Consider the following 45,006-nt stretch of genomic DNA (forward strand, 5'->3'; position numbering starts at 1 on the left):
GGAGGCGAAGGCAGGAGGCGAAGGCCGGAGGCGAAGGCCGGAGGCGAAGGCCGGAGGCGAAGGCCGGAGGCGAAGGCCGGAGGCGAAGGCCGGAGGCGAAGGCCGGAGGCGAAGGCCGGAGGCGAAGGCCGGAGGCTCGGGGTGAGCTGCAGATCTGGGGGCCCGTGCGCTGAGCCGTGCGGCTACTGGGCCGAGGCCACGGCCAGCAGGCGGGAAGCCTTCAGCTCGGTCTCGTCCCACTCGCGGTCCGGGTCGGAGCCCCAGGTGATGCCCGCGCCCGTGCCGAAGCGGACCGTCGCGGCGGCTCCGTCCCGCTCGACCCAGAACGTGCGGATGCCGACCGCCAGTTCGCCGACACCCCGGTCCGCGTCGACCCAGCCGACCGCGCCGCAGTAGGGGCCGCGCGGCACGCTCTCCAGGGCGTCGATGATCCGCAGCGCACTGCTCTTGGGCGCGCCGGTGACCGATCCGGGCGGGAACGTCGCGTCGAAGAGCTCCGGCCACCCCGCGCCCGCGCGGAGCTCGCCCCGCACCGTCGAGACGAGATGGACCAGGCCCGGGTGCTTCTCGACCGCGCACAGGTCCGGGACGGACACACTTCCCGTCGCGCAGACGCGCGACAGGTCGTTGCGGACCAGGTCGACGATCATGACGTTCTCGGCGAAGTCCTTCTCCAACAGGTCGGCCTCGGTCCGGCCGGTGCCCTTGATCGGGCCGGAGAGGACGACCTCGCCGTCGCGCCGCAGGAAGAGCTCCGGGGAGGCGGTGGCCACCTCGACGCCGTGGTCGGGGAGGCGGACCGTGCCCGCGTAGGGCGCGGGGTTTCCGTGCGCCAGACGTGACGTCAGGGCGTCCACGTCCGCGCGGTCGGGGTCCGGCAGCGGTGCGTGCAGGACGCGGCAGAGGTTGGCCTGGTAGACCTCACCGGCGGCGATGTGCTCGCGGATGCGGCGGACACCCGCGGTGTAGGCGTCGCGGTCGAGCGAACTGCTCCACGCGGAGCGGTCGGGGCCGAGCCAGCCGGCGGGATCGGTCTGCGGAAACGATTCCTCTGCCCGCACGTCCGCGAACCGTGCGCAGGTGATCCGGCCCTCGAAGTCCGCGACGACCGCCCAGAAACCCGTGCCGTCCAGAACCGCCGGATCATGACTGACCTCCCGGAGACCGGTCGCGACCCGGCCCGCGAAGCGGGCCATGGCATCGGTGGTGGGGGCTGGCTGGGTCACGGTTGTTCCGACTCCTGTGCGTTTGCGGCGGTGGCGGAAGTCTAGGTCTCCGCAGGCCGGCGCGCCCCTGGCCAGGGCACCGGCTCCGGCATGCAGGGGATACGGAATTTGAGCTGGGCCCGGAATCCGCTAGAGTTCAACACGTCGCCGGGACGCGGACCGCAAGAATAAAGCGGGAAGCCGAACGGAGATCACGCGGACGTGGCTCAGTTGGTAGAGCATCACCTTGCCAAGGTGAGGGTCGCGGGTTCGAATCCCGTCGTCCGCTCTGAGTGGGGGGTCTTCATCGGCCCCCTCCTCGGTGGAGTGGCCGAGAGGCGAGGCAACGGCCTGCAAAGCCGTGTACACGGGTTCAAATCCCGTCTCCACCTCCATGCGCGATTAGCTCAGCGGGAGAGCGCTTCCCTGACACGGAAGAGGTCACTGGTTCAATCCCAGTATCGCGCACTGACCCCTCACGGGGTTGTGCATGACAGCAGTACCAAGCACCACAGGCAGTACCACCCGCGCGATTAGCTCAGCGGGAGAGCGCTTCCCTGACACGGAAGAGGTCACTGGTTCAATCCCAGTATCGCGCACTGACCCTTCACAGGGTCGTGCACCACAGGCAGTACCACCCGCGCGATTAGCTCAGCGGGAGAGCGCTTCCCTGACACGGAAGAGGTCACTGGTTCAATCCCAGTATCGCGCACCGCAGCACAGCGTAAGGGCCCCGACGGATGGATCCGTCGGGGCCCTTACGCATCCCCCGGGCCAAGCAGACAAAGTGCGGGGGGTGGGCCCGGTCAGCCCTCACCGACAGACCGGACCCACCACCCGCAGTCCTTGGGGTGCAGCGGAGCGCGTCAGCGGCTCATCATCTGCACCATGGTGTTCGCCTGAAGGGCGAACTGATGCCAACCCCCGAAGGCGTAGGCGAGCAAGGCCGCGACGGGCAGGGCGATGACAAGCGCCACCAGGGGGTTCCTGGTGCCGTCACCGGTCGGCCGACGCCGACGCGGCGGTCGGCTCCCGGTCTGCTGCATGGCCATCGCTGACTCCCCCATCCACCTGTTCGTCGTCGTTCGTCGTCGTTCGTCGCGTCGTGCTCCGGGCGCGGCGGGCGAAGATCCTCGGGGGACGAGCGTCCCGCCCACCGCACAAGAACAACGTTAGGCGGCCCTTTCTTCCCGGTCGTCATGCCAGCGCAGGGTCCTGCGGGCCGCCGGAGGGAGGAGCCTCCGACCTGAGGAGTACTACCGGAGGTGGAGAACGCCCCAAGGCCGGTCTCAGGGTTGTCCCTGAGAGCTCGGCGACCGGCCCCGCGCGCCCGCCGCGCGCCCTCCCGTGCGTTGCGTATCAGCACACCGGCTCGCACAGTCCGTAAGCTGTGGTCCTGGCAATCAGCAATCCGTGCTCGGGCATGCCCAGCACACCCCCGGAGACGGGGACCTGACGGTGGGACGGCGATGTGACGAAGATGCGGCTCCGGCGCGAGGACCCGCGACTCGTCGGGCCCTACCGCCTGCACCGCAGGCTCGGCGCGGGTGGCATGGGGGTCGTCTACCTGGGGTCGGACCGCAAGGGACAGAAGGTCGCGCTCAAGCTGATCCGCGCCGAGCTGGCCGGGGACGCGGAGTTCCGCACCCGGTTCGCCCGCGAGGTCGCCGCGGCCGCGCGGATCCGGGGCGGCTGCATCGCGCGGCTGGTCTCCTCCGACATCGACGCCGAACGCCCCTGGCTCGCCACCGTCTACGTGCCCGGCCCCTCGCTCTACAAGCAGGTGGGCGACGAAGGCCCGCTGCCGTGGGCCGAGGTCGCCGCGATCGGCTCGGCGCTGGCCGACGGCCTGGAGCAGGTGCACGACGCCGGGGTGGTGCACCGCGACCTCAAGCCCTCGAACATCCTGCTCTCCCCCAAGGGGCCGCGGATCATCGACTTCGGCATCGCCTGGTCCAGCGGCGCGAGCACGCTGACCCATGTCGGCACGGCCGTCGGCTCCCCCGGCTTCCTCGCGCCCGAGCAGGTGCGCGGCGTGGGCGTGACCGGCGCGACGGACGTCTTCGCGCTCGGCAGCACCCTCGCCTACGCGGCGACCGGGGACACGCCCTTCGGCTCGGGCAGCTCCGAGGTGATGCTGTATCGGGTCGTGCACGAGGAGCCGGATCTGACGGGCGTTCCGGCGGCGCTCGCCCCGCTGATCCGCGCCTGCCTGGCCAAGGACCCGGCCGACCGTCCCACCCCGGCGCAGGTCCACCACCGGCTGCGTGAGCTCGCGGCGCGCGGCGCGGCGATCGGACGCAGCATCGCGCCGCAGGCGCACGGGCACGGGACCGGGCAGGGCACTGCGTCGGACGGTGTCGGCGAGCGCGCGGAGCGGCACGCAGAGGCGCACGCGGCCGGCCATCCGGCCGGGTCCGGGGAGGCGCACGGCGAGCCGTACGGCGACGGCCAGGTTCACGGAGTCGGATCCGCGGGCGGACCGGGCGTCGGCGTGGGCCTCGGCGAGAGACAGGTCCCGGCGCGCGGCGCGGCGGGAGCCGAGGGGCACCCGCAGGCCGGCGTCCCCCGGAGCGGTGCGGGCACGGCCGGGCGTTCGGGTACGCGGCCGGGAGCCGGGCCGGGCGCGGGGCGGCCTCCGGCGTCGCGGCGTCCGCTGCCGCCGACCGTGCGGGAGACGGTGGAGCACCCCGCTCCCGCACGCCGCACCGGCGAGCCTTCGCGTCGTCCGACGCCCGCGCCCGGCGCGCGCACCCCCTCGCCCCGCACACCGTCCCCGCGCCCCGCGCGCAAGCCGTCCGGCGGCCCCTCCCGCACGCCTCCCCCGGTCCGGCCGGGCGGCCCCGCGGCCCGGCGTCGGCTGCTGCGGCAGCGGCTGATCGTGTTCATCACGGTGACACTGGGCGTGGCGCTGGCGATCGCGACCGCGCAGGGATGCGAGAACCGGACGGCCAAGGGCAGCGGACCGGTCTCGCCGTCGCCGCAGGGCGTCCGGGCCTCCGCGGCCGCCCCCGCCTCGGCGCAGGACGCCTCGGCCGGCCTGACAGCGGTCGCCGCGAACGACCCGGCGGCCCGAGCGGTGGCGGCCGTGGACTGGGGTTCGCGCTCCTACCAGGACCCCGCCGACGGCTCGCGCATCGACCTGTCGAACGGTCACGGCACCGCCCCGGGAGCGCCCGTGACGCTGACCACCGTGCTGCCCGCCCGCTACCAGGGCGAGACCGCGGCGGTCGTCGTGCTCACCCGCCGGGACCGGGCCGTGCCGGAGGACATGATCGAGCTCTACCGGGTCCGCAGCGGTGCAGAACCGGTTCTGCTGGCCGCACACGCCACCACCGGAGACCCCAACGGCACGAGCGTCTGGCAGATCCAGAACGGCGCGGTGCTGCGCGAGGAGCGCACGCCGCAGAGCGGCGGTCGGACGGTCAGCACCACCCGCTACACGGTCGCCGCGAAGGGCACCATGACCGAGACCTGGCCCGGCACGGGCGCGGCCTCCTCTCCGGCCGCCCCCTCCGCCTCGGCCTCGGCGTCGGGAGCCTCCTCCCCGGCCGCCCAGGCCCTCGGCTCCTCCTCGACCGCCTCCCCCGCCCACGGCTGAGCCCCGCGCCGCCTTCGACCCCTGGCCGCCTTCGGCGCGCGCGAGCGCTGCCGCGTGCTCGTTGCTGGGGCCGGGAGGAGGTCTCGACGCGCCGGAGTCGGTCCTGGGCCCGGCGGCCAATTACGGGGAGACTCGGAGAAGACTCGTCCGTGACGACTCCGAGAAGGGACGGCCATGGCGACACCGGATGAGGGGCCGGCTGCGCTGGGCGGCCCCGTCGACTTCCGCCCGGCGACGGAGCTGCTCGGCGCGCTCGTGCGCGGCGTGCGCGAGGAGCAGTGGGACCTGGAGACGCCCTGCGGCGGGATCTCGGTCGGACGGCTGCTGGACCACATCGACGGGCTCAGCCTCGCCTTCACCGCAGCAGCGCGCAAGGAGCGGCTGCCGGACGGAGGCCGGGCGCGGGAGCCGGACGCGGCGCGGCTCGAGGACACGTGGCGTGAGCGCCTGCCCGCGGGGTTGGACGCACTGGCCGAGGCCTGGGATCCGGGCGCGGCGTGGGAGGGGGTGACCACGGTCGGCGGCCTCGAACTGCCCGCGCCGGTCGCCGGGGCCTCCGGCCTGGACGAGGTGCTGGTGCACGGCTGGGACCTGGCCGCCGCCACCCGTCAGCCCTATCCCGTCGCCGACGGCGCGCTCACCGAGTCCATGGAGACCGCCTACGCCTGGGTCGGCTCCGTCGCGGCGCAGAACCCCGAGGGCGTGCCCGGACTCTTCGGACCGGCCGTGGCCGTCGCCGAGGACGCGCCGCTGCTGCACCGCCTGCTGGCCCTGACCGGCCGGGACCCGCACTGGGAGCCGGGCCGGGGGCCGGTGGTGTAGCGCCGGATCACTCGGCGCAGCTCAGGGACGGGTGGCGTAGAACGCCACGGCGGAGGCCGCGGCGACGTTGAGCGAGTCGACCCCGTTCGACATCGGGATGGTGACCCACTCGTCCGCCGCCCGCAGGGCCGCCGTGCTGAGGCCGTTGCCCTCGGTGCCGAAGACGAGCGCGACGCGTTCGTGCCGGCGGGCGGCGAACTCGTCGAGGGAGACCGCGTTGTCCGCGAGGCAGAAGGCCGCGATGGTGAAGCCCGCGTCGCGCAGTTCCGTCAGCCCGTCCGGCCAGGGGTCGAGCACGGCGTAGGGGAGGCTGAGGACCGCGCCCATCGACACCTTGACGGAGCGTCGGTAGAGCGGGTCCGCGCAGCGCGGGCTGAGCAGGACCGCGTCGACGCCGAGGGCGGCGGCGTTGCGGAACGCCGCACCGGTGTTGGCGTGGTCGACGAGGTCCTCGAAGACCGCGACCCGGCGCGCCCCGGCCAGCACGTCCTTGACCGGCGCCGCAGGCTTGCGCTGCATCGAGGCCAGCGCGCCGCGGTGCACGTGGTAGCCGGTCACCTGCTCGGCCACCGCGGGCGTCACCGCGTAGACCGGCGCCGGGACCTCGTCGATGACGTCCTTCATCTGGTCGATCCACTTGGCCGACAGCAGCATCGACCGCATCCGGTACCCGGCGATCCGGGCGCGGCGGATCACCTTCTCGCCCTCGGCGATGAACAGGCCCTCCTCCGGCTCGCGGCGGCGGCGCAGGTCCACGTCGGTGAGCGCGACGTAGTCGTGGAGGCGCGGGTCCTCCGGGTCCTCGATGGTGATGAGCTCGGCCACGGGTCGATCCTGCCCGCTCGCGCTCAGCCTGCCAAGGCGACGACGTCGCCGATCACGACGATCGACGGCGGCCGGATCCCCTCGGCGGCCACGACCTCGGCGACGGTCGCGAGGGTCGCCCGCACGACGCGCTGCGCGGCGGTGGTGCCCTCCTGAATCACCGCAACCGGCGTCTCCGCGGCGCGCCCGCCCGCGACCAGCGCGGCGGAGATGGCGGCGATCCGCTCGACGGCCATGAGCAGCACCAGCGTGCCGCGCATCTTCGCGGCCGCATCCCAGTTGACGAGGGAGCGCGGGTCCTCGGGCGCGACGTGGCCGGAGATGACGGTGAACTCGTGCGTCACGCCCCGGTGCGTGACAGGGATCCCGGCGGCGGCCGGGACGCTGATGGAGCTGGAGATGCCCGGCACGACGGTGACCGGCACGCCCGCCTCGGCGCAGGCGATCAGCTCCTCCATGCCGCGCCCGAAGACGTACGGGTCGCCGCCCTTGAGCCGCACCACGAACCTGCCCGCCCGCGCGTGCTCGATCAGCGCGTTGTTGATCGCCTCCTGGGCCATGAACCGGCCGTAGGGGATCTTCGACGCGTCGATGACCTCGACGCTCGGCGGGAGCTCGTCCAGCAGCTCGCGCGGCGCGAGACGGTCGGCGACCACGACGTCCGCCTCGGCGAGGAGCCTGCGGCCCTTGACGGTGATCAGCTCCGGGTCCCCCGGCCCGCCGCCCACGAGCGCGACGCCGGCCGTCCGGCCGCGGTGGTGCGCGGCGGCGAGGCTGCCGTCGCGCAGACCGCCGACGACGGCGTCGCGCAACGCGACGGAACGCCGGGGGTCACCGGACAGGACGGCCACGACCGTCCCCTCCGCCCGCCCGCTGGCGGGGGTCCACGCGGTGCCGCCGGAGGCGTCGTCGCTGCGGGCGCAGAAGATCCGTCGCGACTCCGCCTCGGCCGCGGCGGCGGCGTTCGTCTCCGGATCCGAGGTGGCGATCATCGCGTACCAGGCGTCGGCGAGGTCCCCGGCCTGGTAGCCGCGCCGTTCCCAGCGCAGCTCGCCGGCGTCGGCCATGGCCTGCACGGCGGGCGTGGTCTCGGGAGCGATCAGGACCACGTCCGCACCGGCGCCGAGCAGCGCGGGCAGGCGTCGCTGCGCCACCACACCGCCGCCGAGGACGATCACACGTCGGCCGGCCAGTCGCAGTCCGACGGGGTACGGCGGGGTCGCGTCGTCGTCGAGCGGGGCGGTGGGCATGGGCACTCCGGAGAACTCTTGAGACGGACGGGGAACACGCAGGGGCGCGGGGAACTGCGCGAGAAACCAATGACGAGCGGATGGCCCTGCGCGTTGGGCCTGCCAGCTTCGTCGGTGGCTTGTCGCGCAGTTCCCCGCGCCCCTTTAGATAGTGCAACCACATGCGGGAGCGAAAGGTGATCCACCGCACGTGCAGAAGCGATTCGCCCGGGAAGGGCCTAGTGCTTCTCGGTGACACCCGCCGAGTCGAACGTCGCCACGTCGTGCATCGCCCGCGCCGCCGACTGGACCAGCGGGAGCGCCAGCAGCGCGCCCGTGCCCTCGCCGAGGCGGAGGTCGAGGTCGATCAGCGGACGCAGACCCAGCTTCGCGAGCGCGGCCTTGTGGCCCGGCTCCGCCGACCTGTGGCCGGCGATGCACGCCGCCAGGACCTCGGGGGCGATCGCCTTGGCGACCAGCGCCGCCGAGCCGGCGATCACGCCGTCGAGGATGACCGGCGTGCGCAGCGACGCCGCGCCCAGCAGGAAGCCCGCGATGGCCGCGTGCTCCAGGCCGCCGACCGCCGCCAGGACGCCGATCGGGTCGGACGGGTCGGGGCGGTGCAGCTCCAGCGCCTGACGGATGACGGCGACCTTGCGGGCGTGCGTCTCGTCGTCGATGCCGGTGCCGCGGCCGGTGACGGCGGCCGGGTCCTCGCCGGTGAAGACGGAGATCAGCGCGGCGGCGGCCGTGGTGTTGGCGATGCCCATGTCGCCGGTGACCAGCGCCTTGTTGCCCGCCGCGACCAGATCGCGGGCGGTCTCGATGCCGACCTCCAGCGCCCGCATGGCCTCCTCGCGGGTCATCGCCGGGCCCTGCGTCATGTCGCCGGTGCCGGGACGGACCTTGCGCGGGAGCAGGCCGGTGGTGCGGCCGGACTCGATCGCCGGAGGCAGCTCGGAGGCGACGCCCACGTCGACCACGCAGACCTCGGCGCCGAGCTGGCTCGCGAACGCGTTGATGACCGCGCCGCCCGCCAGGAAGTTGCCGACCATCTGCGCCGTGACCTCCTGCGGCCACGGGGTCACGCCCTGGGCGTGCACGCCGTGGTCGCCGGCGAAGATCGCGACGCACGCGGGCTCCGGGATCGGCGGCGGGCACTTGCGGCTCAGCCCGCACAGCTGCGCGGAGATTATCTCCAGCATGCCCAGCGAACCGGCCGGCTTGGTCATCCGCTTCTGACGGTCCCACGCCTCGCCGAGCGCCTTGGCGTCCAGTGGACGGATGCCGCGCAGGGTCTCCTGGAGGACGCTGTGCGGCTCCTCGCCCGGGAGGGCGCGGCGGCCGTAGGTCTCCTCGTGCACCACCCAGGAGAGCGGGCGCTTCTTCGCCCAGCCGGCCTGCGCCAGCTCCGGCTCGTCCGGGAACTCGTTGACGTAGCCGACGCAGAGGTAGGCGACGACCTCCAGGTGCTCCGGCAGGCCCAGCTCGCGGACCAGCTCCTCCTCGTCGAAGAAGCTGACCCAGCCGACGCCCAGGCCCTCGGCGCGGGCCGCGAGCCAGAGGTTCTCCACCGCGAGGGCGGCCGAGTAGGGCGCCATCTGCGGCTGGGTGTGACGGCCGAGGGTGTGGCGGCCGCCGCGGGTGCGGTCGGCGGTGACCACGATGTTGACCGGGGTCTCCCGGATCGCCTCGATCTTCAGTTCCTTGAACTGCTTGGCGCGGCCCTTGGGGAGCGACTCGGCGTAGATGTCGCGCTGACGCTCGGCCAGCTCGTGCATCTTGGTCCGGGTCTTGGCGGAGCGGATCACCACGAAGTCCCACGGCTGCGAGTAGCCGACGCTGGGCGCGGTGTGCGCGGCCTCCAGGACCCGGATCAGCACCTCGTGCGGGATCGGGTCGGAGCGGAAGCCGTTGCGGATGTCGCGGCGCTCGCGCATCACGCGGTGCACGGCCTCGCGCATGTCCTCGGTGTAGCCGGGAGCGGCGTCGCCCAGGTCCTCGACCTCGGCCTCGGCTCCGGCCTCGACCGCGGCCTCGACCGCGGCGGCCTCCGCGGCCTCGGCGGTGACGGCCTCACCCTCCGGTGTGACGGGCGCGGCGGGGTCCGCGGTCGGGGCCGGCTCGTCACCGACCGTCGGGTGCGGGACGGTCGGCTCGACCGCCGTCGCCTGCGGCGGCTCGTGGGCCGTCTGGACTTCCTGCGTCTCCGGCACCTGCTCGACGGCCTGCTCCGCCACGATCTCTGCCTCCACCACGTCCGACTTCCCCGGCGCCTCGGTGCCCGGCTGCACACCGGACTCAGCGCCCTGCTCCCCCACCGGCCGGTCGTCCGACCCGTCGACCGGATCGGCCGCGACGTCCGCGGACGCCTCGGCGCCCGGCTCGGTCACGGGCTCGCTCATGGGCTCGGCGGCTGACTCGTTCACCTGCTGGGCGGGGGTCTGGGCGGCCGTCTCCGTGACGGGCTCGGCCGACGCCGACGCCTCGGCCGCGGGCTGCTGCTCGGCGGCGGGCACCTGCGCGGCCTCGGCCGTAGCGCCGTCGGAGACGGGCTCGGCAACGGGCTCGGCGACCGGCTCGGCCAGCGGCTCGCCGGTCAGCACGCCGATGCCCTGCGCGGTCTCCTCGGGCTGGACCGGAGCGGGGGTCTGGGACGGCGGGGCGATGAAGGAGGCGATCCGCGTCCGCGGACCGTTGACGGCCCGGCCCTGCGCCGGGACCACCGGCTCGGGCTGCGCCTGCGTCTCCTGCTGCTCCACGGACGCGGCGTCGGCCTCCGCGGGCTCGTCGGCCTCCGCGGGCTCGGTCACGACGGGCGACTCGACCACGGGCCCGGCAGCCTCGACGGCTACCGGCTCGGCGGCCACCGGCTCGGCCGGGACCGGCTCCATGACGAACGGCCCCGTGGCGGTCGGCTCGGCGGGAGCCGCCGGTCCGTCCTGGAGGGCGGTCTCGACCTGGGCGGCCGAGCCGCCCAAGGTGCTGTCCGGAGACGGCATCTGCACCGGGACGGTCGCCGTCGCGGTGGCCGTGGCGGCGGACGCGGTGCGGTCCAGGTACTCGGGCGCGCCACCCAGCGTCGCGGGGCCGCTCGGCGTGGCGACGCCGTAGGGGGGCGTGCCGGCGGGGACCGAAGCGTTGCCGCAGTGGCCGCTCGGGCCGCGGTCGGCCAGAGAGCGGACCGGCACCTGGCCGGTCATCAGGGACGGGTCCGGGATCGGCGGGCCGGCGTGCAGCGGTCGCCGCGGCGCGGCCAGCTGAGCCTGTGCGTCCGCCGCCTCCGCCGCGTCCGCGGTCTCGACGGTGGTCGGCTCGGCGGCGGTCGGCTCGGCGGCCTCCGGGGCCGGGGCGGGCTCGGCCTGCGCCGTGGCCTCGGCGGGCATGACAGTGAAGCCCTGCTCGACCGACTCGGCCCGCTCGACGGACCCGGCAGCCTGAACAGCCGGGCCGACCTGACCCGGCTGACCTGCCTGGGCGCCCTCGACGGTCTGCTCGACCGGAAGGCCCGGCATGCCGACGGCGGCGAGGTACGGATCGGTGGTGTAGCCCTGGGCGGCGTACGCCTCGACCCGCACGCCCGGCTGAACAGCCTGAACAGCCTGAACGGGCGCGACGGGAGCGACAGCCTGGACGGGCTGGACCGGCTGTCCGACCGGAGCGGCCTGACCGAGGACGGACGGCAGCGGATCGGTCAACGGGTCGACCATCGGCGGCGCGAGCGACTGCGCCGCGCCGACGTGCGGGGCCTCGGGCCCGGGGGGCGTCATGGGGGGCCAGGAGGGCGCGGGCGGCTCGCCGTGCGCCGGCACGTGCGCCTGCGCGCCCGACTCGTAGGCGCCCGGGAGGCCGGCCATGCCGTGCGTTCCCTCCATGCCCGTCAGGTTCGATCCGACGACGCCGGGCTGACCCGGGACGACGGGGACGACCGGCGGAAGGTGCTGCGCGTGGGGGTACTCCTGGCCGCGGGCGGCCTCGTTCCACGCGCCCTGCGGGCCCGGCATGAGCAGCTCGTCCTCCTCCTCGTCGACCTCGTCGAGGAAGGTGTAAGCAGGCCGGACACCCTGGACGGGGCCCTGCTCGGCGGCGTAGCCGACGTGCTGCGGCACCTGCTCCGGCTCGAGGCCCGGTACCTGGCCCCCATGGGGGACGTTGCCGGTCTCGCTCATGTCACTGGCTCCTTCCAGGGCCGCCTGGCGTCCACGGCACCGCGGCTGCGGCCACGACACCCACCGTTCCGGTCCTCGCCTCACTGCGACGGACCGGTGCACACCCCGCCCGCCACAAAGAAGAACGACAGAACCGGGGCAACCGGCACGATCGCCCCGGCCACACCGGCATTCTTCCGTCCCACCGGGGGCCATGGCCAACGCGCACGCCCGACGATGCTGTGGCTTCCGCCACGTTGCATCGCGCCCCTCGGGACACGGCGTCAGCCTACCTGCCGTCAGTGACGCCGGACGCCACGGTCTTGCGCCGTGGACAGTCCTCGCAGCTCGTCCACCGGGCCTTCACGCGCGGTCCCCCCAGAGCACCCACCGCGGCGCGGAGGCCCCCAACTCCCCTTCCGCGTCCAGCGAAGAGGACTGGAGCAGGCTGCCCTCGGCGCGGTAGCCCGACCGCGCGAACGCGCGCCGGACCTCCTCCAGCTCCGCCGTGGTGCGCGGGAGCGCGACGATCCGCTCCGGGCGCCGGGTCAGGCACGCCTGAAGGACCGCGGCCCCCTGCCGCACCAGTACGACGTCCGGCTCGGGCAGGTCGGCGAGCACGCCGGGGGCGGCGCCGAGCACCGTCTGCACCTCGACGCCCGCGCGGCGGGCGCTGACGTCGAGTCGGGCGCAGGCGTCGGGGTCCTGGTCCACCGCGATGACGGCCGCGCCGCAGCGCGCGGCGTCCACGGCGAGCGCGCCGTCGCCGGCCCCGACGTCCCACACCAGGTCGCCCGGCCGCGGCCCGAGCCGGGCCAGTGCCAGCGCCCGCACGGGCGCGGGCAGTTCGGACACCGGCGTCCCCTGCTCCGTCGGCTGCGGCTCAGCGGGCTGCGCCCAGCCGCGTCCGGCCTTGCCGGGGAAGTCCACGGGCCGCCCGGCGAGCCATCCCGACGGCGGCGGCGTCCCGCCGTTGCCCGAGCCGCCGATGACCAGCACGACGTTCGGGTCCCGCCACAGGTGGTCGGGCACCCGGTCGGAGGTGAGGACGGTGACGTTCTCCTCGGGCGTGCCGAGGGACTCGCAGATCACGAAGGTGCGGTGCACGTCGCGCAGCATCAGCGCGAGCTCGGAGGGCCCCGCGCCCGGCGCGGTCAGCACGGCCACCTTGGGGTTCGCCCGGCAGACATTGACGGCGCGGCGCAGGCCGCGTCCGTGGGTGGAGACGACCTGCGCGTCGTCCCAGGGCATCCCTGCGCGCGCGAAGGCCGCGGCGACGACGGAGACGGCGGGCAGCACCTCGAGTTCCAGCCCGTACTCGGGCCTTCGCAGGGTGCGCACGACGCCGAAGTATCCGGGGTCGCCGTCCGCGACCACGACGGCGGTCCCGCGGTGCTCGGCTATGCGCCGCGCCACGAGCTCGACGCTGCCGAGCGCCATCCGCTCGACGCTGGGCGCGAGCCGCAAGGCCCGCATGGGGACGCTTCCCGCGGCGACGAGCGTGGCCGCGTCCAACGCGGCGCGTGCGGCGTCGCCGAGCGGCGAGCCGTCCCAGCCGATCACGGTGACCCGGTCAGCCATGGCGGTCGCTCCGCACCTTTTCCCCCACCGTCGTCCTCCACCCGGGCCCCGCACAGGCTAGCCGCCAAGCCTTTGCCGGGCCAGTTGCCCCCCTTGCCCACTGCCGCCCGAGGTTGCACCCCTCAGGGACGCGAGGCTGAACCGAAGTGCGGCTCTCCCCCAGCCTTCGGCCGGGAGGTGCCCCCAGCGTGGGGGCGACAAGCCCCCCACGGAGGAAGCACACCGAACGAGCAGGGCCATCCGCACGCCGGTGGTTGCCCGCGCCCACGCGGCGGAGCCGCATGTCGCCACAGCCTCGCGCCCCTGGACAGGGCAACCGTCTGCAGGACCGAATCTTCAGATCCAGATCGGGTCGAGGTCCTCCGGGAGGAGGCTCCAGACGATGAGGTCGGAGCGGCTGGTGTGCTCCGCGTCCGCGCCGCGGACGAGCCAGGCGCTGCGCAGGACGCCCTCGCTGATCGCGCCCAGCTTCTGGGCGACCTGCTGGGCGGCGATGTTGCCCGCCGCCGTCCGCAGCTCCAGGCGTTCGAACTTCTGGTCCTCGAAGAGCCAGCGGGCCACCGCGTGCGCGATCTCGCCGGCGTAGCCCTCGCCCCGGGCCCAGGGGGCCGTGACGACCTGGATCTCGGTGCTGCGCAGGCGCCAGTCCGTCGCGCGCAGGCGCACCGTGCCGACGAGCCGCTGGGTCAGGAACTCCACCGCCGCCAGCGCCAGGCCGCGGCCGGCGACGCGCTCCCCCACCGACCGCACGTGGACCCAGGACTGCGCGTCCCTGACCCCGTAGGGATGCGGCGCGGTGGTCCACTGGTGGACCAGGTCGTCGTTCATCATCTCGGCGAGCGCGGGCGCGTCGTCGGGGTCGAAGGCACGCAGCACCAGGCGATCGGTGTTGATGGTGATCTCCGGGAAGACCGGTGCGCATCCCGACGGCCCGGACGCCGCATCGCTGCTGCTCATGGAACGATCATGCTCCAGGGTGGGGGCCGCCGTCACCTCTTTGCCCCGGCGTGCCGGGACTCGGAGGTGACGGCGTGTGGGAGAACGAGGCTACTCGCTCCCTCAGAAGGCCGGAATGACCGAGCCCGAGAAGGTCTGCTCGATGTACTGCTTGACCTGCGGGGAGTGCAGCAGTTCGGCCAGCTTCTTCACACGCGGGTCGTTCTGCTCGCCGTTCTTGACGGCGAGGATGTTCGCGTAGGGGTTGCCCTGCGCCTTCTCCAGCAGCAGCGCGTCCTTGGTCGGGTTCAGCTTGGCGTCGAGGGCGTAGTTGCCGTTGATGACGGCGGCGTCGACGTCGCCGAGGGTGCGCGGCAGCTGGGCCGCGTCGATCTCCTGGAACTTCAGGTGCTTGGGGTTGTCCGTGATGTCGTCCGGGGTCGCCGTGGTCCCGGCGCCGCCCTTCAGCTTCAACAGGCCGTTCGCGGCCAGCAGCTGGAGGGCGCGGCCCTCGTTGGTGGCGTCGTTGGGGATGGCGACGGTGGCGCCGTCGGCGAGCGCGGCGGCGGACTTCACCTTGTTCGAGTACAGGCCCAGCGGCTCCAGGTGGACGGCCTCGACGGACACGATGTTCGTGCCGTGGGTCTTGTTGAAGTCGTCCAGGTAGGGCTGGTGCTGGAAGTAGTTGGCGTCGGCGGAGCCGTCCTGGACCGCGAGGTTGGGCGTGACGTAGTCGGTCACGACCTTGACCTGGAGGTTCAGGCCGGCCTTGGCGGCCAGGTTCTTCTGGATGTACTCGAGGATCTGCGCGTGCGGCGTGGGGCTCGCGACGACGACCAGCGGCTTGCTCGCGTCATGGGACGAGCTGCCGGCGGACGAGGTCGACGAGGAGGAGCCGCAGGCGGCGAGGGTGAGGGCCAGCGCGCTGGTGGCGAGGGCGGCGGTGGTGAACTTCACGGAGGTGCGCACGAAAAGTGCCCTTCCAGTCGAGGTGGTGCGGTGGTTCAGCGCTGGACGGAGCCGGTGAGCTCCGGTTCCCGCGCGGGGGTCTCCGCGGCCTTGGGGGCGGCGGAAATCTGGGGGGTGACCCGACGTCGGAACGTCCGGTGGGTGGTGGGGCGCTTGTGGTCGAGGCCGCGGGCGAGGCCCTCGCCGACGAGCTGGACGAGCGTCACCAGGACGACGAGCTCGGCGGCGATGACCCACATGAAGGTGGTCTCGAAGCGCATGTAGCCGTAGTTGATGGCGAGTGTGCCGAGCCCGCCGCCGCCGACCGTGCCGGCCATGGCCGAGTAGCCGACCAGTGCGATCACGGTGGTGGTCAACGCGGAGACGAGAGCGGGGAGCGCCTCGGGCAGCAGTGCCTTGCGCACGACGGCCCAGGTTCCGCCGCCCATGGCCTGCACGGCCTCGACGAGGCCGCCGTCGACGTCGGCGACGGCGGTCTCCACGAGCCGGGCGAAGAACGGGATCGCGCCGACGGCGAGCGGCACGGTCGCGGCCTGCCAGCCGAGCGTGGTCCCGGTGACCCAGCGGGTGAACGGGATGATCGCCACGATCAGGATGACGAAGGGCAGCGAGCGCCCGACGTTCACGACCGTGCCGAAGAGCTTGTTGACGCCGGCGTTCTGCAGCAGGCCGCCGCGCCGGGTGAGCGCGAGCAGCAGGCCGAGCGGCAGGCCGACCAGGACGGTGGCGAGGGTGGCCAGGCCGACCATCCAGACCGTCTCCTGAGTGGCCTGCACCAGCAGCGGCTGCATGTCGTTCCAGCCCATTACGCGGCCACCTCCACCTGGAGGCCCTGCTCGCGCAGGTAGCCGATCGGCACGACGTTCTCGTCGAAGCTGCCGGGCAGTGAGACGCGCATCCGGCCGACCTGACGGCCGCCCAGGGTCTCGACGGCGGCGCCGATGATGCTGACGTCGACGTTGTAGGTGCGGGCCAGCTGCGAGATGAACGGCTGGGCCGTCGCCTCGCCCTGGAAGGTGATGTCGAGGAGGGTGCTGCCCTGGAGGGGCTCGCCCTCGCCGAGCGGGAACAGCTCGCGGGCGAGCTCGGATCCGGGCCGCTCCAGCAGCTCGTGCAGGGTGCCGGACTCGACGACGCGACCGGCCCGCATGAGCGCGGCGGAGTCGCAGACAGACTTGATGACGTCCATCTCGTGCGTGATGAGCAGCACGGTGAGGCCGAGCTGGTGGTTGAGGTCGCGCAGCAGCTGCAGGATGGAGCGGGTGGTCTCCGGGTCGAGCGCCGAGGTGGCCTCGTCGGAGAGGAGCACCTTGGGGTCGCCGGCCAGCGCGCGGGCGATGCCGACGCGCTGCTTCTGGCCGCCGGAGAGCTGCGCCGGGTAGGCCTTCGCCTTGTCGGCCAGGCCGACCAGCTCCAGCAGCTCGCGCGCCTTGGCGACGCGCTCACGGCGGCTCAGGCCGGTGAGCTCCAGCGGCAGTTCGACGTTCTCGGCGACGGTGCGCCGGGCCAGCAGGTTGAAGTGCTGGAAGACCATCCCGATGGAGCGGCGGGTCGCGCGCAGCTCGGCGGGCGAGAGCGCGGTCAGCTCGCGTCCGTCGACGCTGACGCTGCCGGAGGTGGGGCGCTCCAGCAGGTTCACGCAGCGGATCAGGGTGGACTTGCCGGCGCCGCTGGTGCCGACGACGCCGTAGACCTCGCCCTGGCGGACGTGCAGGTCGACTCCGTCGAGTGCGGCGATCTCCGTGGTCGAGCCGGGACGGCCCTGGGCGCGGTAGACCTTACGCAGGTCAGAGGTGGTGATCACAGTGTTTCCGTGGGTCGGCGCGCGAAGCCGTGCGTGCGGCCTGTCTCGCGCGGGAAGGGTGTGCGGGGCGGCCCGGAGCGGTGCTCTACGGGCGGGTCTTGCGCTGGGCGGGAAGGCTCAGCAGCCGCACATTCGACAACAGCGCGTCATGCCGCGCATGCCACGACCACCTGCCGGCATCGCGCCGGTGCTGTGGGTGTGCGTGGTCGTCGTCATGGGAGTCAGTTAAACAGATGGTCTGCGGATCACCCAAAAGGGGCGTCCGGAGTATGAGACGAAGTGTGGACGCTTCGCGAGACGTCGCTGGTCAGCGCCGCCGACAGGGCCAGGGTCGTGCCGCCCCGGGGACGTGGGGAGAGCCCGGGGCGGCGCGCGTCACGCGGTGGCGGCCAGTTGCTCCGCCGGATGGGCGGCCTGCTTCTCCAGCACGATGAAGCTCAGCTTGTTGTTGATCTCCTCGACCTGGGTCTGGCGGTAGCCGAGGCGCTGGTAGAGGCGCAGATTGCCGATGCTGCGGTGGCCGGTGAAGAGCCGGTAGCCGGTGGGCGGCCGCGGCCCGGAGGCGAGCTGCCGTTCCATCGCGCTGAGAAGTCGGCTGCCGAGTCCGTGCCGCTGCATCCGCGGGTGGACCATCAGGCGCCCTATCCGGCCCACGCCGTCGGCGTCGACCCAGCCACGGACGCTGCCGACGACCTCGTCGCCCAGACGGGCCACCAGCACCTGGTGCTCCTTCAGCTCCGTGCGCAGGCTCTCCAGCGTCTGCGTCAGCGGGTCGATGGCCCAGTCACCGTAGAGCTCGGCTTCGCCCTGGTAGCAGAGGAACTGCAACTTCAGGATCCGCTCGGCGTCGTCCTCGGTGGCCACCGAGGTGGTCACGCTCATGCCCACGCGCTTCCTCCCTTTCTCGTGAGCCCGGCCGCGCGGTGTGCGAGGGGAGTACGACCGGGTTGCCCTGACCGGAGGTGTGGTCTGCCTGACGATCATGCGTCGCCATCGGCATACGTTCCAGTCCCCTTTACCCCGCGGCCTCCCGGTTGCAACCTCGCGCCGCGAGCCGACCGCGACCGGACCACGACCCGCACCCGAGCCGACTCGGGTACTTGTAATTCATCACACGATGAATTACTTTCGAGTCCTGGGCCATCACAGACCCAGGGGCATCACCGAGCGATGGGGGAGCACGACGATGAACACTGCTCAGAACCGCGACTACGACGTCCTGGTCGTCGGCGGCGGACCGACCGGCCTGCTGCTCGCCGGGGACGTCGCCGCCGCCGGCCTGCGGGTCGCCCTGCTGGAGAAGCGCACCGAGGAGTCCGAGCTCACCCGCGCCTTCGCGGTCCACGCCCGCACGCTGGAGGAGCTCGACGCCCGCGGCGTCGCCGACGAGCTGCTGGGGACGGGCGCGCGACTGACCAGCCTCAGCCTCTTCGGCGCCGTGCGGGTCGACATGAGCAAGCTGCCCAGCCGGTTCCCCGAGCTGCTGATCACCCCTCAGTACCAGACCGAGCGCGTCCTGCTGGGACGGGCCCTCGACGCCGGCGCGACCCTGCTGCGCGGCGCGGAGGTCACCGCCCTGCGCCAGGACGCGGACGCGGTCGAGGTGGACGCCGTCGTCGACGGCGGGACCGTCACCCTGCGGGCCGCGTACGCCGTCGGCAGCGACGGGGTGCGGAGCACCGTGCGGCGGCTGCTCGGCGTCGACTACCCCGGCGAGTCGGCGATCTCCTCGGTGATGCTGGCCGACGTCCAGCTGGACACCGAGCCCGAGGACGTCCTGACCGTCGGGGCGAGCAGGCAGGGCTTCGCCTTCATGGCCCCCTACGGCGACGGCTGGTACCGCGTCATCGCCTGGGACCACGCCGAGCAGCTCCCCGACTCCGCGCCCGTCGACTTCGAGGCGATGAGCCGCCTGGTGACCTCGGTCCTCGGCAAGGACTACGGGCTGCGCGACCCCCGGTGGACCTCGCGCTTCCACAGCGACGAACGACAGGCCACCAGCTACCGGGTGGGCCGGGTCTTCCTCGCCGGCGACGCGGCGCACTGCCACTCCCCCGCCGGCGGCCAGGGCATGAACACCGGCCTGCAGGACGCGGCGAACCTCAGCTGGAAGCTGGTCGCGGCGGTGCGCGGCTGGGCCGCGCCGGGCCTGCTCGACAGCTACCAGGCCGAGCGGCACCCCGTCGGCGCGCACGTGCTGCGCACCTCGGGCGGCCTGCTGCGCCTGTCGATCGGTCAGTCCGCGCCGCTGCGGCTCGCCCGGGGGCTCGCGAAAGCCCTCGGCTCCCACCTCGCGCCGCTGGCGCGGCGCGGCGGCATGGAGGTCTCCGGCATCTCCGTCTCCTACCGCGAGCAGGCTCCGGCCGGCTCCCACCGCCTGGTCGGCGACCGCGCGGCGGACATCGACCTCACGAGCGCGGATGGCGACAAGGCCCCGACCCGCCTCTACGAGGCGCTGCGCGAGGGACGCTTCGTCCTCGTCGGACCGGCCGGCTCGGCCGATGCGGACGGCTCCGCCGAGTTCCCCGACGACTGGTGCGACCGCGTCGTGACGGCCACCGCCCCGAGCCTCACCTCGGAGTGGGTCCTCGTCCGCCCCGACGGCTACGTCGCCTGGGCCGCGGACAACCCCACCCCGGCCCAGGTCCGTGCGGGCCTGACGGCCTGGCTGGGCAACTGAGCCGGCTGCACCCCCCAGGGGCGCGGGGCTGTGCCGACATGCGGCTCCTCCCCCAGCCTTCGGCCGGGAGGTGCCCCCAGCGTGGGCGCGACAAGCCACTGACACGCAGCTGGTCCTCAATGAACAGGGCCGTGCGCACAGGGTGGTTGCTCGCGCAGTTCCCCGCGCCCCTCAAGGTGCTGCCACTAGATGTCCGGGCCGAGGCGGCGGCGGAGGCACTCCAGGCAACGCGACCGGGTCGGGCCGATGCTGCCGCGCGGGATGCCGAGACGCGCCGCGAGAGCGGCGTAGTCCGCCGTCGGATCGTCAAGCAGCGCAGCGAACAGCGCGCCGCAGCGGGCGGGTAGGCGTGAGACCGCGGCGCGCAGCCGCGCCGCGCGCTCTTGGGCGAGGTGGTGGGTCTCGGGGCAGCCGCCGGTACGGGGAAGCCGCAGCCCGGCGGGGATCTCAGCGTTGGCCATGCCCTCGGGGACGCTCGGCGAAGCCTCCCCGGCTGCCGCCCGGAGGCCGTTTCACCCGCACGGCGGACTGCGCGTCATCAGATGATCAACGGAATGTAACCCAGACCACCGCAGGCCGCGTACCCGGCGGTAACAGAAGGCCACTAGGATCACCGCATCCCGTTACGCGCAACCCGCCCGCGACAGCGCTCGGCCACGACGGAGGCACGGTGTTCTACTGGACGCTCAAGAAGATCATTGTCGGCCCGCTGGTCCGCACCCTCTACCGGCCTCGGGTCACGGGTCTGGAGAACGTCCCCGTCGACGGTCCGGCGATCATCGCGCCGAACCACCTCTCCTTCTGCGACTCGGTCTTCCTCCCGCTCGCGGCACCGCGTCAGGTGCACTACGTGGCCAAGGAGGAGTACTTCATCGGCAAGGGCGTCAAGGGCCGGCTGATGGCGTGGTTCTTCACCGGCGTCGGCGCGGTCCCGGTGGACCGCAGCGGCGGCCGGGCGTCCATGGCCGCGATCGACACCGGCATGGCGCAGTTGGAGAAGGGCCGCCTCTTCGGCATCTACCCCGAGGGCACCCGCTCCCCCGACGGCCGCCTCCACCGGGGCCGCACCGGCGTCGCGCATCTGGCGCTGGCCAGCGGTGCGCCGGTGATCCCGGTCGGGCTGGTGAACACCGACCAGGTCCAGGCGAACGGCAGCATGCGCTGGCGCCGGCCGTTCCGCGTCCGGCCGGAGATCCACTTCGGCAAGCCGCTGACCTTCGAGCGCTACGAGGGCATGCAGCGGGACCGTTTCGTGCTCCGCGCCGTCACCGACGAGATCGTCTCGGCGATCCTGGACCTCTCCGGCCAGGAGTACGTGGACATGTACGCCACGAAGGCCAAGCTGTTGGCCGCGAAGGCGGCCAAGGCGGAGACCCCGAAGGCCGGTCAGGAGAAGCTGAAGGACGCCGCCTAGATCCGCCTGGACCCGGCCGGATCAGAGCGGACAGAGCGGATCAGAGCGGAACCCCCTGGACCCGCCCGCACCGGCGTGCGAGGCTGCCCGCATGGACGTGAAGATCGACATCAACGACTGGGAGCGGCGCAGCGCCCAGGCCTGGGCCGAGATCGACGGCTACTACGAGCGGGGCGAGGCCGGTGAGGCCGAGTTCCGCGCGCGGATCGACGCGCTCGCCGCCGAGCTGCCGCAGGACAGCCCCGTGGTTCCGTTCGAGCGTGCCTGCGCGTGGGACTCGACCGGCCACTCCGACAAGGCCGTTCCGCTCTACCGGGAGGCTCTGGACCGCGGCCTGGCGGGCATGCGCCGACGCCGGGCCGTGGTCCAGATGTCCAGCTCGCTGCGGAACGTGGGCCGCGTGGCGGAGGCGGTCGAACTGCTCACAGCGGAACGGGACAACCACGACCCGGACGCCGCCGTGCTGGACGACGCCGTCGCCGCCACGCTCGCGCTCTGCCTGGTCGACTCGGGCCGCGAGCGGGAGGCCGTCTCGGTCGCGCTCTCCGCCCTCGCTCCGCATCTGCCGCGCTACCAGCGGTCGATGGCCAACTACGCCCGGCTCCTGGTCGAGCCGGAGTAGACCGGAGCAGACAGGCGGCCCGCCTCAGAACCTGCGCAGGAACGAGCCGAGCGACTTCGCCGCGGTGTCGGCCAGGTTGGCGAACGCCTGGCCGAGCTCGTCCAGGTCCTCGGCGAAGGTGTTCGGCTCCCGCCGCTCCGACGGGCCCTGCGACGTCCCGGGCTCCGGCACGACCACCGCGCCCCGGTAGCCGACCGGCCCCTCGTTGACGCGCTGGGACCACCCCTGGAACGAACTCCCGTCCTCCGTCAACCCGATGGACGCCGAGCAGGCCCGCTGGTCGGTCCAGGCGACACGCTCGAACGGGGTCTCCTCGCCGACGGCGAGGTGGAACGTCAGCGGCCCGCCCTGGTGCCAGCGGCCGCCCCAGCCGGCCTCGGTCGTGAAGGCGTGCGTATCGGCCGGGTCGGCGTCACCGGGGAAGGACTGACGGTCGGTCAGCGCGCCGCGCAGCTCGTACCACCGGCCCTCGGCGTCGCGGGCGTGGCCGTAGAAGGTGTGGAGCTCGAGCGCGAACTCGACCGACGCCTCCGCTCCGGACCGCACCCGCCAGTCCAGGCGTGAGGGCATCGCGCCCTCGCCGGAGTCGACATGCAGACGCCAGGCCGCCGCGGGCTCCCACTCCTCCGCTCCAGGCGCGCGCCGGTCGGTGCGGTAGGTCAGCAGGGACTGTGCGAACGACTCGGCCAGCCACGCCCGTTCGGCGGCGTCGCGATCCCAGACGGGCTCGGCCAGCACGCGGTAGAGCCACAGCTGCGAGCGCGCGTCGGAGGCCGTGCGGAGCGTCAGCGTGTTGCTTCCGCCCGGCTTGAGCAGCTCCGCGGGCACCGCGAAAGTGATCTGCTGAGGGAGGTCTCCCCCACCGGGTATGCGGAAGTCGGCCACGACCGTCCGGGAGTTGACGGCGAGCTCCAGCGGTGCGTAGCCGGGACGCGAGCCCAGCTTGGAGACGAGGGCCCGGACTTTGACCGTGAGCTCGTCCCTGACGCCCTCCTCGGGAACGTCGAACAGGAGGGTGACCGCCGCCCCGGCGTCCAGCGCGAAGTGGTCCCGCGCGAAGCGGGCCCGTTCGGAGGTGACCGCCGCGTTGCCGGTCCGGGGGGCGGCGGCGGAGAAGTCGGCGAAGACAGGCTGCACGTGGGCTCCAACATCGGGCATGGACTCGGCTGAGACTCTGCTGACATGCGGCTCCACCGCATGGCGCGTCACCACCCCGTGCAGTGGGTCCCCAAACTAACAGGGCCGACCGACACGAAGGGTCCGATGCATGTGGCGGAGCCCACCGCCGAACAGACGCGGTGTCAGCGTCAGCGCATGCCGCCGGAGGCGAGGATCACGTCCCCCGTGATCCAGCGTGCGTCGTCGGACGCCAGGAAGGCCACCAGCGGGCCGTAGTCGTCCGGGGTGCCCGTACGGCCCAGCGGGGTGTCGGCAATGGCCTGCGCCTCCTGAGCCGAGCCGACGAATCCCATCGCCCTGGTGCCCTCGGTGTCCGACGGTCCGGGCATGATCGCGTTGACCCGGATGCCCCGCGGCCCGAGCTCCTTGGCCGCGGCGATGGTGAACGCGTTGACGGCGCTCTTGGACGCGACGTAGAGCGAGCTGTAGAGCGGGTGGGTGAGCGTGCCGGCCGTCGAGACGTTGACGACCGACGCGGCGCCGATGTCGTCCTGTGCGGCCAGGGCCTGCGTGGTGAGGATCGTCCCGAGCACGTTCGTGGTCATCTCGCGCTGGAACTCCTTCTCGGTGATGTCCGACAGCGGCATGAAGACGGCCACGGCGGCGTTGTTCACGAGCACGTCGACGGGTCCGTACTCCTCGCGCGCCCGATCGAACAGGCGGCGCACGTCTCCGCCGCGGGCCACGTCGGCCTGGACCGCGACCGCCCGGCCGCCCTCGGCCGTGATGTCCGCGACGACCCGCTCGGCGCCCGTCGCGTCCTCCCGGTAGTTCACCACGACGGCCGCGCCGGTCCTGGCCAGCGTCCTGGCGATCCCCGCGCCGAGGCCCTTCGACGCACCGGTGACGATCGCCGTACGTGCGTTGTTGCTGCTCACAGTGACTCCTGGAACGTTCTCGAACGTTGATGCCTGCGGAAGTCACCGTAGGAAAGCGGGTTTCCACGGGGAAGTACGTACTTTTTTGTAAGCTCATGCGGTGACGGAAACCCAGCAGGTCGCAACGGCAGCGCGGCTCCTGGCCCATGACACCTTCGATCAGAGGTGTCCGCTGCGGCCGATCATGGACCAGACCACGAGCCGTTGGGCGACCCTGATCATCTCGGCCCTCATCGCGGGCCCGCACCGCTTCGCGCAACTGCACCAGCGGGTCGGCGGCATCAGCCAGAAGATGCTGTCGCAGAACCTCAAGGCCCTGGCTCGGGCCGGGCTCGTCGACCGCCGGGTCACGCCCACCAACCCGCCGCAGGTCACCTACAGCCTGACGGAACTCGGGGTCAGCCTGGCGGGTCCGCTGACCGAACTCATCCAGTGGTTCGGGCGGCACGGGGACGAGCTCCTCGCCAACCAGGAGCAGTACGACATACGGCAGGACTCGCCCGACGCGTCGCCCGTCCCACCGCAAAGGTGAAGGTGCCGGGGTCGGCCGTCGTACGACGGCCGACCCCGGCACCTTCCGACGCGGCGGACCTAGCGCTTCGCGTCCAGCCACTCCTGCTGGAGCGTCAGGTTGGCCTTGACCTCGGCCAGTTGGACCGCGACCGCGTCCGGGGCGGTGCCGCCGCGGCCGTTGCGGGCCGCGATCGCGCCCTTCACCGACAGGACCTCGCGGACCTCCGACGTCAACTGGGGGCTGATCTCCGCGAACTGCTCGTCCGTCAGATCCCACAGCTCCATGCCGCGCGGCTCGCAGAACTTGACGCAGGCGCCCGCGACCTCGTGGGCGACCCGGAACGGGACGCCGCGCTTGACGAGCCACTCCGCGATGTCCGTCGCGAGGGAGAACCCGGCCGGGGCCAGCTCCTCCAGGCGCTCCTCGTGGACCGTCAGCGTCGCCATCATGCCGATGAAGGCGGGCAGCAGCACCTCGAGGGTGTCGCAGGAGTCGAAGACCGGCTCCTTGTCCTCCTGGAGGTCGCGGTTGTAGGCGAGCGGCAGCGCCTTGAGCGTGGCCAGCAGACCGGTCAGGTTGCCGATGAGGCGGCCCGACTTGCCGCGGGCCAGCTCGGCGATGTCCGGGTTCTTCTTCTGCGGCATGATCGAGGAGCCCGTGGAGAAGGCGTCGTGCAGCGTGATGAAGCCGAACTCCTTGGTGTTCCAGATGATCACCTCCTCCGCGACGCGGGAGAGGTTGACACCGATCATCGCCGTGATGAAGGCGAACTCCGCGACGTAGTCGCGCGAGGCCGTCCCGTCGATGGAGTTGGCCGCGGAGCCGCCCTCGAAGCCGAGTTCGGCGGCGACGTACTGCGGGTCCAGGCCCAGCGAGGAGCCGGCCAGCGCGCCGGAGCCGTAGGCCGAGACGGCCGCGCGCCCGTCCCACTGGCGCAGCCGCTCCGCGTCCCGGGCGAAGGCCTGGACGTGCGCCAGCATGTGGTGCGCGAAGAGCACCGGCTGGGCGTGCTGCAGGTGGGTGCGGCCGGGCATGGCCGTGGCCGGGTGGGCCTCGGCGAGGCCCACCAGCGCCTGCTGGAGCTCCAGCAGCAGCCCGCCGACGATCCGCGCGTGGTCGCGCAGGTACATCCTGCCGAGCGTGGCGATCTGGTCGTTGCGGGACCGGCCCGCGCGCAGCTTGCCGCCGAGCTCGGGGCCGAGCCGCTCCAGCAGGCCGCGCTCCAGCGCGGTGTGCACGTCCTCGTCGGCGACGGTGCCGGTGAAGGCGCCCGACTCGACGTCGGCGAGCAGGACCGTCAGACCCTCCAGCATCCGGGCCAGTTCGTCGTCGCTGAGCAGCCCGGCCCGGTGCAGGACCTTGGCGTGCGCCTTGGAGCCGGCGATGTCGTAGGGGGCGAGCCGCCAGTCGAAGTGCACACTGGCCGACAGCGCGGCCAGCGCCTCCGACGGACCGTCGGCGAACCGCGCACCCCAGAGCCGGACGTCTTCGTTCTTCGCCATCGTGATCCGGCCGCCTCAGCCTTGGAGGTCCCGCTTCGCCGCGATCTTCGACGACATGCCGAAGATCTCGATGAAGCCCTTGGACATGGACTGGTCGAAGGTGTCGCCGGTGTCGTAGGTGGCGAGGTTGAAGTCGTAGAGCGACTCGGAGGACTTCCGGCCGTCGACGACGGCGCGGCCGCCGTGCAGGACCAGCCGGATCTCGCCGGTGACGTGCTGGTTGGCCTCGTCGACGAAGCCGTCCAGGGCGCGCTTGAGCGGGGAGAACCACAGGCCGTCGTAGACCAGCTCGCTCCAGCGCTGCTCCACCTGCCGCTTGTAGCGGGCCAGTTCGCGCTCGACGGTGACGTTCTCCAGCGCCTTGTGCGCGGTGATCAGCGCGATCGCGCCGGGAGCCTCGTAGATCTCACGGGACTTGATGCCGACGAGACGGTCCTCGACCATGTCGAGGCGGCCGACGCCCTGCGCGCCGGCCCGGCGGTTCAGCTCCTCGATGGCCTGGAGCACCGTGACCTTGCGGCCGTCGATCGCCACCGGGACGCCGGCCTCGAAGGAGATGACGACGGTGTCGGCCTCGCGCGGCAGCGCCGGGTCCTGGGTGTAGTCGTAGATGTCCTCGATCGGGGCGTTCCAGATGTCCTCCAGGAAGCCGGTCTCGACGGCCCGGCCGAAGACGTTCTGGTCGATCGAGTAGGGGGACTTCTTGGTGGTGGCGATCGGCAGGTTCTTCGCCTCGGCGAAGGCGATGGCCTTGTCGCGGGTCATCGCGTAGTCGCGGACCGGGGCGATGCACTTCAGCTCGGGCGCCAGGTTGGCGATGCCGACCTCGAAGCGGACCTGGTCGTTGCCCTTGCCGGTGCAGCCGTGGGCGACGGTGGTCGCGCCGTGCTTCCTGGCGGCGGCGACCAGGTGCTTGACGATGACCGGCCGGGACAGCGCGGAGACCAGCGGGTACTCGCCCTGGTACAGCGCGTTGGCCTTGATCGCCGGGAGGCAGTACTCGTCGGCGAACTCGTCGCGGGCGTCCGCGACCTCGGCCTCGACCGCGCCGCAGGCGAGGGCGCGCTCGCGGATCACGTTCAGGTCCTCGCCGCCCTGGCCGACGTCGACGGCGACGGCGACGACCTCGGCGCCCGTCTCCTCGGCGATCCAGCCGATGCAGACGGACGTGTCCAGACCGCCCGAGTAGGCGAGTACGACGCGCTCGGTCACGGCTTTCTCCAATCACTCACAGGGCAGGCGGGGCATGCGTCCAGGGCCGCTGAAGGCATGGGTGCGGGTGCGGGGAAGCACCGCGGCGACCTAGGCATAATTATGCATGCCGCTGTATGAAATTCAAAGCGGATACGGCCGGGGCCGGGCGGGGTCGCCCGCGCCGTCAGGCCAGCAGCCCGCGCAGGGCGCGCGTGACGATGCGGTCGAAGAGCTCGTCCGCCGACTTGGAGCCCGGGGCGCCCGCGCCCTTCAGGGCGGCGGCGAGGTGCGGATACTCCCCCGTGGCCGCCGCATGGCGCAGGTACTCGTCGCGCGCGCGCCGCCAGGGCGGGGGTTCGGTGGCGTCCAGCTGCTTGGCCAGCTCGGCGCGGGCGAGGGAGGCGACCAGGGACTGGAGGACGGCGATCGCCTCCAGCTTCTCCTTTCCGCCGAGCGGCAGCTCCGCGAGGCAGGCGAGGCAGCGGTCGAGGTAGACCAGGGTGTTCGGACCGACGGGCGCGCTGCCCGCGAAGACGTCGAGCAGCCACGGGTGGCGCAGGCAGACCGCGCGGGCCTCGCGGGCGAGCGCGAGCAGGTCGTCGAGCCAGCTCCCCGCCCCCAGGCCCGCGTAGGAGATCTCCGCGTTGACGCGGTCGGTCATCAGCTCGACCAGCTCGTCCCGTGTGGCGACATAGCGATACATCGACGCCGGCGCGGACCCGAGCGACTGGGCGACCGCGCGCATCGTCACGGCGGCGAGACCCTGCGCGTCGGCCAGCGCGACGCCCGCCTCCGCGAGACGGTCCCGGTCGAAGGCCGGCGCGGGTCCGCGCCCGGAACGCGCCGGGCGGAGCCAGATGCTGGTCTCGGACTGCTCGGCCTGCTGCAACGACTGCCGCTCCGACTGCTCCGCCACAGAACGGACCCTTCTTTTCTGCGAACGCCGTATGCAGTATCTTAGTCGGCAGAATACTGCGAACGCTGATCGCAGAAACAGGAGAGGAATCCGCACCGTGGCGATCATGGGACGACTGCTCAAGAACAGGCGCGCCGGCGAGGAGCACGTCGCCTGGCACCGCGCCAACCTGGACGGCCCCGACACCCTGGACCTGCGCAGCGACGCCTTCGCTCACGGCGCGACCATGCCGCTCGCCCAGGTGGGCCGCCGCGCCGGGGGCGGGAACGTCTCCCCCGACCTCGCCTGGAAGCCCGCCCCGGCCGGGACGGCCCAGCTGCTGTTCGTCATGGAGGACCCGGACGTGCCGATCAGCTCCCCGGCCGTCCACACCGTCGCCCTGATCGACCCGGAGCTGACCGCGCTGCCCACCGGGGCGCTCGACGCGAAGGCCCCCGCCGAGGGCGTGCGGATCCTGCGCTCGACCTTCAGGTCGGGTTATCTCGGCCCGGAGCCGATCAAGGGCCACGGTCCGCACCGGTACGTGTTCCAGCTGTTCGCCCTGGAGAACGCGCTGGACGGCGCCGCGCTGGCGAAGGCGCGCCCCCGGGAGGTGCTCGCGTCCGTCAACGGCCCGATCCTGGCCCGTGGACGGCTCGACGGGATCTACGAGCGCTGAGCGCGCGGCGCGCGGCGGGCGGGCGTCAGGGGAAGACGTTCTTCGGGGTGATCACGGACGTCACGGCCGTGGCGAGCAGGTCGCCCGGGGCGTTGGCGACGTTGCCCTGGTACGGGACGTCGGTGTTCACCATGACCACCAGCGTGGCCCGCTCCGAGGGCAGGTAGACGTCCACGGTCTCGTAGCCCGGCACCTCGCCGTTGTGGCCGATCCAGCCGTTGAAGTCCGCGACGCCGAGGCCGTAGCCCAGGCCCGGCTGACCCGTGGGGATGAACCTCAGCCGCTGGGCCTGCGTGTGACGCGACAGCAGCGTCCCCCGGTAGAGGTCGTACGCCCAGTCGTGCAGATCCTTGAGGTCGGAGACCATGTCGGCGTCGGCCCAGCCCCAGCTGGTGCTCCAACCGGTGGCGTCCGCGACGGTGCCGTTCAGGGTCTGCGCGGTGTAGCCGTGCGGGCGGGGCCGCGGCAGGTAGGTCGTCGGGGTCATCACGCTGTGGTCCAGGTCGCTGGGCGCGATGACGCGCCGGCCGACGTCGTCGCTCAGCGACGTGTGCGTCAGCTTCTCGATGACCAGGCCCAGCAGCACGGTGTTGGAGTTCGAGTAGAGGTACTGGCTGCCGGGCGGGAACAGGTTCGGGTGCCGGTACCCGTAGGAGAGCAGCTGCTGCGGGGTGAACGACCTGGTGGGGTGGGCCAGGAAGTCCCTCTCGAAGCCGTTGTCCGCGGTGTACGGGTACAGACCGCTGCGCATGTCCGCGAGGTCCCGCAGCGTGATCCTGTGCCCTTCCGGGACACCGGCGACGTACTTGGAGATCGGGTCGTCCAGGTGCACCCGGCCCTGGTCGACCAGCTCCAGCAGGGCCGTGACGGTGAAGGTCTTCGTGACGCTGCCGATGCGGGTGTTGACGTCGGTCCGCATCGGCTCGCCGGTCTTCTCGTCCGCGACGCCGAACGCGCGCACGAAGCGCCCGTGCCCCGGGAGCCAGGCCCCGACGACCGCGCCGGGAATGCCGTACGTGCGCATCGCGGTCCGGATCGCGCGGTCCAGCCGCGTCTCCAGCGCCGGGGACAGCCCGTCGGCCCCGCCGGGGTCGGCAGCCGCCGAACGAACCGCGACCGCTCCGGCCGACGCCGAGGCGCCGGCCGGAGCGGTCGCGAACGGGACGAGCGCGGCCGCCGCGCACGCGGCGGCCAGCAGGCCGCGCAGACGCGTCCGTCGTGGACCTTGGACCTGTTTCACCGGCACGCCTGCCCTTCGGTTCGCGGGAGCCCCCGGAGCAGGCTGCCAACGAACCGCGGCCACACCGGGCCGTGGCACGCCGCCGCCCCGCCGAACAGTCGTACCGGTCCACCCGACCGGGGCGCCCGCGCCCACCAGGGCCCGGGTCGCCACCCACGGCGCGGGCCGGGCCGGACCCGCATCCGAGGGCCGGCCCTGACCCGGCACGGCTGCCGAGCGCGGGATCGCCCACCGCTCCGCGCCCCGCTCGCCCTGCGCGACGCACCGCAAGCACCCGCACCGGCCACCGCCCCGCGCCTCGCCGCGGGGCGCGAGGCGCGAGGCGCGAGGCGCGAGGCGCGGAGCGTGTGCCGCGAGCCACCTGCCGCCGCGAGCCCGGCAGGCCGAGAGGCTCGGCCTGCGGCAGGGCGCTGGGCTCAACCCGCGGCAGGGCGCGGGCGCAGCGGGGGCGCGCGTCAGGACAGGGCCTGGGCCAGGTCCTCGTACAGGTCCTCTACGTCCTCGAGGCCGACCGAGACGCGGAGCACCGACGCGTGCGGACGGGCCTCGGGCGCGACCGGGCGGTGGGTGAGCGAGGCCGGGTGCTGGATCAGGGTGTCCACGCCGCCGAGCGAGACCGCGTGGGTGATCAGCCGGCAGCGCTCGGCCGCACGCGCGGCCGCGTCGAACCCGCCGCCGAGGGAGAAGGCGAGCACCGAGCCCGGCGCGGACTGCTGCCGCCCGATCAGGCCGAGGGGGTCGCAGTCCGGCAGGCCGGGGTAGAAGACGCGGTCGACGCCGGGCTGCCCCGCGAGCCACAGGGCCAGCTTGCCCGCGCCCTCGGACTGGTGACGCACCCGCAGCGGCAGGGTCTGCAGGCCGCGGTGGAGCAGGTAGGCGGAGAGCGGGTGCAGGATGCCGCCGGTGACGGCGCGCACCGGGCGGATCTTCCGGGCCCAGACGTCGCTGGTGGCGACGACGCCGGCGAGGACGTCGCCGTGGCCGCCGAGGTACTTCGTCGCGCTGTGCACGACGATCGTGGCGCCGTGCCGGATCGGCTGCTGGAGCACGGGCGTGGCGAAGGTGTTGTCGACCAGCAGCGGGACCTCGCCGCAGCGGGCGGCCAGCGCGGCGAGGTCGACGAGCTCCAGGGTCGGGTTGGCCGGGGTCTCCACGACGACCAGGCCGGTGTCCGGGCGGATCGCGGCCTCGACGTCCTCCGCCGTCGCCCAGGTGACCTCGGTGCCGAGCAGGCCCGTGGCGAGCAGGTGGTCGCTGCCGCCGTAGAGCGGGCGGACCGCGACGACGTGGCCCTTCCCGTCGGCGCGGGCGGCGAGCAGGCAGGCGCTGATGGCGGCCATGCCGGAGGAGAAGGCGACGCCGGCCTCCGCGCCCTCCAGCTCGGCGAGCGCCTGCTCGAAGCGGGCGGTGGTCGGGTTCCACAGGCGCTGGTAGACAGCGCTGCCGCCCTCGGGGATCAGACCGCCGGTCGCGAGCGACTCGTAGCTGTCGCCGCCGCTGCCGACGCCCGGCAGGGGGTTGGTCGTCGACAGGTCGATCGGGGGGACGTGCACGCCCAGGCCGCGCAGGTCGGTGCGGCCGGCGTGGACGGCACGGGTGTCGGCGCGGGTGGCGTCGGACAGCATGGGGAGTCCTCCTCGTCGAGGGCTGTGGAGCCGGACGGCCCAGGTCGGGGCCGCGGCGGTGCCCCCACAATGAAGATCCGACGCATTCGACGCCACAGTTCCGCAGAAGATTCGGATTCCCCGCGTCCCGTTGTGTACTTGTTCGGGCTCGGCGGGCACGATGGGCCCTGTGCCGAAGAATCCGCAGCCCGCGCTCGCGCCCGTGGACCGCGCCATCCTGCGCCTGCTGGCGCAGGACGCGCGGATGCCGAACAACGCGATCGCGGAGGCGGTCGGCATCGCACCGTCCACCTGTCTGACGCGGATGCGCGTGCTGCGCGAGCGGGGGGTCATCCGCGGCTTCCACGCCGACGTCGACCCGGCCGCGCTGGGGCTCGGCATCCAGGCGATGATCGCGGTACGGCTGCACGCCCACACCAAGGAGCGGATCTCCAGCTTCACCGCCGAGATCCCCCGCCTGCCGGGCGTCATCGCGGCCTACCACCTCTCCGGCGCGGACGACTACCTGCTCCACGTCGCCGTCCCGGACACCGACGCGCTTCGCGACTTCGTGCTGGACCACCTGACCGCGCACCCGGCGGTCGCCCACACCGAGACCAGCCTCATCTTCGGCCACATGCGCGGCGAGGCCGTCACCTGAGTCCGCCCCCGCCGGCCCCGGCCTGGGATGCGCACTCGCGGCGCCGCGTCGATCGTTGAGCTATGCGAGTCGTCACGTGGATGGAGCAGGGTCTGGCCCCGGCCGCCGACGGTCCCGTTCGCTGGCGTGTCTTCCATGCCGCGGACGGTCCGCAGTGGACTCTGTGCGAGAAGAGCACCAACGGGCTGCACGCGGTCCCCACCGGCGTCGAGCAGTGGCCGCCCACCCTCCGGGGCAGCGACACCGTCTGCCCCACGTGCGAGGCGCGGGCCAAGGAGCCGCTGTCGTACTACTGAGGCGCCCCGCCGTGGAGGGGCGCGGGCAGCAGCGGGCCCCCGCGCCGAACGCTGCGCGGGGGCCCGCCGGTGTCGAGGGTCAGAGGTTGCTAGGCCACCCAGCGGTGGCCGTTCCAGTGCTGCCAGCCGTGGCCGGCCCTGCGCTCCCAGCGGTCGTCCCGGGCGTTCCAGCGGGCCGTGATCCCGGCGATCTCGCGCCAGTAGTAGCCGCCCTGGAAGCGGTCGTGCCGCCGGTCGACCGCGTGGCTCCAGGAGCCGTCGCCGTGCACGATGTGCATGACGTGCACGGCCTTGACTCCGTGACCGGAGGAGTGGACGGGGGCCGCCTGGGCCGCCTGGGCCGGGACCAGGCTGAGGAGCAGGATCGGCGCTGCGAGCTTCACGAACTTGTTCATGCCGTGATCAACGACGGCCGCACGCGGCGGTCACCCCGGCGTTAGGCCGCGCGGGTGGGTGATCCGGGCGTGTCGCCACAGGTCAGCGGTGTCGGCCCGCGCCGGAGTCCACGGGATGGGCGCTGGAGGCGGGGTGTCCCCTCGCACCGCCTCAGCGGCCGGGCGGCGCCCGATGCCGGATCCGGTCTTGAGACCTCGGGCGGGTCCGGCCATCCTGGCCGGGTGACCTCAACTCTGGCCTCTGCCAAGGGAACCACGACCACGGCGCAGCCGGCGGGCCCGCGCGGGCTGCCGCTGCTGGGCAACCTGCCCGCCTTCGCCCGCGATCCGCTGGCCTTCTTCTGCCGCCTGCGCGACGAGTACGGCGACTGGGCGTCATGGCGGCTCGGCCCCAGGCCCTGCCTGTTGATCTCCCGGCCCGAGGAGGTCAACGAGCTGCTGGCGGGTGTCGAAGTCACCTTCAGTCCCTCCGAGTTGGGCTGGGCCCTGCACCACGTCCTCGGCCAGGGCGTGGTCACCAGCACCGGGGACGACTGGCGCCGCAAGCGCTCGCTGGTGCAGCCGTCGGTCCGGCCCCGGCAGGTCCGCTCCTACGCGGCGACGATGGTCGAGTGCGCCGACGCGGTCGCGTCGTCCTGGCGGGACGGCCAACGTGCGGACGTGCAGCAGGAGATGACCCGCCTGACGCAGCGGGTCGCGGTCCGCACGCTGTTCGGGGTGGAGACCGCCGGCCGCGAGGAGACCATCGCCAGGGCGATGGCGGTGGCGCAGCAGGAGATCGGCGCGGAGCTGCGCGGCGTCACCGTCTTCTTCCCGGCCTGGGCGCCGACTCCCGGGCGTCGCCGACTCCGCGTCGCCGTGGCCGAGTTGGACGCTGAGATCCACCGCATCATCGAGGAGCACCACGCCGCGCGGGCGGCGGGCGAGGAACGCGACGACCTGCTCAGCCGCCTGCTCGCCGCTCGCGACGAGACGGGCGCGCCGCTGTCGGACCGGGAGCTGCGTGACGAGGCCGTCACCCTCTACATCGGCGGCCACGAGACCACCTCCACCACCCTGACCTGGGCCTGGCACCTGCTGTCCGGGGCGCCCGAGGCCCGTGCCCGCCTGGACGCGGAGCTCACCGAGGTCCTGGACGGCCGGCTGCCCACCTTCGACGACTACGCGCGGCTGCCGTTCACGCAGGCGGTGGTCAAGGAGTCGCTGCGGCTCTTCCCGCCGATCTGGCTGATCAGCGCGGTCGCGCGGGAGGGCGCGCGCCTGGGCGGCCGTGAGGTGCCGACCGGCACGACGGTCTGGACGAGCCAGTGGTCCGTGCACCGCGACCCCCGCCTCTACCCCGAGCCGGACGCCTTCCGTCCGCAACGCTGGGACCCCGACGCCCCGATCCCCGTCCCCGACCACGCCTGGTTCCCCTTCGGCGGCGGCCCCCGCACCTGCCTGGGGACGCGCTTCGCCCTGGTGGAGGCGGCCCTGGTGCTGGCCGTGCTGGCGCAGAGGTGGCGGGTGGAGACCGATCCGGGCGAGGTGAAGCCCTTCACGGGGCTGACCCTCCAGCCCTCCAGCCCGATCCGGGCGACACTGCGCTCCCGCGGCTGACGGTCGGCGCCCCCGCGGGGGGCGCCGACCCGGCGTCAGACCGCCTCGCCGACGGGCTCCTCGGCGTGGAGTTCCGCCACGATCCCGTCCCACAGGGCACGGCGCGCCCGCATGGCCGTGCGGACCGTCTCGGCGCACTCGCGCCACTTGGCCTCGTCGTCGCCGCACAGATCCGCCAGCATGGCCATGGCCATGGGGGTGTGCTCCTCGCCGTCGACCTCGATGTGGCGGGCGAGGTAGTCGCGGAAGGTGGCGAGGCGGCCGCCCTGGTCGTCGATCCTGACGATCTGGTCGAACATCTCGGGGATCAGGTCCTCGCGCCCGAAGGCGAAGGCCGCGGCCTGGCAGTGGACGGGTGCGGCCTCCACGAAGTTCCAGGTGGCGTTGACGAAGTCGGCCGCGGCCGCCGGAACGCACGCCGTCCTGAGGGCGGAACGGACGTCCTCGCCCGCGCGGACGCGGGCGAGGAACGTCTCGATCGGTCCGGTGTCGGCTCCGGCCTGGGCCATGCCGTCGAGGTACAGCTCGAAGTGGCTGATGAAGCCGTCGCCCAGCGCGTCGCTCTCCTCGACCAGGACGATGTCGTTGATCAGCCGGCGGCTCTCGGAGGAGCCCCGCGGCACCCACGGGACATCGACGCAGGTGAGCTCGCGCTGGAGGGCCTTGAGGAGGGACATGAAGTCCCAGACGGCGAAGACGTGGTTCTCGGTGAAGGTGTTGACGTCCCGGAGGGTGGTCAGGCATCGGTACACCGGGTGGCCGGTCACCTCCGAACGGGCGGCCGACACGGCGGCCCGCAGTTCGTCGATCGCGGGGTTCTGCTTGCCCCAGTCGTAACGTGACATGGTGCTCTCCTGAATATCGATGCCCGGGTTCAGACGGGCCGGACGGGGCGGATGGTGGCGTAGGCCTGCCGTGGCGACGGCTGGATCAGGCACTTCCCGGTGAAGAGCAGCTCCGCCAGCGGAAGCGGCCGGTGATAGAAGTTCAACGACGTGGGAGCGTCGAAGATGTCGGCGGACGCCAGGAAGAACGGCAGTTCCGCCACGAGGTAGCCCATGGCGCGGGCGATGGTGCCGTCGGTGTGCGGCCCTTGGCTGCCCCGGGCGGCGAGCACCTCCCGGCTCATGTCCGCGCACGTCTCCCAGAGCGCGTCGTCCTCGGCCAGCGCCTTCTCGCACTCGGCGAGCCGCTCTCGGTAGACGTCGTTGGACTCCAGCTGCGACATCCGGTGCAGGCCGTCCTCGGGCCTCGGTCCGCCACGCTCGCGCCAGGCGCGCGTGACCCGGTTGACCAGGGCGTTGATCTCGCCCCTGGTCTTCTTCGCCGCGCGGGCGGGGTCGTGACCCAGCGCCAGGAAGGTCTGCTCCAGGGCCGAGTCCGGGATGACGACGTCGACGCGGGCGAACTCGTCACAGAGCCAGCCGAGCAGAGCCGTCAGCCTGGGCACGCTGAAGTAGCTGTTGCCGGGGCTCACACCCACGACCACGTGCTGCCGCTGCTCCCAGACCGCGCGGCAGGCCTCGGTGAACGGTTCGACCGTGAACGGCCCCTGGACGACCGGCGATCCGCTCCGGTCGACCGCACTCCCCCGTGCGGTCATCAGGTCCATCGCCCCGAGCCGACGTGGTCGGCGTCGCCGAGATACCGCCGGCGGAGCTCCTCCCGGAGGATCTTCCCGGTGCCCGTGCGCGGCATGTCCTTGAAGGCGATCACGATCGGCTCGGCCAGTTCGGGCAGCCCTCGGACGGCCTCCTCCCAGAGCTCCCTGCCCAGTTGGCCCTCCGGGGTGGCGACGACGGGGACCGGCGGCTGGTCCGGCACCGTGAGCAGCGCCACCTCGTGCCGTTCGGGGAGCCGGTCGACGATGACGTCCTCCTGCTCCAGGCAGCTGACACCCGGCGCGTAGTTGACCTCGCGGTCGAGGAGCTTCAGGGCACCGGTCCGGGTCTTGATCCCGATGTCGCCGGTGTTCCACCACTCACCGACCGCCTTCTCCTCCCAGCGCTCGGGTTCGCGGTAGTACCCGATGCAGCGTGCCTTGGTCCGGGCCAGGACGAGCCCCGGGCTGCCGTTCGGCACGGGCGCGAAGGTCTTCGGGTCCACGACCTTGAGCTGGACGAACCCCGGCATCGGCCGGCCCACCTTGCGCGGGCCCGGCTGCGCGTCGCGGCGCCGGTTCGCCCGCTGGCGGGTGATGAACGTCATCCCCATGCCGCCGGTCTCGGACTGCCCGTAGCCCTCACGCCACAGCGGCATCCGGTGCGCGGAGGCGTTCAGGAAGGTGCGGACGGTGGACCAGTGCACGGCGTCGAAGTTGCTGATGAACATCCGCACGTCGCGGAAGGCGCCGAAGCGCCCGTCACCGGCGAGCCCCTCCAGTTGGGAGAAGTCCACCGGCAGGGCCTCGATCACCGTCGGCCGGTACTGCCGGAACAGCCGGCCGACGACCTCGGGGTCGCTGTCGCTCATCAGCAGGACCTTCGCGGGCGAGAGCGTCAGCACCGAGTAGATCCAGGTGAAGGAGCGGGCGTGGACGTAGGGCAGGAACATCGCCACGGTGTCGTTGCGCCGGAAGGTGATCGGCGGCAGGTGCCGGCATTCCAGCCGGGCCATCTCACCCTGGAGCTTCCTCGGGGTGTACATGATGAGCTTGGGAATGCCGGTGGTGCCGGAGGTGTGGGTGAGCATCATCAGCTCGTCGTCGCCGACCGGGTTCGGCGGCGGTTCCTCGCCGCCGCACAGGTCGGCGAAGGCCAGCGTGTCGGGCAGCCGGTCGTCCAGGCAGACGGTCCGCTCCGCGAACGAGACGAGCGAGTCCCCGTCGCTTCCGCGGCTCTCGAGCAGCCGGCGGTTGCTCACCAGCAGTTTGGCCTCGACCCGCTGGAGCAGCGCGCGCACGGTGTCGTGGGAGAGCAGGCCCGAGAGCATGACCGGCACCGCGCCGATCCGGACCCCGGCGGCGGCCAGCAGCAGGCAGTCGAAGTGGTTCTCCTTGTAGACGGCGAACCGGTCGCCGCGGCGCAGTCCGGCCGCGTGCAGCGCGGCGGCGGTCCTGCGGACCAGCTGGGCCATCGCCTCGACGTCGAGGATGTCCTGGCCGGTCGGATCGATGTCGAGTGGTCGGCTCAGACGGAAGACCATCGCTTTTCCGGCTTCCGCCCGGCGGTCGAAAAGAAGTCCCAGACTGGACTTCCACAACTGGAGATTGGACACGGATTCCCCCATTGCCATTCGGTTCCAACCGATTGGTCACGCGAATCGAAATCACCCTAGGTTCGCCTCGAACAGTCCGTCAAGGAGCCCGGAAAGGCACGGATACCATTGCTGGTGGGAATGCGAACCAAGAAAGATCCCATCCGGATGCGGAGGCCGGGTAATGGTGATGGGAATGGGCGGCGAACACGCAGTTCGACCGCCTGCGGATCCATCGCGGCTTGAGCCGCGTTCGAACGGGACTCGACCGGCGGGGCATGGGCGCTGGCCTCCGGGCGGGCATGAATGCGAAGGTGGCCGTGCCATCCGGCGTCATCACCACGAGGGGGACCCATGACGCAGTACGACGAACTCGCCGCGCGTCTCGCCGACATCGAGAAGGCGATCCATTTCTATCGCGAGACCGTGGAATTCCCGTCGTTCTTCGACGCCCTCGGAAAAGCGCGTGGAATGCGCGTGCTGGACGTGGGGTGCGGCGACGGCGTCTATGCGCGGAAGGTCGCACGGCAGGGCGCCGCGCAGGTGGTGGGGACGGATTCCTCCGCCGAGATGATCCGCCTGGCCGAGGCCGCCGAGGCCGAGGAACCGCTGGGAATCCGCTATCTCGTGCACGATCTTGCGGCGATGCCGTCGCTGGGCGCGTTCGACGTGGTGGTCGCCGTCAACGTGCTGCACTACGCGGACGACCGGGGCGCGCTGGAGAGCATGTGCCGACAGCTCGCCTCGCAGCTCGCCCCCGGCGGGCGGCTGCTGGCCTACGTCGGCAACACCGAGTGCGACGCGGAGGCGGCGAAGGACTTCGGATTCCTGGTCGACCGGCCCGCCGACGCGCACGAGGGGGACGCCTTCACCGTCACCATTCCGGCGACGCCGCCGGCCACGGTCGAAGTCCGCTACTGGCCGGCGGCGAGCCTCCAACAGGCCCTGGAGTCGGCCGGGTTCGCCCGCGTCGACTGGGAGCCGATGGCTCACACCGCCGGCGACGACCCGCGCGCGGCCGGCCTCGACCGACTGCTGAAGAACCCGCCCGGCCTGCTGCTGAGCGCCTACCTGGACTGACGGCCGGACCTCGGCGGACCTCCCGGCGTGGGCGGAGCGCCGCTCAGGACTGCGCCAGCCGCAGCAGGTACTGGGCCAGGTCCTGGCCGCCGTTCGGGTCGCGGCTGATGACCAGGACCGTGTCGTCGCCCGCGATGGTGCCTATGATCTCCTCCACCCCCGACTGGTCGATGGAGGAGGCGAAGAACTGGGCCGCGCCCGGCGGCGTGCGCAGCACCACCAGGTTGCCGGAGGACGTCGCGGAGACCAGCAGCTCGGCCGCCAGCCGGGCCATGCGGGTCTCCGACGCGGACTCCCCCATCGGCGCCAGCGGCGTCCGGTCGCCGCCCTCCGCCGGGACGGCGTAGATCAACGCCCCGTCGGAGTTGCGGATCTTGACCGCGCCGAGCTCGTCCAGGTCCCGGGAGAGGGTGGCCTGAGTGACCGTCAGCCCGTCGTCGGCGAGCAGCTTGGCCAGCTGGCTCTGCGAGCGGACGGGCTGACGTGTGAGCAGCTCCACGATCCGCCGGTGGCGTGCCGTGCGCGTCTGCGGCAGCTGGGCCGCCGCGGACGAGGCCGGCGCGTCGCGATGGGGTTCGGTCATGGAGCAAGTGTCCCTTACTTGATCGAGCGGAGCACACCCGGGAGGACCGCCAGGAAGGCGTCCACGTCCCACTCGGTCAGGATCAGCGGCGGGGCCAACCGGATGACGTCCGGGGCCGCGGCGTTCACCAGGAATCCCGCGCGCTGGAGCGCGGCCTGGAGCTCGCCCGCGACCGGCCGGGTGAGCACGATGCCGATCAGCAGACCGGCGCCACGAACATGGTCGACCAGGGGGTCGTTCAGGGCCGTGACGCCCGCCCGCAGCCGCTCGCCCACCTTGGTGACGTGGTCCAGCAGGCCGTCCTGCTCGATGGTGTCGAGGACGGCGTTGGCGGCCGCGCAGACGACCGGGTTGCCGGAGAAGGTGGAGCCGTGGTGGCCGGGCTTGAACAGGTGGGCCGCGTCGCCGAAGGCGATCGTCGCGCCGATGGGCAGGCCGCCGCCGAGACCCTTGGCGAGCGTCACGACGTCCGGGTCGACGCCCTCGAACGCCTGGTACCGGAACCAGTGGCCGCAGCGGCCGATGCCGGTCTGGATCTCGTCCAGGATCAGCAGCGCGCCCTTGGCCCGGGTGATCTCACGGGCCGCGACCAGGTAGTCCGCCGGGGGGACGACGACGCCGTTCTCGCCCTGGATCGGCTCCAGGATCACGGCGGCGGTCTCCTCGGTGACCGCGGCGCGCAGCGCCTCGACATCGCCGTAGGGGACGTTGGTGACGTCGCCGGGCAGTGGGTGGAAGCCGTCCTGCTTCTTCGGCTGGGCGGTCAGCGCGAGCGCGCCCATGGTGCGGCCGTGGAAGGCGCCGAGCGCGGAGACCATGTGGGTGCGGCCGGTGAGCCGGGCCAGCTTGAAGGCGGCCTCGTTGGCCTCGGCGCCGGAGTTGGAGAAGTAGACCCGCGCCTCCTCGTGGCCGGTGTGGCCGATCAGCCGCTCGGCGAGCCGGATCGGCTGCTCGGCCATGAAGAGGTTGGAGACGTGGCCGAGGGTGCCGATCTGCCGCGTGACCGCGGCGACGATCGCCGGGTGGGCGTGGCCGAGCGAGTTGACCGCGATGCCGCCGAGGTAGTCGGTGTAGCGCTTGCCCTCGGCGTCCCAGACGTGCACGCCCTCGCCGCGGACCAGCGGCAGCCGCGGGGTGCCGAAGTTGTCCATCAGCGCGTGCTGCCAACGGCTCGTCAGCTGGTCGTCGGAAGTTGCCGCAGCGTTGCCGGTCATGCCAGCCCCCCAGCCATCACGGTCAGTTCGGTGTCGGTCTCGGCGTCCGGCACGACCATCGTGCCGATGCCCTCGTCGGTGAAGATCTCCAGCAGCAGGCTGTGCTGGACGCGGCCGTCCAGCACGCGCGCGGTGCCCACGCCCTCGCGGACGGCGCGCAGGCAGCCCTCCATCTTCGGCAGCATGCCGCTGGCCAGCGTCGGCAGCAGCTTCTCCAGCTCGGAGGCGGCCAGCTGGCTGATCACGTCGTCGGACTCGGGCCAGTCGGCGTAGAGGCCCTCGACGTCGGTGAGGACGACCAGCATCTCGGCCTGGAGCGCCACGGCCATGGCGCTGGCGGCGGTGTCGGCGTTGACGTTGTAGACGTGGCCGTCCGAGCCGCGCGCCACGGAGGAGATGACGGGGATGCGCCCGTCCTGGATCAGCGCCTTGACCGCGCCCGCGTCGACGTTGGCGATGTCGCCGACCAGGCCGATGTCGACCTGCTCGCCGTCGACCTCGGCGTAGCGCTTGATCGCGGTCATGGTGTGCGCGTCCTCGCCGGTCATGCCGACGGCGAAGGGGCCGTGCTCGTTGAGCAGCCCGACCAGGTCGCGCTGGACCTGTCCGGCCAGCACCATGCGCACCACGTCCATGGTCTCCGGCGTGGTGACGCGCAGACCGTTGGTGAACGTGGATTCCAGGCCCAGCCTGGCCAGCTGCGCGCTGATCTGCGGACCGCCGCCGTGGACGACGACGGGGCGCAGGCCGGCGTAGCGAAGGAACACGACGTCCTGCGCGAAGGCCGCCTTGAGCTGGTCGTCGACCATGGCGTTGCCGCCGAACTTGATGACGACGGTCTTGCCGTGGAAGCGCTCCAGCCACGGCAGGGCCTCGACGAGCGTGAGCGCCTTGGGGAGCGCGGTGTTGTTGCGGGCCTGTTCGCCCTTGGGTGCGATCTGCACGACGGGTCCAGTCTTCAGGTGGTCAGCTGGAGTAGGCGCTGTTCTCGTGGACGTACTCGGCGGTGAGGTCGTTGGTCCACACCGTCGCCGTCTCCTGACCGGCGTTCAGGTCGGCGGTGATGACGACCTCGCGGTCCTTCATGGTGACCAGCTCGCGGTCCTCGCCGACGCCGCCGTCGCGGCAGACCCAGACGCCGTTGATGGCGACGTTCAGCCGGTCCGGCTCGAAGGCGGCCGAGGTGGTGCCGATGGCGGACAGGACCCGGCCCCAGTTCGGGTCCTCGCCGTGGATGGCGCACTTGAGCAGGTTGTTGCGGGCGATGGAGCGGGCGACCTCGACGGCGTCGGCCTCGCTGGCGGCGTTCACGACGTCGATGCGGATGTCCTTGCTCGCGCCCTCGGCGTCGCCGATCAGCTGGCGGGCCAGGTCGGCGGAGACCTCGCGGACGGCTGCGGCGAACTCGTCCGCGTCCGGGACGATGCCGCTGGCGCCGGAGGCGAGCAGCAGCACGGTGTCGTTGGTGGACATGCACCCGTCGGAGTCGACGCGGTCGAAGGTCTTCGAGGTGGCGGAGCGCAGGATCGCGTCCAGCTCAGGGGCCTCGACGAGAGCGTCGGTGGTGATCACCACCAGCATGGTGGCCAGGCCCGGGGCGAGCATGCCCGCGCCCTTGGCCATGCCGCCCACCGTCCAGCCGGTGCCCTGGGCGACGGCGGTCTTGTGGACGGTGTCCGTGGTCTTGATGGCGACGGCGGCGGCCTCGCCGCCGTCCTCGCTGAGCGCGGCGGCGGCGGTCTCGGCGCCGGGGAGCAGCTGCTCCATCGGCAGCCGGACGCCGATCAGGCCGGTGGAGGCGACGGCGACCTCGCCCGCGCTCAGGCCCAGCACGTCGGCGACCTTCTCGGCGGTGGCGTGGGTGTCCTGGAAGCCGAGCGGGCCGGTGCAGGCGTTGGCGCCGCCGGAGTTGAGGATGACGGCGCTGATCTCGCCGCCCCTCACGACCTGCTGGGACCAGAGCACGGGCGCGGCCTTGACCCGGTTGGAGGTGAAGACGCCGGCCGCGGCGTGGGAGGGGCCGTCGTTGACGACGAGCGCCAGGTCCGGCGCGCCGGACGCCTTGATCCCGGCGGCGACGCCCGCCGCGCGAAAGCCGCGGGCCGCCGTGACGCCGACACCAGCATTGGTCACGGGGTTCTGGCTCACGGTGCGACTCCTGTCTGCGGAAGGCCGAGCTCCTCGGGCAGGCCGAGGGCGATGTTCATGCTCTGGACGGCGCCGCCGGCGGTGCCCTTGACCAGATTGTCGATGGCGGCGATGGCGATGATCCGGCCGACGCCCTCGTCGAGCACGACCTGGACCAGCGCGTTGTTGGACCCCTGGACGGAGGCGGTGGCGGGCCACTGCCCCTCCGGGAGCAGGTGGACGAAGGTCTCGCCGTCGAACGCCTCGGCGTAGGCGGCCCGCACCTGCGCGGCGGTGACGCCGGGCTTCGCCTTGGCGGAGCAGGTGGCGAGGATGCCGCGCGACATCGGCGCGAGCGTGGGAGTGAACGAGACGGCGATGCGCTCGCCCGCGACGGCGGAGAGGTTCTGCGTCATCTCGGGCGTGTGGCGGTGGACGCCGCCCACGCCGTACGGGCTCATCGATCCCATGACCTCGCTGCCGAGCAGGTGCGGCTTGGCCGCCTTCCCGGCGCCGGAGGTGCCGGACGCGGCGACGACCACGGCCTCGGGCTCGGCGAGCCCGGCGGCGTAGGCGGGGAACAGCGCGAGCGAGACGGAGGTGGGGTAGCAGCCGGGAACGGCGATGCGCTTCGTCCCCTCGAGCCCCTTGCGCGCGCCGGGCAGCTCGGGCAGCCCGTACGGCCAGGTGCCGGCGTGCGGGGAGCCGTAGAAGTTCTCCCAGTCCTCCGCGCTGTGCAGCCGGAAGTCCGCGCCGCAGTCGACGACGAGCACGTCCGGCCCCAACTGCTCCGCCACGGCGGCGGACTGGCCGTGCGGCAGGCCGAGGAAGACGACGTCGTGCCCGGCCAGCGTCTCGGCGGTGGTCGGCTCCAGCACCCGGTCGGCCAGCGGCCACAGGTGCGGCTGCAGCTCCCCGAGCCGCGTCCCGGCGTTGGACCCGCCGGTCAGCGCCCCGATCTCGATCGCGGGGTGGGCCAGCAGCAGTCGCAGCACCTCTCCCCCGGCATACCCGCTCGCCCCGGCGACCGCCGCGCGGTAAGTGGCCTTCGCTGCCATGTGCTGCCCTCCTCGTGTGGGGATAACTATACGGAGGTCCACAGATTCATGCAATGAAGCCCGCCGGGGAGGGCCCTACCGGCATCAGGCCAGCTCGACGACCCAGATCGGAACGCGCGTCTCCGCGGCGTCCGCGTCCCAGTCCCAGTCCCAATCCTCGTCCTCGTCCCAGTCCTCGTCCTCGTCCTCGTCCTCGTCCTCAGCACTCTCGGCGACCCGCCCGGGCCAGTGGGCGACCAGCTCCGCCGCCGAGTCGACGGGGAGGAAGGGCACGGGGGCGTCCAGGGTCTGCGCGGGGGTGCGTGAGGTCGTACCGCAGTACAGGCCGGCGTCCTCGGCCGGGAGGTAGGCGTAGAAGGTGGCGGGGCCGCTGCGCCCGGCCGTGGCGAGACGGTCCCGCAGGGTCGTCGACAGCCCTTCGAGCAGCGACGGGAGATCGTCCGCCGCGGGGTCGTCCAGCAGCTCGGGCTCGAGGCGGACCCGGTTCACGAGCGTCTCGATCCTGCGGTCGGCCGGTTCGAGCAGCAGCGGCGCGTCCGCGAGCTCGGCGAAGCGGTCGGCGAGAGTCCCTCCCGTCAGGACCGGCTCCCGCTCCGTGCGACCGGGCAGAACCGGGACGTAGCCGCGCGCCCGCTCCCGGATCCAGACCTGCCGGACGCAGAACGCCGACCAGACCGGCGCGGCCAGCAACGGCGCCAGCGCCCAGACGAATCCCTCGCCCAGCAGCCACAGACCGGCGGCGAGCAGGCCGAACTGCGCGGCGTCCTCCGCCAGAAGACGCCGGGCCGCAGTCGCCCCCGAGGGATTGCGCCTCCGCGCCCAGCCGCGGTTGAGCAGGACGAACAGCCCGAGCGCCACACCGAGCGCCGCCAGGCCGAACGTGCCGTCGGGCGGCCCGTCCACCGCCCAGTCCGTCGTGCCGTCGAGGTCGACACCGAGGATGCGGCCGCGCCAGACGTGGGCGTTCAGCACCGTGCCGGTGCTCCGCAGCGCCGCCGCCCGGCCGACCAGCGGGCCGTCGCCGAAGTCGGTCCAGCTGTTGAGGCTGCCGTCCGCCGTCACCAGCGACACGGCCGGCCACCCGGCCCCGGCCGGGGTCCGCACGCCGTTCACGGTCGTCGCGACGACACCCCGGCAGTCGGCGGTCACGACCTGGTCCACGCACGGCGGCGCGGTGCGGTAGGCGTGCGCGGAGAGCACCGGGCCGGTCGCCAGGACGACGACGGCCAGCCCGCCGCCGCCGAGCAGCGGCACCAGCCAGCCGAACCAGCGGGACT

Annotated in this window: 38 protein-coding genes, 5 tRNA genes and 2 pseudogenes; 16 read left to right on the forward strand and 29 right to left on the reverse strand. The window is 72.8% G+C overall.

Going from position 1 to position 45,006, the window contains the following annotated elements; translation table 11 throughout:
• Positions 1-182 precede the first annotated feature (182 nt).
• Positions 183-1,196, reverse strand: a complete 1,014-nt coding sequence (locus tag TR50_RS10855; RefSeq protein ID WP_042418862.1) for a chorismate-binding protein — start codon at positions 1,194-1,196, stop codon at positions 183-185.
• Between the two features lie 225 nt (positions 1,197-1,421).
• On the opposite strand from TR50_RS10855, the gene TR50_RS10860 reads away from it, so the two are divergent.
• From TR50_RS10860 to TR50_RS10880, 5 genes are all read left to right on the forward strand, one after another.
• A tRNA-Gly gene (locus TR50_RS10860) sits at positions 1,422-1,494 on the forward strand.
• A 32-nt stretch (positions 1,495-1,526) separates the two neighbouring features.
• Positions 1,527-1,600: transfer RNA gene (locus TR50_RS10865), tRNA-Cys, on the forward strand.
• Between the two features lies 1 nt (position 1,601).
• Positions 1,602-1,673 (forward strand) — tRNA-Val (locus TR50_RS10870).
• Between the two features lie 59 nt (positions 1,674-1,732).
• Positions 1,733-1,804: transfer RNA gene (locus TR50_RS10875), tRNA-Val, on the forward strand.
• Between the two features lie 41 nt (positions 1,805-1,845).
• Positions 1,846-1,917 (forward strand) — tRNA-Val (locus TR50_RS10880).
• A 154-nt stretch (positions 1,918-2,071) separates the two neighbouring features.
• Here the strand turns inward: TR50_RS10880 and TR50_RS10885 are convergent.
• A complete protein-coding gene (locus TR50_RS10885; RefSeq protein WP_236651997.1) occupies positions 2,072-2,257 on the reverse strand; it encodes a hypothetical protein in 186 nt (61 codons plus the stop codon).
• 419 nt (positions 2,258-2,676) lie between these two features.
• Here TR50_RS10885 and TR50_RS44070 point away from each other — a divergent pair.
• Positions 2,677-4,128, forward strand: a pseudogene (locus tag TR50_RS44070) (serine/threonine-protein kinase); the annotation flags it as partial.
• A gap of 852 nt (positions 4,129-4,980) precedes the next feature.
• Positions 4,981-5,628: a TIGR03086 family metal-binding protein gene (locus tag TR50_RS10895; protein WP_042418483.1), complete on the forward strand. Its 648-nt coding sequence runs from the start codon at positions 4,981-4,983 to the stop codon at positions 5,626-5,628.
• 21 nt (positions 5,629-5,649) lie between these two features.
• Here the strand turns inward: TR50_RS10895 and TR50_RS10900 are convergent, their stop codons facing one another.
• The 9 genes from TR50_RS10900 to TR50_RS10940 all read right to left on the reverse strand — a co-directional run bounded on the left by TR50_RS10900 (position 5,650) and on the right by TR50_RS10940 (position 18,008).
• Complete coding sequence (locus tag TR50_RS10900) at positions 5,650-6,453, reverse strand: TrmH family RNA methyltransferase (RefSeq protein WP_042418485.1); 804 nt, start codon at positions 6,451-6,453, stop codon at positions 5,650-5,652.
• A 23-nt stretch (positions 6,454-6,476) separates the two neighbouring features.
• Positions 6,477-7,703, reverse strand: coding sequence for a uroporphyrinogen-III C-methyltransferase (cobA, locus tag TR50_RS10905; RefSeq protein ID WP_042418487.1), 1,227 nt, complete (start codon positions 7,701-7,703; stop codon positions 6,477-6,479).
• 218 nt (positions 7,704-7,921) lie between these two features.
• On the reverse strand, positions 7,922-11,851 hold the full coding sequence (cobT, locus tag TR50_RS10910; protein ID WP_042418489.1) for a nicotinate-nucleotide--dimethylbenzimidazole phosphoribosyltransferase: 3,930 nt from the start codon (positions 11,849-11,851) through the stop codon (positions 7,922-7,924).
• Between the two features lie 342 nt (positions 11,852-12,193).
• A complete protein-coding gene (gene cbiE, locus TR50_RS10915) occupies positions 12,194-13,411 on the reverse strand; it encodes a precorrin-6y C5,15-methyltransferase (decarboxylating) subunit CbiE (protein ID WP_042418492.1) in 1,218 nt (405 codons plus the stop codon).
• Positions 13,412-13,747: 336 nt separating this feature from the next.
• Positions 13,748-14,368, reverse strand: coding sequence for a GNAT family N-acetyltransferase (locus TR50_RS10920; protein WP_042418495.1), 621 nt, complete (start codon positions 14,366-14,368; stop codon positions 13,748-13,750).
• Positions 14,369-14,470: 102 nt separating this feature from the next.
• Positions 14,471-15,316, reverse strand: coding sequence for a MetQ/NlpA family ABC transporter substrate-binding protein (locus TR50_RS10925; RefSeq protein ID WP_042418498.1), 846 nt, complete (start codon positions 15,314-15,316; stop codon positions 14,471-14,473).
• Positions 15,317-15,351: 35 nt separating this feature from the next.
• Positions 15,352-16,122 carry a methionine ABC transporter permease gene (locus tag TR50_RS10930; RefSeq protein WP_084700087.1) on the reverse strand — a complete coding sequence of 257 codons (771 nt, stop codon included), beginning with the start codon at positions 16,120-16,122 and terminating at the stop codon, positions 15,352-15,354.
• The gene (locus tag TR50_RS10935; protein ID WP_042418501.1) at positions 16,122-17,120 is read right to left on the reverse strand and encodes a methionine ABC transporter ATP-binding protein; all 999 of its coding nucleotides are present in this window, start codon (positions 17,118-17,120) and stop codon (positions 16,122-16,124) included. Before TR50_RS10935 ends, TR50_RS10930 begins: the two co-directional genes overlap by 1 nt.
• Positions 17,121-17,495: 375 nt before the next feature.
• Positions 17,496-18,008, reverse strand: coding sequence for a GNAT family N-acetyltransferase (locus tag TR50_RS10940; RefSeq protein WP_042418504.1), 513 nt, complete (start codon positions 18,006-18,008; stop codon positions 17,496-17,498).
• A gap of 298 nt (positions 18,009-18,306) precedes the next feature.
• Between TR50_RS10940 and TR50_RS10945 the strand changes: the two genes are divergently transcribed.
• Positions 18,307-19,800: an FAD-dependent monooxygenase gene (locus tag TR50_RS10945; protein WP_042418507.1), complete on the forward strand. Its 1,494-nt coding sequence runs from the start codon at positions 18,307-18,309 to the stop codon at positions 19,798-19,800.
• Positions 19,801-19,985: 185 nt separating this feature from the next.
• On the opposite strand, the gene TR50_RS10950 is transcribed toward TR50_RS10945, so the two are convergent.
• A complete protein-coding gene (locus TR50_RS10950) occupies positions 19,986-20,261 on the reverse strand; it encodes an RNA polymerase sigma factor (RefSeq protein WP_052440915.1) in 276 nt (91 codons plus the stop codon).
• A 209-nt stretch (positions 20,262-20,470) separates the two neighbouring features.
• Between TR50_RS10950 and TR50_RS10955 the strand changes: the two genes are divergently transcribed.
• Together TR50_RS10955 and TR50_RS10960 are read left to right on the forward strand one after the other, a co-directional pair.
• Positions 20,471-21,214 (forward strand): lysophospholipid acyltransferase family protein, encoded by a 744-nt coding sequence (locus tag TR50_RS10955; RefSeq protein ID WP_042418509.1) that lies wholly within the window; start codon positions 20,471-20,473, stop codon positions 21,212-21,214.
• Positions 21,215-21,305: 91 nt separating this feature from the next.
• Positions 21,306-21,836, forward strand: a complete 531-nt coding sequence (locus TR50_RS10960) for a tetratricopeptide repeat protein (RefSeq protein ID WP_042418512.1) — start codon at positions 21,306-21,308, stop codon at positions 21,834-21,836.
• 24 nt (positions 21,837-21,860) lie between these two features.
• Here the strand turns inward: TR50_RS10960 and TR50_RS10965 are convergent, their stop codons facing one another.
• Entirely contained in the window at positions 21,861-22,994 is a 1,134-nt protein-coding gene (locus TR50_RS10965; RefSeq protein WP_152648350.1) for a hypothetical protein, read from the reverse strand.
• Between the two features lie 149 nt (positions 22,995-23,143).
• A complete protein-coding gene (locus tag TR50_RS10970; protein WP_042418515.1) occupies positions 23,144-23,893 on the reverse strand; it encodes an SDR family NAD(P)-dependent oxidoreductase in 750 nt (249 codons plus the stop codon).
• Positions 23,894-23,993: 100 nt separating this feature from the next.
• Here TR50_RS10970 and TR50_RS10975 point away from each other — a divergent pair, with 100 nt between their 5' ends.
• Positions 23,994-24,425, forward strand: a complete 432-nt coding sequence (locus tag TR50_RS10975; protein WP_042418519.1) for a winged helix-turn-helix transcriptional regulator — start codon at positions 23,994-23,996, stop codon at positions 24,423-24,425.
• A 59-nt stretch (positions 24,426-24,484) separates the two neighbouring features.
• Here TR50_RS10975 and argH read toward each other — a convergent pair whose 3' ends face one another.
• From argH to TR50_RS10990, 3 genes are all read right to left on the reverse strand, one after another.
• Positions 24,485-25,909: an argininosuccinate lyase gene (gene argH, locus TR50_RS10980; RefSeq protein ID WP_042418522.1), complete on the reverse strand. Its 1,425-nt coding sequence runs from the start codon at positions 25,907-25,909 to the stop codon at positions 24,485-24,487.
• 15 nt (positions 25,910-25,924) lie between these two features.
• A complete protein-coding gene (locus TR50_RS10985) occupies positions 25,925-27,121 on the reverse strand; it encodes an argininosuccinate synthase (RefSeq protein ID WP_042418530.1) in 1,197 nt (398 codons plus the stop codon).
• Between the two features lie 166 nt (positions 27,122-27,287).
• A complete protein-coding gene (locus TR50_RS10990; RefSeq protein WP_236654370.1) occupies positions 27,288-28,019 on the reverse strand; it encodes a TetR/AcrR family transcriptional regulator in 732 nt (243 codons plus the stop codon).
• 106 nt (positions 28,020-28,125) lie between these two features.
• On the opposite strand from TR50_RS10990, the gene TR50_RS10995 reads away from it, so the two are divergent.
• Positions 28,126-28,677 carry a YbhB/YbcL family Raf kinase inhibitor-like protein gene (locus TR50_RS10995; protein ID WP_042418876.1) on the forward strand — a complete coding sequence of 184 codons (552 nt, stop codon included), beginning with the start codon at positions 28,126-28,128 and terminating at the stop codon, positions 28,675-28,677.
• Between the two features lie 25 nt (positions 28,678-28,702).
• On the opposite strand, the gene TR50_RS11000 is transcribed toward TR50_RS10995, so the two are convergent.
• Positions 28,703-29,917: a serine hydrolase domain-containing protein gene (locus TR50_RS11000; RefSeq protein ID WP_236654371.1), complete on the reverse strand. Its 1,215-nt coding sequence runs from the start codon at positions 29,915-29,917 to the stop codon at positions 28,703-28,705.
• Between the two features lie 455 nt (positions 29,918-30,372).
• Positions 30,373-31,542 carry a trans-sulfuration enzyme family protein gene (locus TR50_RS11005; RefSeq protein WP_042418533.1) on the reverse strand — a complete coding sequence of 390 codons (1,170 nt, stop codon included), beginning with the start codon at positions 31,540-31,542 and terminating at the stop codon, positions 30,373-30,375.
• A 160-nt stretch (positions 31,543-31,702) separates the two neighbouring features.
• Between TR50_RS11005 and TR50_RS11010 the strand changes: the two genes are divergently transcribed.
• Both TR50_RS11010 and TR50_RS11015 read left to right on the forward strand, forming a co-directional pair.
• Entirely contained in the window at positions 31,703-32,182 is a 480-nt protein-coding gene (locus TR50_RS11010) for an Lrp/AsnC family transcriptional regulator (protein ID WP_042418537.1), read from the forward strand.
• Between the two features lie 62 nt (positions 32,183-32,244).
• Positions 32,245-32,478, forward strand: a complete 234-nt coding sequence (locus TR50_RS11015; RefSeq protein ID WP_042418541.1) for a hypothetical protein — start codon at positions 32,245-32,247, stop codon at positions 32,476-32,478.
• Between the two features lie 89 nt (positions 32,479-32,567).
• On the opposite strand, the gene TR50_RS11020 is transcribed toward TR50_RS11015, so the two are convergent.
• Positions 32,568-32,873: a hypothetical protein gene (locus TR50_RS11020; RefSeq protein ID WP_042418543.1), complete on the reverse strand. Its 306-nt coding sequence runs from the start codon at positions 32,871-32,873 to the stop codon at positions 32,568-32,570.
• A 222-nt stretch (positions 32,874-33,095) separates the two neighbouring features.
• Between TR50_RS11020 and TR50_RS11025 the strand changes: the two genes are divergently transcribed.
• On the forward strand, positions 33,096-34,472 hold the full coding sequence (locus TR50_RS11025; protein ID WP_042418546.1) for a cytochrome P450: 1,377 nt from the start codon (positions 33,096-33,098) through the stop codon (positions 34,470-34,472).
• Positions 34,473-34,507: 35 nt separating this feature from the next.
• Here the strand turns inward: TR50_RS11025 and TR50_RS11030 are convergent, their stop codons facing one another.
• The 3 genes from TR50_RS11030 to TR50_RS11040 are packed head-to-tail and all read right to left on the reverse strand — an operon-like array spanning position 34,508 to position 37,688.
• Positions 34,508-35,317: a DUF3050 domain-containing protein gene (locus TR50_RS11030; protein WP_042418548.1), complete on the reverse strand. Its 810-nt coding sequence runs from the start codon at positions 35,315-35,317 to the stop codon at positions 34,508-34,510.
• 29 nt (positions 35,318-35,346) lie between these two features.
• Positions 35,347-36,084: a tRNA-dependent cyclodipeptide synthase gene (locus tag TR50_RS11035; protein WP_236654373.1), complete on the reverse strand. Its 738-nt coding sequence runs from the start codon at positions 36,082-36,084 to the stop codon at positions 35,347-35,349.
• A complete protein-coding gene (locus tag TR50_RS11040; protein WP_236654374.1) occupies positions 36,075-37,688 on the reverse strand; it encodes a class I adenylate-forming enzyme family protein in 1,614 nt (537 codons plus the stop codon). Before TR50_RS11040 ends, TR50_RS11035 begins: the two co-directional genes overlap by 10 nt.
• Before the next feature lie 333 nt (positions 37,689-38,021).
• On the opposite strand from TR50_RS11040, the gene TR50_RS11045 reads away from it, so the two are divergent.
• Positions 38,022-38,747, forward strand: a complete 726-nt coding sequence (locus TR50_RS11045) for a class I SAM-dependent methyltransferase (protein WP_042418553.1) — start codon at positions 38,022-38,024, stop codon at positions 38,745-38,747.
• Between the two features lie 43 nt (positions 38,748-38,790).
• Here TR50_RS11045 and TR50_RS11050 read toward each other — a convergent pair whose 3' ends face one another.
• From TR50_RS11050 to TR50_RS48050, 6 genes and pseudogenes are all read right to left on the reverse strand, one after another.
• On the reverse strand, positions 38,791-39,330 hold the full coding sequence (locus TR50_RS11050) for an arginine repressor (protein WP_042418556.1): 540 nt from the start codon (positions 39,328-39,330) through the stop codon (positions 38,791-38,793).
• Positions 39,331-39,344: 14 nt separating this feature from the next.
• Complete coding sequence (locus TR50_RS11055; protein WP_042418558.1) at positions 39,345-40,544, reverse strand: acetylornithine transaminase; 1,200 nt, start codon at positions 40,542-40,544, stop codon at positions 39,345-39,347.
• Positions 40,541-41,488, reverse strand: a complete 948-nt coding sequence (gene argB, locus TR50_RS11060; protein ID WP_042418561.1) for an acetylglutamate kinase — start codon at positions 41,486-41,488, stop codon at positions 40,541-40,543. Before argB ends, TR50_RS11055 begins: the two co-directional genes overlap by 4 nt.
• Before the next feature lie 22 nt (positions 41,489-41,510).
• The gene (argJ, locus tag TR50_RS11065) at positions 41,511-42,692 is read right to left on the reverse strand and encodes a bifunctional glutamate N-acetyltransferase/amino-acid acetyltransferase ArgJ (RefSeq protein WP_236654375.1); all 1,182 of its coding nucleotides are present in this window, start codon (positions 42,690-42,692) and stop codon (positions 41,511-41,513) included.
• Positions 42,689-43,729, reverse strand: a complete 1,041-nt coding sequence (gene argC / locus TR50_RS11070; protein ID WP_042418563.1) for an N-acetyl-gamma-glutamyl-phosphate reductase — start codon at positions 43,727-43,729, stop codon at positions 42,689-42,691. Before argC ends, argJ begins: the two co-directional genes overlap by 4 nt.
• Positions 43,730-43,813: 84 nt before the next feature.
• Positions 43,814-45,006 (reverse strand): annotated as a pseudogene (locus TR50_RS48050) (hypothetical protein); the annotation flags it as partial.

It is taken from the genome of Streptacidiphilus anmyonensis (assembly GCF_000787855.1).
Classification (GTDB): domain Bacteria; phylum Actinomycetota; class Actinomycetes; order Streptomycetales; family Streptomycetaceae; genus Streptacidiphilus; species Streptacidiphilus anmyonensis.

Bases quoted from the DNA above. Each gene is read 5' to 3' on its own strand.
- cbiE (WP_042418492.1), bottom strand. From the start codon at position 13,411: ATGGCTGACCGGGTCACCGTGATCGGCTGGGACGGCTCGCCGCTCGGC.
- TR50_RS11030 (WP_042418548.1), bottom strand. From the start codon at position 35,317: ATGTCACGTTACGACTGGGGCAAGCAGAACCCCGCGATCGACGAACTG.
- TR50_RS10895 (WP_042418483.1), top strand. From the start codon at position 4,981: ATGGCGACACCGGATGAGGGGCCGGCTGCGCTGGGCGGCCCCGTCGAC.
- argC (WP_042418563.1), bottom strand. From the start codon at position 43,729: ATGGCAGCGAAGGCCACTTACCGCGCGGCGGTCGCCGGGGCGAGCGGG.
- TR50_RS11020 (WP_042418543.1), bottom strand. From the start codon at position 32,873: ATGAACAAGTTCGTGAAGCTCGCAGCGCCGATCCTGCTCCTCAGCCTG.
- TR50_RS10950 (WP_052440915.1), bottom strand. From the start codon at position 20,261: ATGGCCAACGCTGAGATCCCCGCCGGGCTGCGGCTTCCCCGTACCGGC.
- cobA (WP_042418487.1), bottom strand. From the start codon at position 7,703: ATGCCCACCGCCCCGCTCGACGACGACGCGACCCCGCCGTACCCCGTC.
- TR50_RS11015 (WP_042418541.1), top strand. From the start codon at position 32,245: ATGCGAGTCGTCACGTGGATGGAGCAGGGTCTGGCCCCGGCCGCCGAC.
- TR50_RS11005 (WP_042418533.1), bottom strand. From the start codon at position 31,542: ATGCTGTCCGACGCCACCCGCGCCGACACCCGTGCCGTCCACGCCGGC.
- TR50_RS10930 (WP_084700087.1), bottom strand. From the start codon at position 16,122: ATGGGCTGGAACGACATGCAGCCGCTGCTGGTGCAGGCCACTCAGGAG.
- TR50_RS11010 (WP_042418537.1), top strand. From the start codon at position 31,703: ATGGGCCCTGTGCCGAAGAATCCGCAGCCCGCGCTCGCGCCCGTGGAC.
- TR50_RS10945 (WP_042418507.1), top strand. From the start codon at position 18,307: ATGAACACTGCTCAGAACCGCGACTACGACGTCCTGGTCGTCGGCGGC.
- argH (WP_042418522.1), bottom strand. From the start codon at position 25,909: ATGGCGAAGAACGAAGACGTCCGGCTCTGGGGTGCGCGGTTCGCCGAC.
- TR50_RS10995 (WP_042418876.1), top strand. From the start codon at position 28,126: ATGGGACGACTGCTCAAGAACAGGCGCGCCGGCGAGGAGCACGTCGCC.
- TR50_RS10885 (WP_236651997.1), bottom strand. From the start codon at position 2,257: ATGGCCATGCAGCAGACCGGGAGCCGACCGCCGCGTCGGCGTCGGCCG.
- TR50_RS11055 (WP_042418558.1), bottom strand. From the start codon at position 40,544: ATGACCGGCAACGCTGCGGCAACTTCCGACGACCAGCTGACGAGCCGT.
- cobT (WP_042418489.1), bottom strand. From the start codon at position 11,851: ATGAGCGAGACCGGCAACGTCCCCCATGGGGGCCAGGTACCGGGCCTC.
- TR50_RS10960 (WP_042418512.1), top strand. From the start codon at position 21,306: ATGGACGTGAAGATCGACATCAACGACTGGGAGCGGCGCAGCGCCCAG.
- TR50_RS11035 (WP_236654373.1), bottom strand. From the start codon at position 36,084: ATGGACCTGATGACCGCACGGGGGAGTGCGGTCGACCGGAGCGGATCG.
- TR50_RS10965 (WP_152648350.1), bottom strand. From the start codon at position 22,994: ATGCCCGATGTTGGAGCCCACGTGCAGCCTGTCTTCGCCGACTTCTCC.
- TR50_RS11050 (WP_042418556.1), bottom strand. From the start codon at position 39,330: ATGACCGAACCCCATCGCGACGCGCCGGCCTCGTCCGCGGCGGCCCAG.
- TR50_RS10855 (WP_042418862.1), bottom strand. From the start codon at position 1,196: ATGGCCCGCTTCGCGGGCCGGGTCGCGACCGGTCTCCGGGAGGTCAGT.
- TR50_RS11045 (WP_042418553.1), top strand. From the start codon at position 38,022: ATGACGCAGTACGACGAACTCGCCGCGCGTCTCGCCGACATCGAGAAG.
- TR50_RS10920 (WP_042418495.1), bottom strand. From the start codon at position 14,368: ATGAGCAGCAGCGATGCGGCGTCCGGGCCGTCGGGATGCGCACCGGTC.